53 protein-coding genes (2 of these 53 running past the window's edge) are annotated in these 57671 nt (G+C 72.0%); 43 read left to right on the top strand and 10 right to left on the bottom strand.

The window, feature by feature from the left end; genetic code table 11:
* The 40 genes from alaS to secG all read left to right on the top strand — a co-directional run.
* Positions 1–2637, top strand: partial view of an alanine--tRNA ligase gene (alaS, locus tag VYL96_RS08355; protein ID WP_061228672.1) — the 3' portion only. Its footprint begins 24 nt before the window's first position; the window shows 2637 of its 2661 coding nt (coding positions 25–2661); its start codon lies off the left edge, out of view; its stop codon occupies positions 2635–2637.
* Positions 2634–3113 carry a Holliday junction resolvase RuvX gene (gene ruvX / locus VYL96_RS08350; protein WP_061228671.1) on the top strand — a complete coding sequence of 160 codons (480 nt, stop codon included), beginning with the start codon at positions 2634–2636 and terminating at the stop codon, positions 3111–3113. Before alaS ends, ruvX begins: the two co-directional genes overlap by 4 nt.
* Before the next feature lie 95 nt (positions 3114–3208).
* Positions 3209–4381, top strand: a complete 1173-nt coding sequence (locus tag VYL96_RS08345) for an endolytic transglycosylase MltG (protein WP_131885024.1) — start codon at positions 3209–3211, stop codon at positions 4379–4381.
* Positions 4371–5219 carry a shikimate dehydrogenase gene (locus VYL96_RS08340; RefSeq protein ID WP_131885023.1) on the top strand — a complete coding sequence of 283 codons (849 nt, stop codon included), beginning with the start codon at positions 4371–4373 and terminating at the stop codon, positions 5217–5219. The genes VYL96_RS08345 and VYL96_RS08340 overlap by 11 nt, the downstream gene beginning before the upstream one ends.
* A gap of 87 nt (positions 5220–5306) precedes the next feature.
* Positions 5307–6521, top strand: coding sequence for a chorismate synthase (gene aroC / locus VYL96_RS08335; RefSeq protein WP_061228668.1), 1215 nt, complete (start codon positions 5307–5309; stop codon positions 6519–6521).
* On the top strand, positions 6518–7072 hold the full coding sequence (locus VYL96_RS08330; RefSeq protein WP_061228667.1) for a shikimate kinase: 555 nt from the start codon (positions 6518–6520) through the stop codon (positions 7070–7072). Before aroC ends, VYL96_RS08330 begins: the two co-directional genes overlap by 4 nt.
* Before the next feature lie 52 nt (positions 7073–7124).
* The gene (aroB, locus tag VYL96_RS08325; RefSeq protein WP_061228666.1) at positions 7125–8252 is read left to right on the top strand and encodes a 3-dehydroquinate synthase; all 1128 of its coding nucleotides are present in this window, start codon (positions 7125–7127) and stop codon (positions 8250–8252) included.
* Positions 8249–9349 (top strand): M24 family metallopeptidase, encoded by a 1101-nt coding sequence (locus tag VYL96_RS08320; RefSeq protein ID WP_061228665.1) that lies wholly within the window; start codon positions 8249–8251, stop codon positions 9347–9349. Before aroB ends, VYL96_RS08320 begins: the two co-directional genes overlap by 4 nt.
* A gap of 93 nt (positions 9350–9442) precedes the next feature.
* Positions 9443–10006 carry an elongation factor P gene (efp, locus tag VYL96_RS08315; protein ID WP_007631945.1) on the top strand — a complete coding sequence of 188 codons (564 nt, stop codon included), beginning with the start codon at positions 9443–9445 and terminating at the stop codon, positions 10004–10006.
* Positions 10007–10008: 2 nt separating this feature from the next.
* Entirely contained in the window at positions 10009–10578 is a 570-nt protein-coding gene (nusB, locus tag VYL96_RS08310) for a transcription antitermination factor NusB (protein ID WP_131885022.1), read from the top strand.
* Positions 10579–10647: 69 nt separating this feature from the next.
* Positions 10648–11232, top strand: coding sequence for a bifunctional pyr operon transcriptional regulator/uracil phosphoribosyltransferase PyrR (gene pyrR, locus VYL96_RS08305; RefSeq protein WP_061228663.1), 585 nt, complete (start codon positions 10648–10650; stop codon positions 11230–11232).
* A complete protein-coding gene (locus VYL96_RS08300; protein WP_061228662.1) occupies positions 11229–12170 on the top strand; it encodes an aspartate carbamoyltransferase catalytic subunit in 942 nt (313 codons plus the stop codon). The genes pyrR and VYL96_RS08300 overlap by 4 nt, the downstream gene beginning before the upstream one ends.
* Positions 12167–13513, top strand: coding sequence for a dihydroorotase (locus VYL96_RS08295; protein ID WP_043568214.1), 1347 nt, complete (start codon positions 12167–12169; stop codon positions 13511–13513). Before VYL96_RS08300 ends, VYL96_RS08295 begins: the two co-directional genes overlap by 4 nt.
* Positions 13510–14049, top strand: coding sequence for a PH-like domain-containing protein (locus VYL96_RS08290; RefSeq protein WP_061228660.1), 540 nt, complete (start codon positions 13510–13512; stop codon positions 14047–14049). Before VYL96_RS08295 ends, VYL96_RS08290 begins: the two co-directional genes overlap by 4 nt.
* Positions 14046–15254 (top strand): glutamine-hydrolyzing carbamoyl-phosphate synthase small subunit, encoded by a 1209-nt coding sequence (gene carA, locus VYL96_RS08285; RefSeq protein ID WP_061914784.1) that lies wholly within the window; start codon positions 14046–14048, stop codon positions 15252–15254. The genes VYL96_RS08290 and carA overlap by 4 nt, the downstream gene beginning before the upstream one ends.
* Positions 15254–18613, top strand: a complete 3360-nt coding sequence (carB, locus tag VYL96_RS08280; RefSeq protein ID WP_061228658.1) for a carbamoyl-phosphate synthase large subunit — start codon at positions 15254–15256, stop codon at positions 18611–18613. Before carA ends, carB begins: the two co-directional genes overlap by 1 nt.
* Entirely contained in the window at positions 18613–19464 is an 852-nt protein-coding gene (gene pyrF / locus VYL96_RS08275; protein ID WP_061228657.1) for an orotidine-5'-phosphate decarboxylase, read from the top strand. Before carB ends, pyrF begins: the two co-directional genes overlap by 1 nt.
* 424 nt (positions 19465–19888) lie before the next feature.
* Entirely contained in the window at positions 19889–20212 is a 324-nt protein-coding gene (gene mihF, locus VYL96_RS08270) for an integration host factor, actinobacterial type (RefSeq protein ID WP_007631925.1), read from the top strand.
* A gap of 7 nt (positions 20213–20219) precedes the next feature.
* The gene (gmk, locus tag VYL96_RS08265; RefSeq protein WP_061228656.1) at positions 20220–20822 is read left to right on the top strand and encodes a guanylate kinase; all 603 of its coding nucleotides are present in this window, start codon (positions 20220–20222) and stop codon (positions 20820–20822) included.
* Between the two features lie 65 nt (positions 20823–20887).
* Positions 20888–21172, top strand: a complete 285-nt coding sequence (gene rpoZ, locus VYL96_RS08260) for a DNA-directed RNA polymerase subunit omega (RefSeq protein WP_061228655.1) — start codon at positions 20888–20890, stop codon at positions 21170–21172.
* Positions 21169–22449: a bifunctional phosphopantothenoylcysteine decarboxylase/phosphopantothenate--cysteine ligase CoaBC gene (gene coaBC / locus VYL96_RS08255; RefSeq protein WP_174521538.1), complete on the top strand. Its 1281-nt coding sequence runs from the start codon at positions 21169–21171 to the stop codon at positions 22447–22449. Before rpoZ ends, coaBC begins: the two co-directional genes overlap by 4 nt.
* A 61-nt stretch (positions 22450–22510) precedes the next feature.
* Positions 22511–23722 (top strand): methionine adenosyltransferase, encoded by a 1212-nt coding sequence (gene metK / locus VYL96_RS08250; RefSeq protein WP_007631915.1) that lies wholly within the window; start codon positions 22511–22513, stop codon positions 23720–23722.
* Between the two features lie 45 nt (positions 23723–23767).
* Complete coding sequence (locus VYL96_RS08245; protein WP_007631912.1) at positions 23768–25813, top strand: primosomal protein N'; 2046 nt, start codon at positions 23768–23770, stop codon at positions 25811–25813.
* Between the two features lie 58 nt (positions 25814–25871).
* Positions 25872–26426: a peptide deformylase gene (def, locus tag VYL96_RS08240; RefSeq protein WP_007631910.1), complete on the top strand. Its 555-nt coding sequence runs from the start codon at positions 25872–25874 to the stop codon at positions 26424–26426.
* A 3-nt stretch (positions 26427–26429) separates the two neighbouring features.
* Positions 26430–27362, top strand: a complete 933-nt coding sequence (gene fmt / locus VYL96_RS08235; RefSeq protein WP_061228653.1) for a methionyl-tRNA formyltransferase — start codon at positions 26430–26432, stop codon at positions 27360–27362.
* Between the two features lie 284 nt (positions 27363–27646).
* Positions 27647–28987, top strand: coding sequence for an RsmB/NOP family class I SAM-dependent RNA methyltransferase (locus tag VYL96_RS08230; protein WP_083961584.1), 1341 nt, complete (start codon positions 27647–27649; stop codon positions 28985–28987).
* Between the two features lie 24 nt (positions 28988–29011).
* Positions 29012–29680: a ribulose-phosphate 3-epimerase gene (rpe, locus tag VYL96_RS08225; protein ID WP_061228652.1), complete on the top strand. Its 669-nt coding sequence runs from the start codon at positions 29012–29014 to the stop codon at positions 29678–29680.
* Positions 29681–29682: 2 nt separating this feature from the next.
* On the top strand, positions 29683–30813 hold the full coding sequence (ribD, locus tag VYL96_RS08220) for a bifunctional diaminohydroxyphosphoribosylaminopyrimidine deaminase/5-amino-6-(5-phosphoribosylamino)uracil reductase RibD (RefSeq protein WP_131885047.1): 1131 nt from the start codon (positions 29683–29685) through the stop codon (positions 30811–30813).
* Complete coding sequence (locus tag VYL96_RS08215) at positions 30813–31436, top strand: riboflavin synthase (protein ID WP_061228651.1); 624 nt, start codon at positions 30813–30815, stop codon at positions 31434–31436. Before ribD ends, VYL96_RS08215 begins: the two co-directional genes overlap by 1 nt.
* A gap of 74 nt (positions 31437–31510) precedes the next feature.
* Positions 31511–32788: a bifunctional 3,4-dihydroxy-2-butanone-4-phosphate synthase/GTP cyclohydrolase II gene (locus VYL96_RS08210; protein WP_131885021.1), complete on the top strand. Its 1278-nt coding sequence runs from the start codon at positions 31511–31513 to the stop codon at positions 32786–32788.
* Entirely contained in the window at positions 32785–33261 is a 477-nt protein-coding gene (ribH, locus tag VYL96_RS08205; RefSeq protein WP_061228649.1) for a 6,7-dimethyl-8-ribityllumazine synthase, read from the top strand. Before VYL96_RS08210 ends, ribH begins: the two co-directional genes overlap by 4 nt.
* Positions 33258–33731, top strand: a complete 474-nt coding sequence (locus tag VYL96_RS08200) for a PH domain-containing protein (protein WP_061228648.1) — start codon at positions 33258–33260, stop codon at positions 33729–33731. The genes ribH and VYL96_RS08200 overlap by 4 nt, the downstream gene beginning before the upstream one ends.
* Before the next feature lie 6 nt (positions 33732–33737).
* A complete protein-coding gene (gene uvrC, locus VYL96_RS08195; protein WP_131885020.1) occupies positions 33738–35825 on the top strand; it encodes an excinuclease ABC subunit UvrC in 2088 nt (695 codons plus the stop codon).
* A gap of 4 nt (positions 35826–35829) precedes the next feature.
* A complete protein-coding gene (rapZ, locus tag VYL96_RS08190; RefSeq protein WP_131885019.1) occupies positions 35830–36711 on the top strand; it encodes an RNase adapter RapZ in 882 nt (293 codons plus the stop codon).
* Between the two features lie 7 nt (positions 36712–36718).
* A complete protein-coding gene (locus VYL96_RS08185; RefSeq protein WP_061228645.1) occupies positions 36719–37702 on the top strand; it encodes a gluconeogenesis factor YvcK family protein in 984 nt (327 codons plus the stop codon).
* A 24-nt stretch (positions 37703–37726) separates the two neighbouring features.
* Complete coding sequence (whiA, locus tag VYL96_RS08180; RefSeq protein WP_061228644.1) at positions 37727–38710, top strand: DNA-binding protein WhiA; 984 nt, start codon at positions 37727–37729, stop codon at positions 38708–38710.
* A 122-nt stretch (positions 38711–38832) separates the two neighbouring features.
* Positions 38833–39849: a type I glyceraldehyde-3-phosphate dehydrogenase gene (gap, locus tag VYL96_RS08175; protein WP_061228643.1), complete on the top strand. Its 1017-nt coding sequence runs from the start codon at positions 38833–38835 to the stop codon at positions 39847–39849.
* Positions 39850–40005: 156 nt separating this feature from the next.
* Positions 40006–41223, top strand: coding sequence for a phosphoglycerate kinase (locus VYL96_RS08170; RefSeq protein WP_061228642.1), 1218 nt, complete (start codon positions 40006–40008; stop codon positions 41221–41223).
* A 31-nt stretch (positions 41224–41254) separates the two neighbouring features.
* The gene (gene tpiA / locus VYL96_RS08165) at positions 41255–42040 is read left to right on the top strand and encodes a triose-phosphate isomerase (protein ID WP_061228641.1); all 786 of its coding nucleotides are present in this window, start codon (positions 41255–41257) and stop codon (positions 42038–42040) included.
* 129 nt (positions 42041–42169) lie between these two features.
* On the top strand, positions 42170–42403 hold the full coding sequence (secG, locus tag VYL96_RS08160) for a preprotein translocase subunit SecG (RefSeq protein ID WP_007628575.1): 234 nt from the start codon (positions 42170–42172) through the stop codon (positions 42401–42403).
* A 147-nt stretch (positions 42404–42550) separates the two neighbouring features.
* Here the strand turns inward: secG and pgl are convergent, their stop codons facing one another.
* The 5 genes from pgl to tkt form a co-directional block, all read right to left on the bottom strand.
* A complete protein-coding gene (pgl, locus tag VYL96_RS08155; RefSeq protein WP_061229190.1) occupies positions 42551–43279 on the bottom strand; it encodes a 6-phosphogluconolactonase in 729 nt (242 codons plus the stop codon).
* Between the two features lie 62 nt (positions 43280–43341).
* On the bottom strand, positions 43342–44262 hold the full coding sequence (locus VYL96_RS08150; protein WP_311200786.1) for a glucose-6-phosphate dehydrogenase assembly protein OpcA: 921 nt from the start codon (positions 44260–44262) through the stop codon (positions 43342–43344).
* Positions 44259–45839: a glucose-6-phosphate dehydrogenase gene (gene zwf, locus VYL96_RS08145; RefSeq protein ID WP_375545176.1), complete on the bottom strand. Its 1581-nt coding sequence runs from the start codon at positions 45837–45839 to the stop codon at positions 44259–44261. Before zwf ends, VYL96_RS08150 begins: the two co-directional genes overlap by 4 nt.
* Positions 45836–46945: a transaldolase gene (gene tal, locus VYL96_RS08140; protein WP_131885018.1), complete on the bottom strand. Its 1110-nt coding sequence runs from the start codon at positions 46943–46945 to the stop codon at positions 45836–45838. The genes zwf and tal overlap by 4 nt, the downstream gene beginning before the upstream one ends.
* Positions 46942–49050, bottom strand: a complete 2109-nt coding sequence (tkt, locus tag VYL96_RS08135) for a transketolase (protein ID WP_131885017.1) — start codon at positions 49048–49050, stop codon at positions 46942–46944. The genes tal and tkt overlap by 4 nt, the downstream gene beginning before the upstream one ends.
* Before the next feature lie 284 nt (positions 49051–49334).
* Between tkt and VYL96_RS08130 the strand changes: the two genes are divergently transcribed.
* The gene (locus VYL96_RS08130; protein ID WP_063973574.1) at positions 49335–50243 is read left to right on the top strand and encodes a heme o synthase; all 909 of its coding nucleotides are present in this window, start codon (positions 49335–49337) and stop codon (positions 50241–50243) included.
* Positions 50244–50263: 20 nt separating this feature from the next.
* On the opposite strand, the gene VYL96_RS08125 is transcribed toward VYL96_RS08130, so the two are convergent.
* Complete coding sequence (locus VYL96_RS08125; protein WP_131885016.1) at positions 50264–51232, bottom strand: quinone oxidoreductase family protein; 969 nt, start codon at positions 51230–51232, stop codon at positions 50264–50266.
* Between the two features lie 114 nt (positions 51233–51346).
* Here VYL96_RS08125 and VYL96_RS08120 point away from each other — a divergent pair, with 114 nt between their 5' ends.
* A complete protein-coding gene (locus VYL96_RS08120; protein ID WP_279432735.1) occupies positions 51347–52906 on the top strand; it encodes a hypothetical protein in 1560 nt (519 codons plus the stop codon).
* A gap of 196 nt (positions 52907–53102) precedes the next feature.
* Here VYL96_RS08120 and VYL96_RS08115 read toward each other — a convergent pair whose 3' ends face one another.
* Genes VYL96_RS08115 through mptB form a run of 4 tightly spaced genes read right to left on the bottom strand, consistent with a single transcriptional unit; the run spans position 53103 to position 57472 of the window.
* Positions 53103–54098, bottom strand: a complete 996-nt coding sequence (locus tag VYL96_RS08115; RefSeq protein WP_407935077.1) for a COX15/CtaA family protein — start codon at positions 54096–54098, stop codon at positions 53103–53105.
* Between the two features lie 38 nt (positions 54099–54136).
* On the bottom strand, positions 54137–54928 hold the full coding sequence (locus VYL96_RS08110) for an ABC transporter permease (RefSeq protein WP_061915181.1): 792 nt from the start codon (positions 54926–54928) through the stop codon (positions 54137–54139).
* Complete coding sequence (locus VYL96_RS08105; protein WP_061915178.1) at positions 54925–55860, bottom strand: ABC transporter ATP-binding protein; 936 nt, start codon at positions 55858–55860, stop codon at positions 54925–54927. Before VYL96_RS08105 ends, VYL96_RS08110 begins: the two co-directional genes overlap by 4 nt.
* 25 nt (positions 55861–55885) lie before the next feature.
* A complete protein-coding gene (mptB, locus tag VYL96_RS08100; protein ID WP_061915175.1) occupies positions 55886–57472 on the bottom strand; it encodes a polyprenol phosphomannose-dependent alpha 1,6 mannosyltransferase MptB in 1587 nt (528 codons plus the stop codon).
* A gap of 156 nt (positions 57473–57628) precedes the next feature.
* On the opposite strand from mptB, the gene VYL96_RS08095 reads away from it, so the two are divergent.
* A protein-coding gene (locus tag VYL96_RS08095) for a helix-turn-helix transcriptional regulator (protein WP_063973580.1) crosses the window boundary here: on the top strand, positions 57629–57671 show its 5' end (the start). 695 nt of this gene lie beyond the right edge of the window; 43 of the gene's 738 nt are visible here — the first part of the coding sequence; its start codon is at positions 57629–57631; its stop codon lies beyond the right edge, outside the window.

The following is a 57671-nucleotide window of genomic DNA, read 5'->3' as shown; positions in this document are numbered from 1 at the left end:
CGCTTCCTCGACCACTTCGTCCGCGCCGGACACACCGAGGTCCCCAGCGCGTCACTGGTCCTGGACGATCCCAACCTGCTGTTCGTCAACGCCGGCATGGTCCCGTTCAAGCCCTACTTCCTCGGCCAGGAGACGCCGCCGTACGCCACCGCGACATCCATCCAGAAGTGCGTGCGCACCCTCGACATCGAGGAGGTGGGCATCACCACCCGCCACAACACCTTCTTCCAGATGGCCGGCAACTTCTCCTTCGGCGACTACTTCAAGGAAGGGGCCATCCGCCACGCGTGGTCGCTGCTGACGTCCTCACTCGACGACGGGGGCTTCGGCATCGACCCCGCGCTGCTGTGGGTGACCGTCTACCTCGACGACGACGAGGCGTACGGCATCTGGCGCGACGTGATCGGCGTGCCCGAAGAGCGCATCCAGCGGCGCGGCATGGCCGACAACTACTGGTCCATGGGCGTGCCCGGACCCTGTGGACCGTGCTCGGAGATCTTCTACGACCGCGGACCGGCCTACGGCGTCGACGGCGGGCCGGAGGCCGACGAGGACCGCTACATCGAGATCTGGAACCTCGTGTTCATGCAGAACGAGCGCGGCGATGGCTCCGGCAAGGACTCCTTCGAGATCCTCGGCCCGCTGCCCAAGCAGAACATCGACACCGGCATGGGCGTCGAGCGCGTGGCCTTCCTGCTCCAGGGCGTCGAGAACGTCTACGAGACCGACCTGCTGCGCCCGGTCATCGACACCGCCGAGCGCCTGTCCGGCGCGAAGTACGGCGCTGACAGCGCCTCGGACGTGCGGTTCCGCGTGATCGCCGATCACGCCCGGACCGCCTACATGCTCATCTCCGACGGCGTGACCCCCGGCAACGAGGGCCGCGGCTACATCCTCCGTCGCCTCCTGCGGCGCATCGTCCGCTCCGTGCGCCTCCTCGGCGCGACGGGGGAGACCATGGCCGAGTTCATGGCCACCGTCCGGGACGCGATCGGTCCCTCGTTCCCCGAGACCGTCTCCGGCTACGAGCGGATCGAACGGATCGCCGTGGCCGAGGAGGCCGCCTTCCTCAAGACCCTCGAGTCCGGCACCCAACTCTTCGAGCGCGCCGCCGAGTCCGCCCGCCGGTCCGGCGCCGCGGTGCTCTCCGGCCAGCAGGCGTTCGCCCTCCACGACACCCACGGGTTCCCGATCGATCTCACCCTCGAGATGGCCTCCGAGGCCGGGCTGCAGGTCGACGAGGAGGGCTTTCGCTCGCTCATGTCCGAGCAGCGCGCCCGCGCCAAGGCCGACTCCCAGGCGAAGAAGCACGCCCACGCCGACCTGTCCGTCTACCGCGACTTCCTCGACGCCGGCGAGACCGTCTTCACCGGCTTCACCGACCTCACCGACGAGTCGCGCCTGCTGGGCATCGTCTCCGGCGGCCGGGCCGTCGCGGTGGCCCGCGAGGGCGACGAGGTGGAGTTCGTGCTCGACCGCACCCCGTTCTACGCCGAGTCCGGCGGCCAGCTGGGCGACCGCGGCATGATCTCCACCGCCGGCTTCCAGATGCGCGTCGACGACGTCCAGAAGATCGGCAAGAAGCTCTGGATCCACAAGGGTGTCCTCACCGGGGGCGAGGTCGAGGCCGGGCAAATCGTCACGGCCGCCGTCGACCCCGAGTGGCGCAAGGGCGCCACCCAGGGCCACTCGGCCACCCACCTCGTCCACGCGGCACTGCGCCAGATCCTCGGGCCCGAGGCCGTCCAGGCCGGTTCGCTCAACAAGCCCGGCTACATGCGGTTCGACTTCAACTGGTCCGGCTCGATCCCCGCCGACGTCCTCGCCCAGATCGAGGAGGTCACCAACTCCGCCGTCGACGCCGACTACGGCGTCAACACCATCGAGACCACCCTCGACGAGGCCAAGCGCATGGGCGCCATGGCCCTGTTCGGCGAGAACTACGGGTCCACGGTCCGTGTGGTGGAGATCGGCGGCCCGTTCTCCATGGAACTGTGCGGCGGCACCCACGTCAGCAGCTCCGCGCAGATCGGCCCCGTCAGCCTGCTCGGCGAGGCGTCCGTCGGGTCCGGCATCCGGCGTGTCGAGGCCTACGTCGGCATGGACGCCTACCGCCACCAGGCCCGCGAGCGTGCCCTCGTGTCCGGCCTCGCCACCTCGCTCAAGGCACCCGCCGACGAGCTGCCCGACCGCATCGCCGCGCTGACCGCCAAGCTGCGCGAGACCGAGAAGGCCCTCGAGTCGCTGCGCGCGGCCCAGCTGGCCTCCCAGGCCGGCGACCTGCTCGCCTCGGCCGAGGACCTCGACGGTGTCCGGTTCCTCGCCCACAGCGCCCCCGGCGGTGCCGCCGGCGACCTGCGCACCCTCGCGTCCGACCTCAAGGGCCGCCTCGGCTCCGACGCGGGCGTCGTCCTCCTCACCGCACCCGGCCAGGACAAGGTGCCGTTCGTCATCGCCGTCACCCCGGCCGCCCAGGAGCGCGGCCTCCGGGCCGGCGACCTCGTCAAGGCGATCTCCCCGGCACTCGGCGCCCGCGGCGGCGGCAAGGCGGACATGGCCCAGGGCGCGGGCACCGAGCCCGGCGGCATCGACGCCGCGGTCTCAGCCCTGCGCGACGCCGTCCGGGACGCGGGATGACCGACCCCGGCGCGCCCGCGGCCACCGGCGCGGCCTGGACCCGCGGGCGCCGGCTCGGCCTGGACGTGGGCACCGCCCGCATCGGCGTGGCCTCCTGCGACCCAGACGGGATCCTGGCCACCCCGGTCGAGACCATCCGCGTGGTCGACGGCGACCCCGGGTGGGCCGCCGAGCTCCGGCGGCTCGGCGAGCTGATCGCCGAGTACGACGCCGTCGGCGTGGTCGTGGGGCTACCCACCTCCCTCAAGGGGCGCGAGACCGCCTCGACCGCCATGGCCCGGTCGTTCGCCGACGCGCTGACCACCGCTTCCCCGGAAGTGCCGGTGGAACTCGTCGACGAGAGGCTGACCACCGTCACCGCCGGCGCGGCCCTCCACGGGGCCGGTCGCAACACACGTAAGCAGCGCGACGTGATCGACCAGGCCGCCGCCGTCGTCCTCCTCCAGGCCTGGATCGACTCGCGGCACGCCCGCTGATGAACGGCGCGCCGACCGGCGGTGATGGCTAAACTGCGGCCGAGCACGATGCTGTCCGACGGGCAGCTCCCCTTCAACCCTGACCGAGGAGCACCATGTCTGCGGCACGAGGACGCTCACGCACGAGCGGCACCACCAGGTTCCTCCTCCTGGCGGCCGTGATCGGGGTGGTCCTCGCCTTCGGCTTCATGGTCTACCGCAATCTCAACACCGAGGTCGCCGCCGCTCCCGACCACGAGGGAGAGGGCAGCGGCAACGGTCTCCTGCACGTCGAGCCGGGCGACACCCTGGGCGTCGTGGGGGACCGCCTCTACGAGATCGGCACGGTCGCCAGTACCCGGGCCTTCACCGGCGCCGCGGCCGGCACGCCCGTCGAGGGCATCCAGCCCGGCTACTACCAGGTGCGTCAGGAGATGAGCGCGGCCGCCGCCGTCGAGGCGCTGTCGGACCCGCGGAACCGCGTCGGGATGGTCGACGTCAAGCCCGGCGGCCGGCTCCTGGACACGGTCGTCGTGGGCGGCGGCACCGAGAAGGGGATCTTCACCCTGATCGCCGACGCCACCTGCCTGCGCGACCTCGACGCGCCGGACGAGGCCCCGGCGTGTCGACAGCCCCAGGAGATCGTGGACGCCGCCGCCCAGGCCGACCCCGCGGTGCTGGGCGTCCCCGACTGGGCGATCAACGAGGTCCGGGCCGCCCCGGACCCGGTGCGCCGACTCGAGGGCCTCATCCGGCCGGGCGTCCACACCATCGACCCCCGCTCCGAGCCCGTCGACATCCTGCGGCACCTCATCGAGACCTCCACCGCCGCCTATGACGAGACCGGTCTGGTCCCGGCGGCCCAGCGGATCGGCCTGACCCCGTACCAGGTGGTCACCGCGGCCTCGCTGGTGGAGAAGGAAGGTCTGCCGCAGGACTTCGACAAGGTCGCCCGGGTCATCCTCAACCGCCTCGCCGAACCCATGCGGCTGCAGTTCGACTCCACCGTGAACTACGCTCTCGCCGATCAGGAGATCGCCACCACTGACGCCGACCGGGCCGCCCGGACCCCGTGGAACACCTACGCCATGGACGGCCTCCCCTATGGGCCCATCGGCTCACCCGGACTCGAGGCGCTCCGCGCCATGGAGAACCCGGCCGACGGGCAGTGGAAGTACTTCGTCACGGTGGACATGCAGGGGACCACCCGCTTCGCCGACGAGTACCCCGAACACGAGCGCAACCAGAGCGAGGCGATCGCCAACGGGGTCCTGGCAAGTGGACGCTGATCCCTTGTCCGCCGGCGCCGGGCCGCGGTCGGCGGCCGTACTCGGGCACCCGGTGGACCACTCTCTCTCCCCGGTCCTGCACGGCGCCGCCTACCGCGCCCTCGGGCTGGACGACTGGACCTACGAGCGCATCGACTGCGACGCCGACCGCCTGCCGTCCCTGGTCGTCTCCTCGCCGGCCCACCGGATCGGATACTCGGTCACGATGCCCGGGAAGTTCGCCGCCCTCGCGCACGCCAGCGAGGTCAGCGACCGCGCCCGCATCGTCGGCAGCGCCAACACCCTCGTGCGGCGCAGCGGCGGTTGGTACGCCGACTGCACGGACGTCGACGGGGTCACCGGGGCCCTGGCCGAGTTCGGCGACCTGCCCGCCGCGCCGACGGCGGTCCTCCTCGGCGTGGGCGGCACCGCCCGGCCCGTCCTGGCGGGCCTGGCCGCGGCCGGCGCGACCCGGGTCGTCCTGGCCTCCCGCCGCGACAACGCCGGCCCGGCCGCGGAATGCGGACGCGCCCTCGGACTGGACATCAGCACGGTGCTGCTGACCGACGCGTCGCTGCCCGGCGAGATCGAGGCCGCGGACGTGCTGGTCAACACCGTCCCCGAGCCCGGGATCCGGGACCTCACCGACCTCGTGTCCCGCGCCCGCCGGCTCTTCGACGTGCTCTACGACCCCTGGCCGACCGTGGCCGGGGCGGCCGCCTCCGCCGCGGGGGTACCGGTGGTGGGCGGTGACGTCATGCTGCTCAACCAGGCCTTCGGTCAGGTCGAGTTGTTCACGGGCAGGCCCGCGCCGCGGGCCGAGATGGCCGCGGCACTCGCGCGGGCCCTCGGGCGGTAGCGCCGGCGCGCGCGGCGAGGGGCACCCGGTGCTCGTCGACGCGGCGCCTCGACGGGCCTGATGTGCCCCCGCCCACCCGGTCGTGGGATGATCGGCGACGTGCTGAAGTGGACCACTGCCGGAGAATCGCACGGCCAGGCCCTCGTGACGATCGTCGAGGGCGTCATCGCGGGCGTCGAGGTGACGAGCGAGCAGATCGCCGCGCAACTCGCCCGCCGCCGCCTCGGCTACGGCCGCGGTGCGCGCATGAAGTTCGAGGCCGACGCCGTGCGCGTGCTGGGCGGCGTCCGGCACGGTCGCACCATGGGATCGCCGGTGGCGATCGAGGTCGGTAACACCGAGTGGCCCAAGTGGGAACAGATCATGTCGGCGGACCCCGTAAACCCCGAGGAGATCGACGACAAGGCCCGCGCCGCCCGCCTGACCCGCCCGCGGCCCGGTCACGCGGACTTCTCCGGGATGCTCAAGTACGACTTCGACGACGCCCGGATGGTCCTCGAGCGGGCCAGCGCGCGTGAGACCGCCGCCCGCGTCGCGGCGGGGACGGTCGCCCGCGGTGTGCTCCGCGACGTCCTCGGCGTGGAGGTGCTGTCCCACGTCATCTCCATCGGCGCCTCGGAGCCCTACGTGGGCCCCGAGCCGACGTTCGCCGATCTCCAGGCGATCGACGCCAGCCCGGTGCGCGCGTTCGACGCCGCCGCCGCGGACTCGATGATCGCCGAGATCGAGGCCGCCAAGAAGGCCGGTGACACCCTCGGGGGCGTGGTCGAGGTCGTCGTCCACGGGCTCCCGATCGGACTCGGGTCGCACGTGTCGGGCGAGGAGCGTCTCGACGCCCAGCTCGCCGGCGCCCTCATGGGGATCCAGGCCATCAAGGGCGTCGAGGTCGGTGACGGGTTCGAGACGGCCCGCCGGCGCGGCAGCGTCGCCCATGACGAGATGGTCCGGGGTGCGGACGGCGTCGAGCGCCGCAGTAACCGCGCGGGCGGACTCGAGGGCGGCATGACCAACGGCCAGCCCCTGCGGGTGCGGGCGGCGATGAAGCCCATCTCGACCGTTCCACGTGCCCTCGCGACGGTCGACATGGAGGACGGGTCGGCGGCCACGGCGATCCATCAGCGCTCGGACGTGTGCGCCGTCCCCGCGGCGGGCGTCGTCGCGGAGTCGATGGTCGCGCTCGTGCTGGCCCGTGCGGTACTGCAGAAGTTCGGTGGCGACTCGCTGGCGGAGACCCGCCGCAACGCCGAGGGGTACCTCGACGCGGTCGCCGAGCGTCTGGACTGGGCGACGGACGAGGTATGAGCGGCCCGGCACGTCCGGTCGCGGTGCTCGTGGGCCCGCCCGGCGCCGGGAAGACCACCATCGGCCGCAAACTCGCCCGACGTCTCGAGCTGCCGTTCCTGGACGCCGATCACCTGATCGAGGAGGCCGAGGGCCGGAGTATCCCCGAGATCTTCGCCTCCGACGGTGAGCCCGCCTTCCGCGAGATCGAGGAGCGGATCATCGGCGAGGCTCTCACCACCTTCGGCGGGGTGCTCTCCCTCGGCGGGGGCGCGGTGTTATCCCCGGTGACACGGGAGCGGCTGCGCGGGCACCGGGTCGTCCACCTCACGATCGGCGTCGCCGAGGGCGTGCGCCGTTCCCAGGGACCGGGTCGCCCACTGCTGTCCGGCGGTGACGTCACCGCGCGGTACCAGGCACTGCTCACCGAGCGGGCACCCCTGTACCGGGAGGTGGCCTGGACGACCGTGAGCACCGAGCGACGCAGTTCGGGCAAGGTGGTGTCGGACATCGTCGACAGGCTCGACTCCGGCGACCCGCATCCGCGGGGCGCCGGCGGCCGGACGAGATGATGGTGAGGACGCGCACACGCGTGCGGAGACGATCGATGAGCGGGAGCGACAGATGAACCAGGATCCGAACACCAGCGACCCCGTCGTCGTGGAGGTGCGCGCCGCGGACCCGTATCCCGTGGTGATCGGCCGCGGGCTGCTGCCGGAGATCCTCGAGGAGTGCTCGTCCTCGCGGACCGTCGCGATCTTCTACCAGCCGCCGTTGGCGCAGACGGCCGAGACGCTGCGCGAGAAGCTCGCCGAGGCGGGGGTGGACGCCCACCGGATCGAGATCCCCGACGCCGAGGCGGGGAAGGACCTCGCCGTGGCCGGGTTCTGCTGGGACGTCCTCGGGCAGATCGGGCTCAACCGCAAGGACACGATCGTCAGCCTGGGCGGCGGGGCCGCCACCGACCTCGCCGGCTTCGTCGCCGCCACGTGGATGCGGGGCGTGCGGGTGGTGCACATCCCCACGACGCTGCTGGCGATGGTCGACGCGGCCGTCGGCGGCAAGACCGGCATCAACACGGACGCGGGCAAGAACCTGGTGGGCAGCTTCCACGAGCCGGCGGCGGTGTTCATCGATACGGCCACCCTGGAGTCCGTTCCCCGCAACGAGTTGGTCTCGGGCATGGCCGAGGTGGTCAAGTGCGGCTTCATCGCCGACCCCGTGATCCTCGACCTCATCGAGGCCGACCCGGAGGCGGCGCTGGACCCGTCCGGGGACACGATCGTCGAGCTGATCCGCCGCAGCGTGCAGGTCAAGGCCGACGTCGTGGGGCAGGACCTCAAGGAGTCGGGCCTGAGGGAGATCCTCAACTACGGGCACACCCTCGGCCACGCGGTCGAGCGTCGCGAGCAGTACCGCTGGCGTCACGGCGCCGCGATCAGCGTGGGCATGTGCTTCGTCGCGGAGCTCGCGAGGCTCGCCGGTCGCCTCGACGACGCGACGGCCGATCGCCATTCCTCGGTCCTGGCCTCGCTCGGCCTGCCGACCGGGTACGACCCGGACGCGTTCCCGCGCCTGCTCGAGCTCATGGCCGGGGATAAGAAGAACCACTCCGGCTTCCTGCGGCTGGTGGTGCTGGACGGGCTCGCGCGCCCCTCCCGGATGGAGGCCCCGGACCCGTCGCTGATGACGGCCGCCTACGCCACCATCTCCGAGGGCCGTGCCCCCAGCGGTGGGGGGATCCTCCTGTGATCGAGCGACTCGCCCGCCGCCGGAAGGCCCTGGCCGTCGCCCTCGCGGACGTCGGCGCGCAGGGCCTGTTGGTCACCGATCCGCGCAACATCGCCTACCTGACCGGGTTCCGCGGGTCCGGTGGCGTCGCGTTGGTGGACGACGACGGCGAGGCGGTGCTCTGCACGGATTCGCGGTACGAACTCCAGGTGGTCGAGCAGGCCCCGGACGTGGGGCACGTGATCTCGCGGGAGTACGTCTCCGGCGTGCTCGGGCGTCGCCGCGGCCCCGCGGACGCCCCGCTCGCCGTGGAGGCCGAGCACATGACGCTGTCGGCGGCGTCCGCCCTCCGCCGCGCGCTCGCGGACACCGGGGGAGCGGCCACCCGCATCGTCGAGACCAGCGGCCTCGTGGAGCAGGTGCGCCGCGCCAAGGACCCCGAGGAGCTGGCGCTCATCGAGCGCGCCTGCGGCGTGGTCGACGAGGCGTGGACACACCTGGTGAACGCCGGTGCCATCGCCGTGGGCCGCACCGAGCGGGAGGTCGCGGCCGACCTCGAACACGCGATGCGGCGGGCGGGATCGGACGGAGTGGCGTTCGAGACGATCGTCGCCTCCGGCCCCAACGGAGCGCACCCGCACCACGTGCCGGGCGACCGGGCGCTCGCCGACGGCGACCTCGTGGTGGTCGACTTCGGCGCCACCGTCTCCGGCTACGCGTCGGACTGCACCCGCACGGTCGCGCTGGGCACCGCCCCGGATCGGCTGCTGGACGCCTACGACGTCGTCCTGCGTGCGCAGCTGGCCGGCGTGGGGGCGGTGCGCGAGGGGATGGGGTGCGCGGACCTCGACGCGGTGAGCCGGGGCATCATCGACGACGCCGGGTTCGGCGACCACTTCGGCCACTCGCTGGGCCACGGGGTGGGCCTGGACGTGCACGAAGCGCCCGCGGTGTCGACGAGGTCCACGAGTACACTGTCCGACGGCGATGTGATCACCATCGAGCCGGGGATCTACCTCCCGGGTCTCGGCGGGATCCGGATCGAGGACACCGTGGCCGTCACCGGAGGTGGCGGGAGGTCCCTGACCACCACGTCGAAGGCTCTCAGGGCGCTCTGACCACCAGCACGCCCCGAGTGGTCTGCCCACGACCACGTGCGCGGCGCCCCCACCGGCGTCCCGCCCGACGACTTTCCCGAAGGAGTACCGACTATGGCGTCCACCGCCGACTTCAAGAACGGCCTCGTCCTCAAAGAGGAGGGGCAGCTGTGGCAGATCGTCGAATTCCAGCACGTCAAGCCCGGTAAGGGCCCGGCGTTCGTGCGGACGAAGCTGAAGAACGTCGTCACCGGGAAGAACGTCGACAAGACGTTCAGCGCCGGCGTCAAGGTCGAGATCGCGACGGTCGACCGCCGCGACATGACGTTCCTGTACCGCGACGGTGAGGACTACGTCCTCATGGACGAGCAGGACTACGAGCAGATCAACGTCAGCCCGGCCGTCATGGGCGACGGCGCGCGTTTCCTGCTCGAGAACACCACCGTCCAGGTCTCGTTCAACGAGGGCGTCCCGCTGTTCGCCGAGATGCCGGTCGCCGTGGACCTGATCGTGCAGCACACCGATCCCGGCCTCCAGGGTGACCGCTCCACCGGCGGCACCAAGCCCGCCACCCTCGAGACCGGCGCCGAGGTGCAGGTCCCGCTGTTCATCAACACCGGCGACAAGCTGCGCATCGACACCCGTGACGGCCACTACCTCAGCCGGGTGAACGACTGATCATGGCGGACGAGGTCGACCACCGGCGCCGAGGAGCTCGGTACCGGGCGCGCAGGCGTGCCGTCTCCCTGCTCTTCGAGGCCGAACTGCGGGACGCCGACGTCGTGCAGCTCGCCGAGGAGCGCCGCCGGATGGGGGAGGAGTCCCAGGAGTTCTACGACGTCGCGCCGTACACCATGGAGATCGTCACCGGCGTCGCCGAGCGGCTCGACCGGCTGGACTCGACGATCTCCGAGCACCTGCGGGAGTGGACGCTCGAGCGGCTGCCCGCCGTCGACCGCGCGGTGCTCCGTGCGGCCGCGTGGGAGCTGCTCTTCGGCTCCGACGAGGTGGACGCGGCGGTGGTGATCGACCAGGCGGTCCTGTTGGTGTCGGACCTGTCCGCGGAGAAGTCGGTGCCGTACGTCAACGCGGTCCTCGACCGGGTGGCCGGGCTGGCCCAGCACATCCGGGCCGCCGAGCGGGCCGTGTCGAGTCTGGACGGCCCCGACGGACCGGACGTCGGCGACACCGGTGGGCCCGACGTGTCGCAGGCCACGTCCGACGATCCGGGGACGGGCGCGGCCGGCTGATAGAGTTCAGGTCCGAAAGCTATCCCTTTAACGAGCCGTCCAGCGAGGCGGACAAGGAGGTGGTGATCGGTGAGCGCTGACGGTTCGGAGACGAACTCGGTGTCACTCTTCACGTCCGACGACGTCGCCAGGACGGTGTCCCGCCTGGCACATCAGATCATCGAACGCACCGCTGCGGACGCGCCCGGCTCGGGCCCCGTGGTGCTGCTCGGCATCCCGACCCGGGGCGTGCCGCTGGCCGCTCGCCTCGCCGAGCGGATCCGCGAGTTCAGCGGGGCCGAGGTCCACGCCGGGTCACTCGACGTCACGCTCTACCGTGACGATCTCGCGGGCGGTCCGCACCGGCCCCTGGGCCCCACCAAGGTCCCGGGGCAGGGGATCGACGGGGCCACGGTCATCCTCGTCGACGACGTACTGTTCTCGGGCCGCACCATCCGGGCCGCGTTCGACGCGCTCCGTGATCTCGGGCGGCCCGCGCGCGTGCAGCTCGCGGTCCTCGTCGACCGCGGTCACCGCGAGCTGCCCATCCGCGCCGACTACGTGGGCAAGAACGTCCCGACCTCCCGGGAGGAGGGCGTGTCGGTGCGGCTCACCGAGATCGACGGCACCGACGCCGTGTTCCTGCGGCGGCCCGACCCGGAGAGGACGCGATGAAGCACCTGCTCTCGGCGGCCGACCTCGACCGGGACGCGGCGCTGTCGATTCTCGACGAGGCGGCGCGACTGAAGGAGGCACTCCTCGGTCGCGAGGTCCGCAAGTTGCCGACGCTGCGCGGCAAGACGGTGCTGACGGTGTTCTATGAGAACTCCACCCGGACCCGCGTGTCCTTCGAGACCGCCGGCAAATGGATGAGCGCTGACGTCATCAACGTCTCGGCGAGCGCGTCCTCCGTCCAGAAGGGCGAGTCGCTCCGCGACACCGCGTTGACCCTCACCGCCATCGGTGCCGATGCCCTTATCGTCCGCCACCCCGCCTCGGGTGCGGCGCAGCAGATCGCCGGCTGGGTCGCCCCCGGAGGGGCGGGCCCGTCGGTCATCAACGCCGGTGACGGCATGCACGAGCACCCCACCCAGGCACTGCTCGACGCCATGACCCTGCGCGAGCGGCTGGGGGGCGTCGAGGGACGCCGCGTGGTGATCGTCGGCGACATCCTGCACTCGCGGGTCGCCCGGTCCAACGCCCTGCTGTTGTCGACGCTGGGCGCGGAGGTCGTCCTCGTCGCCCCGCCCACGCTGTTGCCGGTGGGCGTGGAGTCCTGGCCGGTCCGCGCCTCCACCGATCTCGACGCCGAGCTGGACGGCGCGGACGCCGTCATGATGCTGCGCGTCCAGGCCGAGCGGATGAACGGCGGGTTCTTCCCGTCCGCCCGCGAGTACGCGGTGCGCTACGGACTCGGACCCGCCCGCGCGGCCCGGCTCGGGGAGGACGTCGTCGTCCTGCACCCGGGTCCGATGGTCCGCGGCATGGAGATCGGCTTCGACACCGCCGACGCGCCGTCGTCCGCGATCCTCCAGCAGGTCACCAACGGGGTGCACGTCCGCATGTCGGTCCTGCTGCACGCCCTGGTCGGAACGGAAGGAAACCCCGAGTGAGCGCCCATACTGCGCCTACCCTGCTGCTTCGTCGGGTACGCCCCTACGGGGAGGGCGACCCGGTGGACGTCCTCGTCCGGGACGGCCGGATCGCGGCGATCGGTGACGACGCCGGCGCCCACGTCGGGGCCGGTACCGCCGATGCCACGGACGGTGGGGAGGCCGTCGAGGTCCTCGACTTCGACGGTGCTGTCCTGCTGCCCGGGTTCGTCGATCTGCACACCCATCTGCGCGAGCCCGGCCGCGAGGACACCGAGACCATCGCGACCGGGTCGGCCGCCGCCGCCCGCGGCGGCTATACCGCGGTGTTCGCGATGGCCAACACCCAGCCCCCGCAGGACAACCAGACCGTCACCGACTCGGTCTTCAGGATCGGCCGCGAGGTCGGTCTGTGCGACGTGCACCCCGTCGGCGCGGTCACCGTCGGGCTCGCCGGGGAGCAGCTCACCGAGATGGGGCAGATGGCCTCGGGGGCGGCCCGCGTACGGGTCTTCTCCGACGACGGCATGTGCGTGTACGACCCGCTGGTGATGCGCCGTGCCCTCGAGTACTCGGCCGGTCTCGGCGTGCTCATCGCGCAGCACGCGGAGGAGCCGCGACTGACCCGTGGGGCCGTGGCCCACGAGGGACCCACCGCGGCGCGCCTCGGGCTCACCGGCTGGCCGCGCTCGGCCGAGGAGTCGATCGTCGCCCGCGACGCGATCCTCGCCCGCGACGCCGGTGCCCGCGTGCACATCTGCCACGCCTCCACCACCGGCACCGTCGAGCTGCTGCGGTGGGCCAAGGCGCAGGGCATCTCGATCACCGCCGAGGTCACGCCGCACCACCTGCTGTTGGACGACTCGCGACTCGAGTCGTACGACGGCGTGTACCGCGTCAACCCGCCGCTGCGCGAGGCGCACGACGCAGCGGCACTGCGCGAGGCCCTGATCTCCGGGGTGATCGACTGCGTCGCCACCGACCACGCCCCGCACGCGGCCCAGGAGAAGTGCTGCGAGTTCGCCGCCGCCCGTCCCGGCATGCTCGGCCTCGAGACCGCCCTGCCCATCGTCGCCGCACTGCTGGTCGAGACCGGGGACATGACCTGGCGGGACCTCGCCCGCGTCATGAGCACCCGGCCCGCCGAGATCGCCGGCCTGTCGGACCAGGGGCGGCCGATCGCGGTGGGGGAGCCGGCCAACCTCGCCGTCGTCGACCCCGACTCCCCGTGGACCGTCGTCGGCGAGGAGCTCGCAAGTCTGTCCGCCAACACCCCCTACGAGGGAATGACGTTCGCGGCGAGGGTCGTCGGCACCGTGTACCGGGGCCGACTGACCACCCGCGACGGAGAGGTACTCGCATGACCCAGGACACCTGGACCGTCATCGTCGTCATCGCCGTGCTGCTCGGACTGATCGGCCTGATGACGGTCGGCTGGCGGAACCGGAGCCGATCCCAGGCGGGTCTGTTCGACGACCTGCCGGCACCGCCCGCCGACCCGGGCGAGATCGTGTTGGGTCCGCTGTCCGGCGTGTACATCGGCAGCACCATCGCGGGCGACTGGCAGGCCAGGATCGCCCGCCCGCCGCTCGGGCACCGCTCGGCCGGCACCCTCACCGCCCACGCCGACGGCCTGCGACTCGACCTCGCCGACGCCACCATCTGGATCCCGCGCCACGACCTCGTCGACGTGCGCCGCGCCTCGGCACTGGCCAACAAGACCGTGCCCGGCGGCGGCATCCTCGTCGCCCGCTGGCAGGTCACCGGCGCGGACGGCCGCACCCTCGTCGACTCGGGCTTCCGGGCCGACGACAAGGACGGCTACCCCCGCTGGGAGGCACTGCGCGGTGACGCCGCCCCCACCCCCGATACCGACTCCACCACCGAGGAGAAGCAGTGACATCGCACAGCACCACGCCCGCGCGACAGGGGGTCGGCGAGCCCGCCGCACTCGTCCTCGAGGACGGGCGTATCCACCGGGGGCAGGCCTTCGGCGCCACCGGCACCACGCTCGGTGAGGCGGTGTTCACCACCGGTATGTCCGGGTACCAGGAGACCCTCACCGATCCGTCCTACTGTCGACAGATCGTCGTGACCACCGCGCCCCAGATCGGCAACACCGGCTGGAACGACGAGGACGGCGAGTCGCTGCTCGACGGCGAGGTCGGCGGCGGCCGCATCTGGGTCGCGGGCCTGGTCATCCGCGACCTGTCGCGCCGCGCCTCCAACCATCGCTCCACGCGCACGCTCGAAGAGGAGATGGTCGCCCAGGGCGTCGTCGGCATCGCGGGGATCGACACCCGCGCGGTCGTCCGCCACATCCGCGAGCGAGGTGCGATGAAGGCCGGCATCTTCTCCGGCGCGGATCTCTCCGACGACGAGACCATGCTCGCCGCGGTCCGCGCCCAGGAGTCCATGGCCGGCGCGTCGCTGTCCGAGGAGGTCACCACCTCCGCGCCGTACGTGGTCGAGCCGGAGGGCGAGGCCCGATTCTCGGTCGCCGCCCTCGACCTGGGCATCAAGTCCAACACGCCGCGGATGCTCGCGGCGCGGGGCGTCCGGGTCCACGTGATCCCCGCCGGCTCGACCCTCCAGGACGTCCTCGACCTCGACGTCGACGGCGTCTTCCTGTCCAACGGGCCCGGCGACCCGGCGACCGCCGACTCCGCCGTGCACCTCACCAAGGAGGTCCTCGGCCAGGGCATCCCGTTCTTCGGCATCTGCTTCGGCAACCAGATCCTCGGGCGCGCCCTGGGTCTGGACACGTACAAGATGCGGTTCGGTCACCGCGGCACCAACATCCCGGTGATCGAGAAGGCCACCGGCTCCGTGGCCATCACCTCGCAGAACCACGGGTTCGCCCTCCGCGCCCCCGAGAACGACACCTGGGAGACCCCGTGGGGGACCGCGACGGTCACCCACGTGTGCGCCAACGACGGCACCGTCGAGGGCGTCGCCCTCACCGACGGCAGCGCGTTCTCCGTCCAGTACCACCCCGAGGCGGCCGCGGGCCCCCGCGACGCGGCGGACCTGTTCGACCGCTTCGTCAGCCTGCTCGCCTCCTCCGACACCGGCTCCGCAGACTCCAGAAAGGGCTCGAACTGATGCCCCGGCGCACAGACATCAACCACGTCCTCGTCATCGGCTCCGGCCCGATCGTCATCGGCCAGGCCAGTGAGTTCGACTACTCCGGGACCCAGGCGTGCCGTGTGCTCAAGTCGGAGGGGCTGCGCGTCACGCTGGTCAACTCCAATCCGGCCACGATCATGACCGACCCCGAGTTCGCCGACGCGACCTACGTCGAACCGATCACTCCCGAGTACATCGACAAGATCTTCGTCCGCGAGGCCGAGCAGGGCCATCCCGTCGACGCGGTCCTCGCGACGCTGGGCGGGCAGACCGCGCTCAACGCCGCCATGCAGCTCGACGCCCAGGGGATCCTCACCAAGCACGGTGTGGAGCTCATCGGCGCCGACATCCCCGCGATCAACCGCGGCGAGGACCGGCAGACCTTCAAGGACATCGTCGCCAGTGTGGGCGGCGAGTCCGCGCGCAGCGCCGTGTGCCACACGATGGAGGAGGTCCACGCGACGGTCGCCGAGCTCGGCCTGCCCGTCGTCGTCCGCCCGTCGTTCACCATGGGCGGCCTCGGTTCCGGCCTCGCCTTCACCACCGAGGACCTCGAGCGGATCGCCGGTGGCGGACTGTCGGCCTCGCCCACCGCGAACGTCCTCATCGAGGAGTCCATCCTCGGGTGGAAGGAGTTCGAGCTCGAGCTCATGCGCGACAACAAGGACAACGTCGTCGTCGTGTGCTCGATCGAGAACGTGGACGCCCTCGGCGTGCACACCGGCGACTCCGTGACGGTCGCGCCGTCGATGACGCTGACCGACCGCGAGTTCCAGAACATGCGCGACCTCGGCATCGCCATCATCCGCGAGGTCGGCGTCGACACCGGCGGCTGCAACATCCAGTTCGCCGTCAACCCGGTCGACGGCCGCATCGTCGTGATCGAGATGAACCCCCGCGTGTCACGCTCGTCGGCGCTGGCCTCCAAGGCCACCGGCTTCCCGATCGCCAAGATCGCGGCCCGCCTCGCGATCGGCTACTCGCTCGACGAGATCACCAACGACATCACGGGGGAGACCCCGGCGTGCTTCGAGCCGACCCTCGACTACGTCGTCGTCAAGGCCCCGCGTTTCGCGTTCGAGAAGTTCCCGGGTGCCGACGACACCCTCACCACCACGATGAAGTCGGTGGGCGAGGCCATGAGCCTCGGCCGCAACTACCGCGAGGCGCTCGGCAAGGTCATGCGCTCGCTCGAGACCAAGGCCGCCGGCTTCTGGACCCTGCCCGACGAGGTCATCGCCCCGGGGCGTTCGACCGACGTCACGGCGGTCCTCGACGATCTGCGTCGCCCGACCGAGGGACGCATGTACGACGTCGAGCTCGCGCTGCGCCTGGGCGCCACGGTCGAGCAGGTGCACGAGGCCTCGGGCATCGACCCGTGGTTCGTCGACGAGGTCGCCGCGCTGGTCGAGCTGCGTCAGGAGATCATCGACGCCCCGGTCGTCGACGAGCCCCTGCTGCGTCGCGCCAAGCACAACGGGTTGTCCGACGCCCAGATCGCGGCGCTGCGCCCCGAGTTCGCCGGGGCCGAGGGCGTGCAGCGCCTTCGGCACCGCCTGGGGGTGCGCCCCGTCTACAAGACCGTCGACACCTGCGCGGCCGAGTTCGAGGCCAAGACCCCGTACCACTACTCCACCTACGAGCTCGACCCCGCCGCCGAGTCGGAGGTCACGCCGCAGACGGAGCGGGAGAAGGTCATCATCCTGGGCTCCGGTCCCAACCGGATCGGCCAGGGCATCGAGTTCGACTACTCGTGCGTGCACGCCGCCCTGACCCTGTCCGAGGCCGGCTACGAGACCGTCATGGTCAACTGCAACCCGGAGACCGTCTCGACCGACTACGACACGGCGGACCGCCTCTACTTCGAGCCGCTCACGTTCGAGGACGTCATGGAGGTCTACCACGCCGAGTCCGAGTCGGGAACGGTCGCGGGCGTCCTCGTCCAGCTCGGCGGGCAGACCCCGCTCGGCCTGGCCGCCCAGCTCGAGGAGGCCGGGGTGCCGATCGTCGGCACCAGCCCGTCCGCCATCGACCTGGCCGAGGACCGCCGCGAGTTCGGCGAGGTGCTGGTCCGCGCCGGCCTGCCCGCCCCCGCGTTCGGCACCGCGATCAACGCGGAGGAGGCCACGACCATCGCCGCGGACATCGGCTACCCCGTTCTCGTGCGCCCGTCCTACGTGCTGGGCGGCCGGGGTATGGAGATCGTCTACGACGAGGCCTCACTTCGCTCCTACATCGACCGGGCGACCGAGATCAGCCCGGACCGTCCGGTCCTGGTGGACCGCTTCCTCGACGACGCCGTCGAGATCGACGTCGACATCCTGTGTGACGGCACCGAGGTCTACCTCGGTGGCGTGATGGAGCACATCGAGGAGGCCGGCATCCACTCCGGCGACTCCGCCTGCGCACTCCCGCCGATCACCCTCGGCCAGGACGACATCGACCGTGTCCGCCGTTCGAGCGAGGCACTCGCCTTCGGCATCGGCGTCAAGGGCCTGATGAACGTCCAGTACGCCATCAAGGACGACGTCCTCTACGTCCTCGAGGCCAACCCGCGCGCCAGCCGCACCGTGCCGTTCGTGTCCAAGGCGACCGGCGTCCACCTGGCCAAGGCCTGCGCCCGGATCATGATGGGCGAGTCCATCGCAGCGCTGCGCGAGGAGGGACTCCTGCCCTCGGACCGGGACGGCGGCTCCCTGCCCGCGGACGCGCCCGTCGCGGTCAAGGAGGCGGTCCTCCCGTTCAACCGCTTCCGCACCCCGGAAGGCGACACCGTCGACTCCCTGCTGAGCCCGGAGATGAAGTCGACCGGCGAGGTCATGGGCATCGGCCCCGACTTCGCCGTCGCCTTCGCCAAGGGTCAGCTCGCCGCCGAGGGGGTGCTCCCCACGTCGGGCACCGTGTTCGTCTCGGTCGCGAACCGGGACAAGCGCTCGATGGTGTTCCCCGCGCAGCGCCTCGCCGCGCTCGGGTTCACCGTTCTGGCCACCGAGGGGACCGCTCTGATGCTGCGGCGGTACGGGATCGCGTGCGAGACCGTGGCGAAGCTCTCCGAGTCGGGCTCGGGTCCCGTGGACGCCGAGGGCAACGCGGTCCGGACGATCGTCGACCGCATCAACGCCGACGAGGTGGATCTCATCCTCAACATCGCCTCCTCGACGGGCGGGACCCGGGCGGACGGACACGAGATCCGCTCCGCCGCCATCTCGCGTCGCGTCCCGTGCGTCACGACCGTCCAGGGCGCCACGGCCGCCGTCCACGGCATCGAGGCGACACGCCGCGGCGACGTCACCGTCAGCCCGCTGCAGGACCTGCACTCGGGGTTCGCCTCCTGATGACCGTCTCCGCCCCCCGGGCCCCCTTCGGCGAGCGGTTACGCTCGGCGGTCTCCGCCCGCGGCAACCTGTGCGTGGGGATCGATCCACACCCCGCACTGCTCGAGGCGTGGGGACTCGGGGCGGACGCCGACGGGCTCGCCGAGTTCGCACGCCGGTCGCTCGAGGCGTTCGCGGACCTCGTCCCGGCGGTCAAACCCCAGGTCGCGTTCTTCGAGGAACACGGCTCGGCCGGCATCGGCGTCCTCGAGCAGGTCCTCGACCGGATCGGCGAGGCCGGCGCGCTGTCCGTCGCGGATGCCAAGCGCGGCGACATCGGCTCGACCATGGCCGGGTACGCCCGGGCGTGGCTGCGCGATTCCTCTCCGCTCGCGTGTGATGCGCTCACCGTCTCGCCGTACCTCGGCGTCGGATCACTGGACGCCGCGTTCGAGGCGGCCTCGGACACCGGGCGAGGGCTGTTCGTCCTCGCCCGCACCTCCAACCCCGAAGCGGGTCCGTTGCAGCGCTCGCTCGGGTCCGCGGGATCGGTCGCGCAGGCGGTGGTCGACGAGGTGGGCCGCCGCAACGGCACGGCCACCCCGGGGGCACCCGGCCCCTTCGGTGTGGTCGTGGGGGCCACGGTCGCCGATCCGCCGCGGCTGGACGCGCTGCACGGGCCCGTCCTCATGCCGGGCGTGGGGGAGCAGGGCGGCACGCTCGAGGACGTCAGGAGGATCGCCGGGCCCGCGCTGCCGCACACCCTGGTCAACGTCTCGCGGCACGTCCTCCGGGCGGGCCCGGACGTCGACGCGATGCGGACCGTCGTGCGCGATCTGGCGGCACAGTACAGGTTCGGTGGCGACTCCTGAGTCACCGCCGTCCCCTCCGGTTCACCGACGTCACATGGGGACACGTCACCGGTGTGCCCGGCGGGAACCGGATCGGCGGCATTCGGGTGGTTCGACTCGCGGTGGCCGAGGCGCGCCGCTAGTCTTCTGTACAACCTCACCACGCCAATGCGCAGTTCAGACGGGGTACCGCTACGGGGCCCCGCGCTGGTACGGGGTCCCTCGGCCGCGTACTGTTGCTGAGGTCATCAGGCCCGGAACAGTCGACATCCCCTCGGGGAAGTCGGAACCGCCCGGGTACGGTGAGCACGAGGGAGCGCCCGCTCCCGGAGGCGTTCCGCAGCCCGCGGACGCGCCGGGGACGGTCACCGCACACCAGGCGGGGGTGTCCTACGGTGGACACCCGCGTGAGTCATGAGACACACACGAACGAGACGGAGGAATTGTGGCCCTTCCCCAGTTGACCGATGAGCAGCGCGCTGCTGCTCTGGAGAAGGCGGCTGCCGCCCGTCGCGCCCGGGCTGAGCTCAAGGAGCGCCTGAAGCGCGGCGGCACCGACCTCAAGCAGGTGCTCAAGGACGCCGAGAGCGACGAGATCCTCGGCAAGATGAAGGTCTCGGCGCTGCTCGAGGCCCTGCCGAAGGTGGGCAAGGTCAAGGCTCAGGAGATCATGACCGAGCTGGAGATCGCGCCGACGCGCCGTCTGCGTGGTCTCGGTGACCGCCAGCGTCGCGCACTGCTCGAGCGGTTCGACTTCACGGTCGACTGATCGGCGAATGAACACACCGTCGTCCGGGGCCGCCCCGGAGGCGACGGCGAAGAGGGGCCGGCTGATCGTCTTGGCCGGCCCCTCCGCTGTCGGCAAGTCAACCGTCGTCGCCCGCCTGCGCGAGCGCCTGTCCGATCTCTACTTCAGCGTCTCCATGACCACCCGCGATCCCCGCCCCGGCGAGGTCGACGGTCGCGACTATCACTTCGTCACCACGGAGGAGTTCCGCGACGCGGTCGCGGGGGGCCGCATGCTGGAGTGGGCCGAGATCCACCGGGGCCTCCAGCTCTCCGGTACCCCCGCCGAGCCGGTCCGCCGCGCCCTGGACGAGGGTCGGCCGGTCCTCATCGAGGTCGATCTGGCCGGGGTCCGTCAGATCCGCGAGTCCCTACCCGAGGGCACGACCGTCTTCCTGGCACCTCCGTCATGGGAAGAACTCGAGGTCCGCCTGCGTGGTAGGGGTACCGAACCCCACGACGTGGTCGCCCGTCGACTCGAGACCGCGAAGGTCGAGATGGAGGCCCGCGACGAGTTCGACGTGGTCATCGTCAACGACGAACTCGAGGCCGCCGTCGACGAGTTGGTATCATTGCTGGTCGGCCGCGACTAGCGCCGGTCCCAGCGTCACCCGGGTGTCACGAGACACCGCCCGCAGTACCCAGAGGAGATCCCATAGTGGCCACCACCGAAGCCGCAGCGGCCACCCCGCTGTACGACACCCCGATCGGTATCACCAACCCCCCGATCGACGAGCTGCTCGAGCGGGCGTCCTCCAAGTACGCGCTCGTAATCTTCGCCGCCAAGCGCGCGCGGCAGATCAACTCGTACTACAACCAGATCGAGGAGGGCATCCTCGAGTACGTCGGTCCGCTGGTCGACCCGGGGCTGCACGAGAAGCCGCTGACCATCGCGCTGCGCGAGCTGCACTCCGATCTGCTCGACTGCGCCGAGGGAGAGTGAGCCCCACCGGGGACGACATGCGCGGCAAGCGTGTCGTCGTCGGCGTGGGCGGCGGGATCGCCGCGTACAAGGCCTGCGGCCTGATCCGGCTCCTCACCGAGTCCGGATGCCACGTCGACGTCGTCCCCACCGAGGCGGCCCTGCGCTTCGTCGGGTCCGCCACCTTCGAGGCTTTGTCCGGAAATCCGGTGTCGACCGGGGTGTTCTCGGACGTGCCGTCCGTCCGCCACGTCGCCCTCGGGCAGCGGGCGGACCTCGTCGTCGTCGCCCCCGCCACCGCCGACCTGCTCGCCCGCGCGGCGAGCGGCCGGGCGGACGACCTCCTCACCTCCACGCTGCTCACCGCACGCTGCCCGGTCCTGCTCGCCCCGGCCATGCACACCGAGATGTGGGAGCACCCCGCCACCCGGCGGAACGTCGACACCCTCCGCGGGGACGGGGTGCACGTCATGCCACCGGCCTCCGGACGCCTCACCGGCGCCGACACCGGCGCCGGGCGCCTACCCGAGCCGTCGGACATCGCCCGGCTGGCCTGGCTTTTCCTCGACGGCGGGACCCTGCCGTGGGATCTGGCGGGTCGGCGCGTCGTGGTGACCTCCGGCGGTACCCGCGAGGAGATCGACCCGGTCCGGTTCCTCGGCAACCGGAGCTCCGGCAAGCAGGGACACGCGATCGCCGCGGTGGCCGCGGCCCGTGGCGCCCGGGTCACGTTGGTGACGTCCTCGGACCTCCCGGTGCCCGCGGCCGTCGAGGCCGTGCACATCGAGTCCGCACTGCAGTTGCGGGAGGAGACCCTGCGCGCCGCCGCCCACGCCGATGTCGTCGTCAAGGCCGCGGCCGTCGCCGACTTCCGGCCGGCGGACGTCTCCGAGTCCAAACTCAAGAAGGGCAGCGATTCCGAGCCGGCCGAGATCAGGCTGCAGCGCAACCCGGACATCCTGGCCGACCTCGTCGCGGCCCGCTCCGCCGGCGACGTCCCCGCCAGCTGCGTCCTGGTCGGTTTCGCGGCCGAGACCGGCGACTCCTCCGGATCGGTCCTCGAGCACGGCCGGGCGAAGCTCGCGAGGAAGGGATGCGACCTCCTCGTCGTCAACGAGGTCGGGCGGGACACCACCTTCGGCCGGGACGACAACGGGGGCTGGATCCTCGACGTCGACGGCGCCGAGACCACGCTGGACCGGGCGAGCAAGGACCTCCTGGCCGACCGGCTGCTCGACGCGGTCGCAGCGGTCAGCCTCCGCCGGACCCGCCGGAGTGACACAGACCGCACCGACTAGTGTCGTTCTCACGCGATCGGCACCGATCACACGCGATCCCACCATGGAAGAGAGAAGCACTGTGACGCAGGCACGTCGGCTGTTCACCAGCGAGTCCGTGACCGAGGGGCATCCGGACAAGATCTGTGACGCCATCTCAGATTCGATCCTGGACGCGATGCTGGAACAGGACCCGGCGGCCCGCGTGGCCGTGGAGACAATGGTCACCACCGGCCAGGTCCACGTGGCCGGCGAGGTCAAGACCACTGGTTACGTGGAGATCCCGCAGCTCATCCGCGACAAGATCGTCGAGATCGGCTACGACTCCTCCGACAAGGGCTTCGACGGGGTCTCCTGCGGCGTGTCCATCTCTATCGGCCAGCAGTCCCCGGAGATCGCCCAGGGAGTCGACACCTCCCACGAGGCACGCACCTCCACCGAGTCGGTCGAGGACGCCATCGCCCGCCAGGGCGCCGGCGACCAGGGCCTGATGTTCGGCTACGCCTGCTCGGACACCCCCGAGCTCATGCCGCTGCCGATCGCGCTGGCGCACCGCCTGTCCCGGCGGCTGACCGAGGTGCGCAAAGACGGCACCCTGGACTACCTGCGCCCGGACGGCAAGACCCAGGTCACCATCGAGTACGACGGCGACCGCGCGGTGCGTCTGGACACCATCGTCATCTCCACCCAGCACGCCGACGGCATCGACCTCGAGACCACGCTGCGTGACGACCTCACCGCCCACGTGATCGACCCGGTCCTGGCCGATGCGGCCGGTGACATCGACACCTCCGACTTCCGCCTGTTGGTCAACCCCACGGGCCGGTTCGTGCTCGGTGGCCCGATGGGCGACGCCGGTCTGACCGGACGCAAGATCATCGTCGACACCTATGGCGGCATGGCCCGTCACGGCGGCGGCGCCTTCTCGGGCAAGGACCCGTCCAAGGTCGACCGCTCCGCCGCGTACGCAATGCGCTGGGTCGCCAAGAACATCGTCGCCGCCGGGCTGGCCGAGCGCGTCGAGGTCCAGGTCGCCTACGCCATCGGCAAGGCCGCCCCCGTCGGCCTGTTCGTCGAGGCCTTCGGCACCGAGAAGGTCGAGATCGACCGTCTGCAGCAGGCCGTGACCGAGGTGTTCGACCTGCGCCCGGGCGCCATCATCCGCGACCTGGACCTCAAGCGGCCCATCTACGCCCCCACCGCGGCCTACGGCCACTTCGGACGCACCGACGTCGACCTGCCCTGGGAGCGCACCGACCGCGTCGAGGACCTCAGGACGGCCGCCGGACTGTAGAGCCGTCGCACCTGGGTGTCGTAGCGGGGTGCGAGGATTTCCGACGTGACGACAACGCGCCCGGCGACCCGGGTCGCGGCGGCCGAGCGCCCCGTGGCCCGGGTTCTGCCGTTGCTCGGGGTACCCCACCTCGACCGCGAGTTCGACTACCGGGTGCCCGAGTCGATGTCGGCCGAGGCTCGCCCCGGCGTACGCGTGCGGGTGCGTTTCGCCGGCCGACTTGTCGACGGTTTCCTCGTCGAACGCGCGGCCCACACCGACCACCAGGGCGAGCTCGCCTGGCTCGAACGCGTGGTCTCCCCGGAACCCGTCCTCACCCCGGCGCTGTTGCGCCTGGTGGACCTCGTCGCGCGCCGGTGGGTGGGCACGCGGTCCGACGTGCTCCGACTGGCCATCCCGCCCCGGCACGCGGCGGCGGAGAAGTCCGTGCCCGAGCCCGGCGCGCCCGAGGGGGTGTCGATCGGCCCGGTCGAACTACCGGCGGGCTGGGAGGACCACCCGATGGTCGCCAGGTTCCTCGAGGCGGTCACCGGCGGTGTGCCGGCCCGGGGGGTGTGGACGGTGCCGCCCGGCCGGGACTGGGCGCGGTCGTTGGCCGCACTCGCCGACTCCGTCCGACGACGGGGTCTGCAGGTGCTGCTCATCGTCCCGGACCAACGTGACGTCGACCGCCTCGCCGGGGCGTGCCGCGAGGTGGTCGGGGGCGGAGCGGCCGGCCGGGACCTCGTCGCCGACCTGTCCGCGGGAGTGGGCCCCTCCGCCAGGTACCGACGCTGGCTGCGCGCGGTCCGCGGGCATGCACGGATCGTCGTGGGCACACGCAGCTCCGTCTTCGCCCCGCTCCCCGAACCGGGCCTCATCGTGCTGCACGACGACGGTGACGACTCCTTCGTCGAACCCCGCGCTCCGTATCCGCACACGCGTGATGTCGCCGCCCAGCGTTCCGCGCTGGAGGGCACCCCGCTCCTGCTGACGTCGGTGGACCGGACGCCGGAAGTCGCGGAGTACGTGAGGACCGGCTGGGCACACGAGATCCGGCCCCGCGCCGGCCTGGTCCGCGAGCTGGCCCCGCGCGTGGTGGCCGTGACGGACGCCGACCCGCTCCAGGCACGCGACGTCGCGGGCGGCCGCACGCGCCTGCCGGCCGTCGCGTTGACGATGGCCCGCGAGTCGATCGACGTCGACGCGCCGGTCCTGGTCCAGGTTCCCCGGAAGGGGTACATCCCCACTCTGCTGTGCGGTTCCTGCCGGACGCCCGCCCGGTGTCGTCGCTGCAACGGCCCCCTGCGCGCCGGCCGCATGGACGAGGTCTACGGGCCGGTCGAGCTGGCGTGCGGGTGGTGCGGGGCGCCCGAGCCGGGGTTCCGGTGCGTGGCCTGCGGATCGCGTGCGTTGCGCGCCGGGGTCGTGGGCGCGGGGCGCACCGCCGAGGAGTTGGGCCGGATGTTCCCCGGGGTGCGGATCCGCACGAGCGGGGGAGGGGAGATCCTCGACTCCGTGCCCGCGAGTCCCGCGATCATCGTGTCCACCCCCGGCGCGGAGCCCGTCGCCGACGGCGGTTACGGCGCCGCGCTGCTGTTGGACTCGTGGGCGCTGCTCGGCCGGCCCGACCTGAGGGCTGTGCAGAACGCGCTCCGGCTGTGGATCGGCGCCGCCGGGCTCGTCCGCCCGGCCGACGAGGGTGGCAGGGTGTTCCTGTCGGCGGACTCCGGGTCCGCGGTCGCCCAGGCGTTGGTCCGGTGGGACCCACAGGGCTGGGCGGAGCGCGAGCTCGCCGACCGCGCCGAGGTCGGGTTCCCCCCGGCGGTCCACATGATGGCGGTCGACGGCCCCGCGGCGGCGCTGGCGGAGTTCCTCGAGGACTTCCGGTTCGCCGACAGCGTCGAGGTGCTCGGCCCGGTGGACCTCCCCCCTGGCGAGGAGCTGCCCGGCCATGACGAGGTGGAGGATCCCGAGCGGGTCCTCCTGCGGGTCCCCCCGGCGATGCTGAACGACGTCGCCGCGGAGCTGCGCGCCCTCATCGTCCGGCGGGCGGGCAGACGATCCACCCATCCGCTGCGCGTCCGCCTGGATCCCGTGAACATCGGATGACTGACGCAGCGCCTAGAATGGCTGTTCATCACCGTCGCCCCGAGGAGACCCGATACGCATGCCCGTCCACCCCGTCCGGCTCTTCGGCGATCCCGTCCTGAGGACCGCCGCTGATCCCGTCACCTCCTTCGACGACCGGCTGGCGCGGACGGTGACGGACCTCATGGACACGGTCGCGCACGAGGAGGGCGCCGGTCTCGCGGCCCCGCAGATCGGCCTGTCCACCCGCGTGTTCGTCTACACCTGTGGAGGACGTCGGGGCCACCTGGTCAACCCGGAATGGGAAGCCATCGGGAACGAGACCACCGAGGTCAACGAGGGCTGTCTGTCCATCCCGGGGGTGTCGATGCCCACGGAGCGGTTCGCCCGGGTCCGCGCACGCGGGTTCGACATGAAGGGTGACCCGGTCAGCTTCGAGGCGGAGGGCATCCTCGCCCGCGCTGTCCAGCATGAGATCGACCACCTCGACGGGGTGCTGTTCCTCCAGCGGCTCACCCCGGAACGTCGCCGCGCCGCGATGGCCGAGATCCGCTCGTCAGCGTGGTTCGGCAGCGCCGCCGTCAGCGCCGGGGTCGTCTACGACCAGCTCTCCGACGCCATGGCGGTGAGGTGACCGATGCGCCTCGTCTTCGCCGGCACCCCCGACGTCGCCGTCCCGTCCCTGCGGGCTCTCCTCGACAGCGACCGCCACGAGGTGGTGGCCGTGGTCTCCCGACCCGACGCGCGCACCGGACGTGGCCGCGGGCTGTCCCGCAGTCCCGTCGCGGCCGCCGCCGACGCGGCGGGAATCGAGGTCCTCACCCCGCCCAACGCCCGCGATTCCGGGTTCGCCGAGCGGCTGCGTGAACTGGCGCCCGACGCCGTCCCCGTGGTCGCCTACGGACACCTCGTCCCACGGCCCGTTCTGGACATCCCGGCGCACGGTTGGATCAACCTGCACTTCTCCCTCCTGCCCGCGTGGCGGGGGGCCGCCCCCGTCAACGCCGCCATCGCGGCCGGTGACGAGGTCACCGGCGCCACGACGTTCCGGCTCGACGAGGGGATGGACACCGGCCCCGTGCTGGGAACGATGACCGAGACGATCCGGCCACGCGACACCGCCGGCGACCTGCTCGGGCGACTGTCCGAGTCCGGGGCCGGTCTGCTGGTCGCGACGCTCGACGGCCTCGAGGCGGGGGAGTTGCGCCCGGTACCGCAACCGACCGATGGCGTCTCCCACGCGGGGAAGCTCACCGTCGACGACGCGCGGGTGCGGTGGTCCGACCCCGCCCTGGCGGTCGATCGACACATCCGGTCGGTCACCCCGGCGCCCGGTGCGTGGACGACACTCGGCGGCGAGCGGGTGAAGATCGGCTCGGCCCGCCCGGCCGAGGAGACCGCCCCCGACCTCGAGCCCGGCCGTATCGCGTGGGACAAGAAGGCCGTGCACGTGGGCACGGCCTCCGCTCCCATGGTGCTCGAGACCATCCAACCCCCGGGCAAGAGGATGATGGACGCACTCAACTGGGTCCGCGGTGCGCGCCTCGACGCCGAGGCGGCCTTCGAGTGAGCGCCGACGGCGGACGGGGTCGCGGCGCCGGAAACGGCGGCAGCGAACGGGGCCGTGGCGCCGGAAGCGGCGGCAGCGGGCGCCGCGGTGACGCTCCGAAGCGCGGAGACGGCGGAGGTAGCCCCCGGGACACGGGCGCAGGTCGCCCACGGTCGGGCGGCCAGCAACGGTCAGGGGGACCGCGTTCGGGAGCCCGGCAGCGGTCTGGTGACCGGCAGCAGCAAGGTGGCCGGCAGCGGTCGGGCGACCAGCAGCGAGCGCAGCGACGGCCCGACGCGAGGTCCGTGGCCCTGACGGTCATGGCGGCGGTCCGCGAGCGCGCGGCCTACGCCAACCTCACGCTGCCGGCCGAGCTGCGCCGGGCGAAGCTCGACACCCGCGACGCCGCCCTGGCGACCGAGCTGACCTACGGCACGCTCCGCGCGCAGGGGCTCCTCGACCGCATCATCACCCTCGCCTCGTCGCGCCCCGTCGAGGAGATCGACCCGCCGGTGCTCGATCTGATCCGCCTGGGCGCCTACCAGCTGCTGTTCACGCGCATCGGCGCGCACGCGGCCGTCGACACCAGCGTGGAGGCGGCCCGCACCGCGGGGCTCGGCCGCGCAGGTGCGTTCGTCAACGCGGTCCTGCGCAAGATCTCGGCGCGCGACGCGGACGCGTGGGTGGAGGCGCTACGCGACGGCGTGACCGACCCGGTGGCGAGAATGGCCATCGGCACCGCCCACCCGGAGTGGATCGCCCGGGCGTTCGCCGACTCGCTCGGTGCGGCCGCCGGGGAGCTGCCCGAGCTGCTCGCCGCGGACGACGCGCGGCCCAGGGTCCACCTGGCCGCCCGGCCGGGCGCGATCTCCGCCGAGGAACTCGCGTTGGTCACGGGGGGCCGCGAGGGCGAGCTGTCGCCGTACGCGGTGCACCTCGACTCGGGCGACCCGGGCACGCTCGACGCCGTGCGGGAGGGGCTGGCCGCGGTCCAGGACGAGGGCAGCCAGCTGGTCGCGCTCGCCGCCGCACGCGCGCCACTCGACGGGCCGGACGGCGGACGCTGGCTCGATCTCGCCGCCGGCCCCGGCGGCAAGGCGGTCATGCTGGGCGCGCTCGCGGAGATCGAGGGCGGGACCCTCACCGGCGTCGAGGTGTCGCCGCATCGCGCCGACCTGGTCCGTGAGGCCACCCGGGACCTTCCGGTGACGGTGCACACGGCCGACGGCCGCGATCCCGGCCTCGAGCCCGGCTTCGACCGCGTCCTCCTCGACGCGCCGTGCTCGGGCCTGGGCGCGCTGCGCCGGCGCCCCGAGGCGCGGTGGCGCAAGACGGCCGCGGACATCCCCGCGCTGGTCTCTCTGCAGCGCGAGCTGCTGGACTCGGCGATGCGACTGGTCCGACCGGGGGGTGTGGTGCTGTACGCGACGTGCTCGCCGCATTTGTCGGAGACCGTGTCGGTGGTCCGCGAGGCCGCGCGCCGGGACGACGTGGAGACGCTCGACGTGCGCGAGATCCTCGCGGACATCGGCGGCGCGGTCGGCGGCCCGCCCGACGGGTCGGGGGAGGGGCCGTGGGTGCAGCTGTGGCCGCACCGGCACGGCACCGACGCGATGTTCATGGCGGCGCTGCGGCGGACCCGCTGACGCGGCCCGCCTAGACTGGGCGGCATGTCGTACCAGCCGCTCATCGCGCCGTCGATCCTGTCCGCCGACTTCGCCCGACTCGACCGCGAGATCGAGCGCATCCCGTCCGCCGACTGGATCCACGTGGACGTCATGGACGGCCACTTCGTGCCCAACCTGTCGTTCGGCGCGCCGGTCGCCGCTGCGGTCGGCCGGGTGACCGACAAGCCCATGGACTGCCACCTCATGATCGAGAACCCGCTGCGCTGGGTCGGGGACTACGTCGACGCGGGCGCCGCGAACGTGACCTTCCACCTCGAGGCGGCCGACGACCCGGTGGCGGTGGCGGACCTGCTGCACGTCAAGGGCAGCCGTGCCGGGATCTCGATCAAGCCGGGCACGCCCGCCGAGATGTGCTTCGAGGTGCTCGACCACGTGGACCTGGTCCTCGTGATGAGCGTCGAGCCGGGCTTCGGCGGTCAGAAGTTCATGCCCGAGTCGCTCGACAAGGTCCGCGCCCTGCGTGCCGAGATCGACCGCCGCGGTCTCGACGTCCGCATCCAGATCGACGGCGGGATCGACGCCGACACGATCGGGGAGTGCGCGGCCGCCGGCTGTGACGTGTTCGTGGCCGGCTCGGCCGTCTACGGCGCGCCGGACCCCGACGCGATGATCGGGACCCTGCGCGACCGGGCGCTCGCCGCGCGGGCGTGACCGTGCCCGACGAGACCGTCCCCCCCGGGTCGACCCCGGAGGCGTCGGCGTCGCGCCGCCGGGAGCGGGCCGCCCTCGCCGAGGCGATCGCCCTCTCGCGGGCCGCTCTCGGGGTGAGCACGCCCAACCCCCCGGTCGGCGCGGTGGTGCTCGACGCCGCCGGTGCGGTCGTCGGTCGCGGCGCCACCGAGGCGCCGGGCGGCCGGCACGCCGAGGTGGTCGCCCTGGACGAGGCCGGCGACCGGGCGCGGAGTGGCACGCTCGTCGTGACGTTGGAGCCGTGCGATCACCACGGCCGCACGGGCCCCTGCACCGCGCGGGCCCTGGCCGCGGGCGTCGCGCGCGTGGTGTACGCCGTGTCCGACCCGAACCCCGTGGCGGCCGGCGGTGCCGACACCTTGCGGCGGGCGGGGGTCGACGTGTCCAGGGGCGACGACGACGAGGTCCGCGCCGCCGGGGACGGCCCGCTCCGGGCGTGGCTCCACCGGCAGGCCCACGGCCGACCGTTCGTCACCTGGAAGTACGCGGCCAGCCTGGACGGCAGGGTGGCCGCGGCAGACGGGTCGAGCAGGTGGATCACCGGGCCCGTCTCGCGACACCACGCACACGCGAGGCGGCAGGAGATCGACGCCCTCGTCGTCGGCACCGGGACCCTCACCGCCGACGACCCCGCTCTGACCGCCCGCCTAGACGACGGACGCCCCGCCCCACGCCAGCCCCTCCGGGCGGTGATGGGCCTGTCCGCCGTGCCCGCCGACGCGGCCGTCCGCGGGGACGACGGCCGGTTCCGGCACCTCGCCACCCGGGACCCCGCCGAGGCGCTCGCGATGCTCGGGGACGTGTGTCACGTCCTCGTCGAGGGCGGCCCGCGCCTGGCCGGGGCGTTCCTGGCCGCCGGGCTCGTCGACCAGGTCGACGCCTACATCGCCCCGCTCGTCCTCGGCGGCGGACGGTCGGCCGTCGAGGGGGCCGGCGTCGCCACGCTCGCCGACGCGCACGGCTTCACCGTCCGCGAGATCACCGTCCTCGGCGCCGACGTCCACCTGCGCATGACGGCGCCGACCACCCGACCCACGCCCGCGGCGCCCGACACGCAGGCGCCCGCCACCCCACCGACGAGAGGACCCCGCTGATGTTCACCGGAATCGTTGAGGAGCTCGGCACCCTCGAATCGATCGACCGGCGGGGAGACTCCGCGAGGCTGCGGATCCGCGGCCCGCTGGCCACCTCCGACGCGGGCCACGGCGACTCGATCGCCGTCAACGGGGTCTGCCTCACCGTCACCGAGTGGGAGCCCGGCGCCCACTTCGACGTGGACGTCATGGCCGAGACGCTCGACCGCACCGCGCTCGCCGCCCTCGCGCCCGGTGACCCCGTCAACCTGGAGCGCGCCATGCGCGCCGACGCCCGCTTCGGCGGCCATATCGTCCAGGGGCACGTCGACGGCACCGGCCGCGTCGTCAGCCGCGTCGAGCACGAGCACTGGCACGTCCTACGGATCTCCCTGCCCGGCGACCTCGCCCGCTACGTCGTGGAGAAGGGCTCCATCACCGTCTCCGGCACCTCGCTCACCGTCTCGGCGGTGAGCGCGCCCGGCGAGGCCGACGCCTGGTTCGAGGTGTCGCTCATCCCCACCACCCTCGAGGCCACGATCCTCGGTGGCCTGGCCCACGGGGACGCGGTCAACCTCGAGGTGGACGTGCTGGCGAAGTACGTCGAGCGGCTGCTGGACGGACGCGGTGGCGGGTCCCGCTGACCGGATGCGCCATACTTGAGCCCGGACCCGCGGCCGCCGCCCGGGCTCGTCAGACACGAGGAGACCCCGCACCAGTGACCACCTTCGACGGCATCGAGCGAGCCATCGCCGACATCGCGGCGGGACGGGCCGTGGTGGTGGTGGACAGCGAGGACCGCGAGAACGAGGGCGACCTGATCTTCGCCGCCGAGCTCGCCACCCCCGAACTCATGGGCTTCCTCGTCCGGTATTCCTCCGGGTACGTGTGCGTCGCACTCGAGCCCGAGGACTGCCTCCGCCTGGACCTGCCGCCGATGCGGGCCATCAACGAGGACCGCCACGACACCGCCTACACCGTGACCGTGGACGCCCGCACCGGCGTGTCCACCGGTATCTCCGCCGCCGACCGCGCCCGCACCGCGCGGCTGCTCGCCGCCGACGACACCGTGCCCGGGGACTTCACCCGCCCCGGCCACGTGGTGCCCCTGCGCGCCCGGCCCGGCGGCGTCCTCACGCGGCCCGGTCACACCGAGGCCGCGGTCGACCTCGCCCGACTGGCCGGCGTGCGTCCCGCCGGCGTGATCTGCGAGATCGTTTCCGAGGACGATCCCACGACCATGGCCCGCACCCCCGAGCTGCGGCGGTTCGCCGACGAGCACGGCCTGGCGATGGTGACCATCGAGGCACTGCAGGCCTGGCGGCGTGCACACGAGGTGCAGGTGGTCCACGAGGCCGCGGCCCGCGTGCCCACCCCCGCCGGCACCCTCACCGCCCACGGCTACCGCGACACCCTCCAGGGCGTCGAGCACGTGGCCATGGTCGCCGGCGACGTCTCCGGCGACGAGCCGGTCTCGGTCCGGATCCACTCCGAGTGCCTCACCGGTGACGTCTTCCACTCCCTGCGGTGCGACTGCGGCCCGCAGCTCGACGCCGCGGTCGCCGCCGTATGCGAGGAGGGACGCGGGATCGTCCTCTACATGCGGGGCCACGAGGGCCGGGGGATCGGCCTCGTCCAGAAGCTCCGCGCCTACCAGCTCCAGGACTCGGGCCGCGACACCGTCGACGCCAACCTCGACCTGGGCCTGCCCGCCGACGCCCGTGACTTCAGTCTCGCCGCGCAGATGCTGCGCGACCTCGGGGTCACCCGGGTCCGGCTCATGACCAACAACCCCGCCAAGGCCGACGCCCTGCGCGCCGGTGGAGTGGAGGTGGTGGCCAGGGTGCCCATGCCCACCGCGGTGACCCCCGAGAACCTGAGGTACCTGCGCACGAAACGGGACCGTATGGGCCACCTGCTCGAGGGGCTCGACGAAGGGCCGGCCGGGCCGGCCGGCCCGGCGGGCGCCGACGTGAACGGAGAGGATCAGCGATGAGCGGCAGCGGAAGGCCTGAACCGGTCGTCCCCGACGCCCGCGGGCTGCGGCTCGGCGTGGTGGCCTCGACATGGCACCAGGAGATCTGCACCCAGCTCGTGGACCGGGCACTGGCCGTCGCCGAGGCCTCCAGAGCGGCCGTCACCCTCGCCCGCGTCACCGGGGCCGTGGAACTGCCCGTCGTGGCGCAGGAGCTCGCGCGCACCCACGACGCCGTGGTCGCGCTCGGCGTCGTCATCCGGGGCGCCACGCCCCACTTCGACTACGTCTGCCGCTCGGTGACCGACGGCCTCACCCGGATCGCCCTCGACGAGGCCACGCCCGTCGCCCACGGCGTCCTCACCACCGAGGACGAGGACCAGGCCCGCGACCGCGACGGCCACGAGGGCGCAGCGGAGGACAAGGGCGGGGAGGCGGTGGCCGCCGCGCTCGGCGCCGCCATCGCCCTGCGCGAACTGAGGACCATCCGATGAACGGCACCTGGGAGTTCGAGCACACCCCGCGCCGGATGCGCACCACCGTGATCGCGCTGGCGGTGCTCATCGTCATCATCCACGTCGTGTGGGCCGTCATCCTCGTCCGCGGGGACACCGGCGTGACGATCGGCGTCGCCGACCAGCTGGCCTTCGTCGTCACCGGCCTCATCTTCGCCGGCGTCCTGCTCACCCTCCTGCGCATCCGCGTCCGCGCCGGCGAGCAGGGCGTCGAACTGCGCGGCCCCCTCCGGACCCGGGGGTGGAGCTGGGAGGACATCGTGGGCGTGACCTTCCCCCGCTCGAGCTACTGGCCCCGGCTGGAACTGCCGGCCTATGAACACGCGGGGATCTGGGCGATCCAGTCCTTCGACGGCCGGGACGGCGTCGAGGCCATGTCGCGACTGCGCGACGTCATCCGCGCCCACAAGCCCTCGGCCGCCGACCCCGAGACCGTCGCCGACCGCTGACGCGCCGTGGCCGACCCGCGTTCCTACCGCCCGGCCCCCGGCTCGATACCCACCGAGCCGGGGGTGTACCGCTTCCGTGACGAGCACGGACGCGTCATCTACGTGGGCAAGGCCAAGAACCTCCGCAGTCGGCTCAGCTCGTACTTCGCCGATCTGTCACTGCTGCACCCGCGCACCCGGCAGATGGTCACCTCCGCCGCCGGCGTGCAGTGGACCGTCGTCTCGACCGAGGTCGAGGCGCTGCAGCTCGAGTACACGTGGATCAAGAAGTACGACCCGCGGTTCAACGTCCGCTACCGCGACGACAAGACCTACCCGATGCTCGCCGTCACCGTCGGCGAGGAGGTGCCGCGCGCGTTCGTCTACCGCGGCCCCCGCCGGCCCGGCACCCGCTACTTCGGCCCCTACTCCCACGCGTGGGCAATCCGCGACACCCTCGACACCCTGCAGCGGGTGTTCCCCGTGCGCTCGTGCTCGGCCGGCGTGTACAAACGTCAGGCCCAGCTCGGGCGGCCCTGCCTGCTCGGCTACATCGACAAGTGCGCGGCCCCGTGCATCGGCCGGGTCACCCCGGACGAGCACCGGCTGATCGTCAATGAACTCATCGACTTCCTCGCCGGGCGGACCGACGCCATCATGCGGCGCATCGAGAAGCAGATGATGGAGGCCTCCGCCGATCTGGACTTCGAGCGCGCCGCGCGGCTGCGTGACGACCTCGGGGCGATGCGCCGGGCCATGGAGAAGCAGGCCGTGGTCCTGGGCGACGGAACCGACGCCGACATCGTGGGCGTCGAGGTCGACGAGCTCCAGGTGTCGGTCCAGGTCTTCCACGTCCGCGGCGGACGTATCCGCGGCCAGCGCGGCTGGGTGGTCGAGCACGCGCACGGGATCGACGAGGACGGCGAGTTCGACGCGGCCCGCGCGATCCCCGGCGTGGTGTCCGACTACCTCGCCCAGTTCTACGGCGGGGAGGCCGACCTGGCCGAGGCCGCCGAGTCCGGCGATATCGCCTCCGCCGTGCCCCGCGAGGTGCTGGTGCCGGCCCTGCCCGAGGACTCGGAGGAGCTCGCCGACTGGCTCTCGGGCCTGCGCGGCTCCCGGGTCTCCCTGCGGGTGCCGCAGCGCGGGGACAAGCGGGCCCTGGCCGAGACGGTCCACCGCAACGCCGTCGAGGCCCTGACCCAGCACAAGCTGCGTCGCAGCGGCGACCTCACCGCGCGCTCCGCCGCCCTGCAGGAGATCCAGGAGACCCTCGAGCTGGACTCCGCGCCCCTGCGCATCGAGTGCGTGGACATCTCGCACACCCAGGGCACGGACGTCATGGCCTCGCTCGTGGTGTTCGAGGACGGCATCCCCCGGAAGAGCGACTACCGCCTGTACCGCATCCGCGACGCCGCGGGGGACGGTCACTCGGACGACGTGGCGAGCATCGCCGAGGTCACCCGCCGACGCTTCCGTCGTCATCACGAGGACCCGGCGCTCACCCCGGACGAGACGGACGGACCGGTCGACGACGAGGCGGGCGACCCGGAGGCGGCCCCGCCCGCCCGCCGGTTCGCCTATCCGCCGCAGCTGTTCGTCGTCGACGGCGGGCGCCCGCAGGTCGAGGCGGCCGCCGAGGTGCTGTCCGAGCTCGGCGTCACCGACGTCCCGGTCATCGGCATCGCCAAGCGACTCGAGGAGATCTGGCTGCCGGGCGAGGAGTACCCGGCGATCTTCCCGCGTCACGGCGAGGGCCTGTTCCTGCTCCAGCGCCTGCGCGACGAGGCCCACCGGTTCGCCATCCGCGCGCATCGGGGCGCGCGCTCCAAGCGGATGACCGCCTCCGTACTCGACGACGTCCCCGGTCTCGGCCCCGCCCGCCGCGCGGCGCTGGTCGAGAAGTTCCCCACCGTCTCCGCGCTGCGCGCCGCCACCGTGGAGGACCTGTGCACGGTCCCCGGCATCGGTCCCGGCGTCGCGGCGTCGATCCTCGCGACGCTCGGAAGCGGTGGGTCGGCCGATGCCGACTCCGAGCCCGGGGACACGGACGGCACCGACGTGGAAGACTCGGCGGGGCGGCCGGAGTCGGCCGCGACGAACGACGCGAGGTGACACGATGGACGACGACGGCGACAAGGACCGGGGGCGTGAGCTCCTCCTAATCAGCGGTATGTCGGGAGCCGGAAAGGGGACCGCCTCGAAAGTCCTCGAGGAGTTCGGGTGGTACGTCGTGGACAACCTTCCGCTGTCCTTCGTGGGGGAGTTCCTCGGCCGCTTCGACGACTCGGCCGACGAACCCCGCCGTCTCGCGATCGTCGCCGACACGCGCAGCCTGGGCTTCGACGAGCACCTGGGTGAGCTGCTCGAGCTGTTCGCCGGCCGACAGAGGTCCCGCATCCTGTTCCTGGACGCCTCGGACGAGGCGCTGGTGAACCGGTTCAACAATGTGCGCCGCTCGCACCCCCTGCAGTCCGGCGGCGGGCTCATCGACGGCATCACCCGGGAACGCAGGACCCTCGAGGGTCTGCGCGGACGCGCAGACGTCGTCGTGGACACGACCGCGCTCAGCGTTCACGACCTGCGCCACCGTCTGGAGACGCCGTTCGGCGACCTGGGGTTCGACTTCCACCTCACCGTCGAGTCGTTCGGCTTCAAGTACGGGGTCCCGGTGGACGTCGACATGCTCCTCGACATGCGCTTCCTGCCCAACCCGCACTGGATCCACGAACTCCAACCGCACACGGGGCGCGACAAGCCGGTGCAGGACTACGTCCTGGCGGACGAGTCGATCGAGGAGTACCTGCGCGCCGCCGTGACGATGATCCGGCTCGCGATGACCGGCTACCGACGCGAGGGCAAGCGGTACATGACCATCGCCGTGGGGTGCACCGGCGGCAAGCACCGCAGCGTGGCCATCTCCGAGTCCCTCGCGGGCCGGTTGACCGGCCTGGACGCGGTCGACGTTCACGTCCGCCACCGCGACCTCGGACGGGAGTGACCCGGCGATGACGGAACCCACGAAGCGGATCCCCTCGCTCGTCGCGCTCGGCGGCGGCCACGGCCTCTCGGCGACCCTGAAGGCCGGTCGGCTCGTCGCCGACCACGTCACCGCGGTGGTCACCGTCGCCGACGACGGGGGCTCCTCGGGCCGCCTGCGCCGCGAGCTCGGCATCCTCCCGCCCGGCGACCTGCGCATGGCGCTGTGCGCCCTCGCCGGTGAGGACGACGAACACGCCCGCCTCACGAGGCTCTTCCAGCACCGCTACGGCGGTACCGGGGCCCTGGCGGGGCACGCCGTCGGCAACCTCGTCTTCGCCGGACTGTGGGAACTCCTCGGCGACCCGATCGAGGCCCTCGACGCGGTCGGCTCGATCCTCGGCGTCACGGGACGGGTCCTGCCCATGTCCCCGGTGGCCCTCGACATCGCGGCCGAGGTCGTCGGTCTCGAGGCCGACCCCAGGGTCGTGCGCACCATCATCGGGCAGGTGGCCGTGGCGACCACGCCGGGCAGCGTCCGACGCGTGCGGCTGATCCCCGACGCCCCGCCCGCCGCGGACGGGGTGGTCGAGGCGATCGAGCAGGCCGACCTCGTCGTGCTCGGCCCCGGCTCGTGGTTCACCAGCGTCATCCCCAACGTCCTCGTACCGGAGATCGCGGCGGCCCTCACGCGGACCGCCGCCACCAAGGCCCTCGTTCTCAACCTCGCCCCGCAGCCGGGGGAGACGGCGGGCTTCTCCGCGGAGCAGCATCTGCACGTCCTGCGCCAGCACGCGCCTCGGGTAGACGTCGACGTCCTGCTCGTGGACCCGCGGATGCCGCTCAGCGCCACCGAACGCGAGCACCTCGAGCGCGCGGCGGCAGGACTGGGCGCCCGCGTGGTGACCGCGGAGATAGCCGAGACCGGCTCGGATGGGACCATGAGGGCTGTCCACGACCCCGCCTCGCTGGCGACGGCACTCGCCGCCTCGCTGCCAGGGGGCGCGGGGTGACGACCGAGAACGAAGGAGCAGGGCGTGTCGCTGACCGCACAGGTCAAGTCCGAACTGGTGAGGGTCCCCGTCGGGAACACCGAGACCAGGAGGGCCGAGGTCGCCGCGCTGTTGAGGTTCGCCGGAACGCTCCAGGTCCTCTCCGGCCGACTCGTCATCGAGGCGGAGGTCGACTCCGGCGAGATCGCCGATCGGCTCGCCGCCGAACTCGACGCCCTCTTCTCCGTGACCTGCGAGATCCACCCGATCGGGGGTTCGGGCGGCCGGCCGGCCCGCAAGTTCGTCCTCCGCGTCATCGACCGGGGCGCCGACCTCGCCCGCCAGCTGGGGCTCATCGACAACGCCGGTCGGGCCGTCCGCGGGCTCCCCGCGGCCGTGGTCGGGGGGTCCGTCGCGGCGGCCGAGGCCGCGTGGCGGGGGGCGTTCCTCGCGCACGGGTCGCTCACCAAGCCCGGTCGCTCGTCCGCCCTCGAGGTGACCGCCCCCGGAGCGGAGGCGGCGATGGCGCTCGTGGGTACCGCGCGCCGACTCGGCGTCACCGCCAAGGCCCGCGAAGTGCGGGGAGGGGACCGGGTGGTCATTCGCGACGCGGAGGCGATCGGGGTCCTACTGGCCCGCCTCGGGGCCACGTCGACCAGGGACGTCTGGGAGGAGCGTCGTTCGCGTGGCGAGGTCCGCGCCACCGCCAACCGGTTGGCTAACTTCGACGACGCCAACCTCCGCCGGTCCGCCCGCGCGGCCGTCGCGGCCGCGGCCCGCGTCCAGCGGGCGCTGGAAATCCTCGCCGAGGACGTCCCTGACCACCTTCTAGCGGCCGGCGAGCTCCGCGTCCAACACCGCCAGTCCTCGTTGGAGGAACTCGGACAGCTCGCCGACCCGCCCATGACCAAGGACGCGGTCGCCGGACGCATCCGGCGACTGCTGTCGATGGCGGACCGCAAGGCCGCCGAGCTCGGGATCCCGGACACCGAGTCCGTGGTCACCGAGGACATGCTCGACGACGCCTGATCGGCCCCCAGAACACCCTGCACGTGGCCGGGCACCGGCGGGTAGTCTGGGTCACGTCCCCGGGCCCCACCCGGCTCTGGTGACGTCCAGCGTTCTCGCACCACCAATAAGGAGACATCGAAGTGACCGTGCGCGTAGGCATCAACGGATTCGGACGTATCGGCCGCAACTTCTACCGCGCGGTGGAGGCTCTCAAGGCCGAGGGCAAGACGGACATCGAGATCGTGGCCGTCAACGACCTGACCACGAACGACATGCTCGCTCACCTGCTCAAGTACGACTCGATCCTCGGTCGCCTCGGCAAGGACGTCACCTACGACGACACCTCGATCACGGTCGGCGGGACCAAGATCGGCGCGCTCGCCATCAAGGAGGGCCCCGCCTCCGTTCCGTGGGGTGACTACGGCGTCGACGTCGTCGTCGAGTCCACCGGTATCTTCACCTCGGCCGAGAAGGCCCGCGGCCACCTCGAGGGCGGCGCCAAGAAGGTCATCATCTCGGCCCCCGCGTCGGACGAGGACATCACCATCGTGATGGGTGTCAACGACGACAAGTACGACGGCTCGCAGACGATCATCTCGAACGCCTCCTGCACCACCAACTGCCTCGCGCCCGTGGCCAAGGTCCTGTCCGACGAGTTCGGCATCGTCAAGGGCCTCATGACCACGATCCACGCGTACACCCAGGACCAGAACCTGCAGGACGCGCCCCACAAGGACCCGCGTCGCGCCCGCGCCGCCGCGCTGAACATGGTCCCGACCTCCACCGGTGCCGCCAAGGCCGTCTCCCTCGTGCTGCCCGAGCTCAAGGGCAAGTTCGACGGCTACGCCGTTCGCGTCCCGCTGCCCACCGGCTCCCTGACCGACCTCACCGTCGAGCTCGAGAAGAAGGCCTCGGTCGACGAGGTCAACGCCGCGGTCAAGGCCGCCGCCGAGGGGCCGATGAAGGGCATCCTCAAGTACACCGAGGACCCGATCGTCTCCTCTGACATCGTCACCGATCCGCACTCGTCGATTTTCGACGCGCCGCTGACCAAGGCGATCGACGGCCAGATCAAGATCGCCTCCTGGTACGACAACGAGTGGGGCTACTCCAACCGCCTGGCCGACCTCATCGGCCTGGTCGGCAAGTCGCTCTGAGAGCCTTCGGGCCTGACGACCCCGTACCACCACCGGGCCCGGTCCGGGGACGCCGCGAGCGTCCCGGCCGGGCCCGGCGCACATCGACCGGCGCCGCACGGTCAGCCCACCCACCCGGTGACCCACCCACAGTTCTTCCGACAGGAGTTCCACCACATGGCCGTGAGCACGCTCTCCGACCTGCTCGACGCCGGCGTAGAGGGCCGCAAGATCCTCGTCCGCTGCGACCTCAACGTCCCGCTCGACGGGAAGACCATCACCGACGCCGGTCGCATCACCGCCTCGCTGCCCACACTCAACGCGCTGCTCGACGCGGGCGCGGCACTCGTGATCACCGCCCATCTCGGCCGACCCAAGGGCGAGGCCGACCCCGAGTTGTCCCTCGCACCCGTGGCGGAGAAGCTGGGAGATGAGCTGGGGCGGTACGTCCAGCTCGCCGGTGACGTGGTGGGGCCGGACGCGCGTGAGCGGGCCAACGGCCTGACCGACGGCGACGTCCTGCTGGTCGAGAACGTCCGCTTCGATCCCCGCGAGACGAGCAAGGACGAGTCCGAGCGGGCCGCGTTCGCCGCGGAACTCGCGAGCCTGGTGGGCGAGGACGGCGCGTTCGTCTCCAACGGCTTCGGCGTTGTCCACCGCGCCCAGGCCTCCGTCTACGACGTCGCCAAGCTCCTGCCTGCCTACGCCGGCGACCTCGTGCAGAGCGAGGTCGACGTGCTCGCCGCCCTCACCGGGGACCCGAAGCGTCCTTACGCGGTTGTGCTCGGTGGATCCAAGGTCTCGGACAAGCTCGCCGTGATCGAGGCGCTGGCTCCGAAGGTCGACACCCTCGTCATCGGCGGCGGCATGTGCTTCACCTTCCTCGCCGCACAGGGCCACGGTGTGGGCTCCTCGCTGCTGCAGGAGGAGATGATCGACACCTGCAAGGACCTGCTGGCCAGGTACGGCGACGTCATCACGCTCCCCGTGGACGTCGTCGCCGCCGACGGGTTCGCCGCCGACGCCCCCCACACCACGGTTCCCGCCGACGCGATCCCCGAGGGCACGATGGGCCTGGACATCGGCCCCGAGTCGGTCGCCGCCTTCGCCGAGAAGCTCACCTCGGCCAAGACCGTGTTCTGGAACGGGCCGATGGGCGTGTTCGAGTTCGAGGCCTTCTCCGCGGGCACCCGCGGCGTCGCCGAGGCGATCATCACCGCGACCTCCGCCGGAGCGTTTTCCGTCGTCGGTGGCGGCGACTCGGCGGCCGCCGTGCGCACCCTGGGGCTCGGCGAGGAGAACTTCTCCCACATCTCCACCGGCGGTGGCGCCTCGCTGGAGTACCTGGAGGGTAAGGAACTGCCCGGCGTCACCGTCCTTGAGCGCGGCAACTGACCCGGACACCCAGGAACTACAAGGAGAGAACATGTCACGCACTCCGCTCATCGCCGGCAACTGGAAGATGAACCTCAACCACCTCGAGGCGATCGCACTCGTGCAAAAGGTCGCCTTCTCCCTCCCGGAGAAGTACCTCGAGAAGGTCGACGTCGCGTTCCTCCCGCCGTTCACGAATATCCGAGGCGTCCAGATCGTCATCGAAGGTGACAAGCTGGGCTTCGCCTACGGAGCCCAGGACGTCTCGGTGCACGAATCCGGCGCCTACACCGGCGAGATCTCGGCCTCCATGCTCGCGAAGCTCGGCTGCACCTATGTCGTCGTGGGCCACTCCGAGCGCCGCGACTACCACGCCGAGACCGACGAACTCGTGGCGGCCAAGGCCGCGGCCGGACACCGTCACGGCCTGACCCCGATCGTCTGCGTGGGGGAGAAGCTCGAGGTCCGCGAGGCCGGTGACCACGTGGACTTCGTCGTGAACCAGCTCAAGGGTTCGCTGGAGGGTCTGACGACCGCACAGCTGGCCTCCACGGTCATCGCGTACGAGCCGGTATGGGCGATCGGGACCGGCAAGACCGCCTCCGCCGCCGACGCGCAGGAGGTGTGCGCGGCCATCCGCTCCGCGCTGGCCGAGCTCGCCGACGCCGAGACGGCCGAGTCGATGCGCGTGCTGTACGGCGGCAGCGTCAACGCCTCGAACGTCGGCGAGCTGCTCGAACAGTCCGACGTCGACGGCGGTCTGGTGGGCGGGGCGTCGCTCAAGCCCGACGAGTTCGCCCAGCTGTGCGCGATCGCCGCCGGCGGCCCGCTGCCCTGATCCGTTCCCGCCCCCGGCGGGTCGGGCCCTCGCCGGCCCGGCACGCCGGGATCAACCGCGGACGCCCGACCGGGTAGTCTGTAGCGGTCGCACCCGACCGCCCGACCTGACGTGAGGCACGATCCCTACATGAAGCTCGCCCTGGATATCTTCCTCATCATCACCAGCCTGCTGCTGATGCTGTTCATCCTGCTGCACCGCGGCAAGGGCGGCGGCCTGTCCTCGCTGTTCGGTGGCGGTGTCCAGTCGAGCCTGTCGGGCTCGAGCGTCGTCGAGCGCAACCTCGACCGGGTCACCGTGGTCGTCGCGGTCCTCTGGGTGATCGCGATCATCGCCGTCGGCCTGCTCGTCCGCTTCGGCTGATCCCCGCTCGGGGCCCACACGCGAGAAGCGGGGTGCGCGCTCTCCCATGAGGGAGGGCGCGCACCCCGCTTCGTCGTACCGGGTGATCCGACGTGGCGCCGGGCCGGCTCTGTGGCGCCGGGCCGGCTCTGCGGCGCAGGGCCGGCGTCAGCTCACCAGCGAGGCGGCTGGCCCGTCGAGGTGGAAGGTCGTGGACTCGGTGCCGACAGCCCCGGCGACCGGCCAGTCCGCCGGATCAGCACCACCCAGACCCTTCGCGACCGCCTCGGCCTTCCCCTCTCCGGTGGCCACGACGATGACGTGCCGCGACCGGCGCACCGCCGGCAGCGTGAAGGTGAGTCGCTCCGGCGGCGGCTTGGGACAGTCGCGGACGCCCACCGCCAGCCGGTCGGTCTCGGCGATCGCCGGAGTGTGCGGGAACAGGGAGTCGATGTGCCCCTCCGGCCCCATCCCGAGTAGCGTCACGTCGAACAACGGCTCGTCGCCACCGGCACCGGGCAGGTCCACCTCCGTGAGGAACGCCTCCGCGGCGGCGTCGACGTCGTCGAACTCATCTCCCCGCGCCGGCCAGCGGTGGATGGTGGCCCGGTCGCCGACGGCATCGAACAGCACCTCGGCGAGCTGCCCGTCGTTGCGGTCGGGATGACCGGCCGGGACGAAGCGCTCATCCCCGAGGAAGATCGTGACCCGGCTCCAGTCGACCTCGGTTCCGGCGAGGGCGGCGGCCGTCTTCACGCCCACCGAACCACCGGTCAGGGAGAGCGTCGCCCGGCCGGCCGCGGCAACGCGCTCGTTGAGGTGACCGGCCGCGGCGAGGGCGGCGGCCTCCGCGAGGGACTGCGCATCCTCATGGACGAGATGACGGGTGACTGACATCGACGCTCCTGTCGTGGTGGTGGGGTGGGAACGGACGCGGGTGCCGGCCTTCCGGCCCCGGCTCAACGAACCGACGCCGAGGTGTAGATGACGCGATCGTGGTTGGCCAACGCGTCCGCGTACACACCATCAGTGTCCATGCGGCGCAACTCCTCCGCCAGACAGTCGGCCACACTCCGACCCACGAGAGCGACCCGCGTGGGGGACTGCCCGGTGATGCGCAGCTCCGCGGAGGTCGCGCTGACCTGCTCGACGACGATGGACCCGGAGGCCCGCTCCAACACGACCATTCTGGGCCCGACCGCCCGCAGGACGTCGATCCCGAGGCGGGACGCTAGCCACCCGCCGGCGAGATCGACCGACGCCGCACGCTCCGGCCCGCACACGGTGGCGCCCGTGATCGGCTCGAAAGGGGGTCGATCGAGGGTTGCGGCCAGCAACGAACGCCAATGGGTGATGCGCGCCCACGCCAGATCGGTGTCACCGGGGGAGTACCCGGCCGCTCGCTTGGCCAGGGCGTCCGTCGGATGCCCCTCGGCGTCCGAATCGACGATGCGGCGCCGGGCGAGCCGACCCACGCGGTCCTCGGACAGCAGCGTCGGGGAGTGGCGGGGCCACCACACCGCGAGCGGGGTGTCGGGCAGCAGCAGCGGCGTCACGAGCGACGCCGACTGCGACGCCATCGCGCCGGACGTGCGCAACACGACGACCTCCGCCGCGCCGGCGTCGCCGCCGACGCGGATCTGGCCGTCCAGCCGATCGGCGTCGGCGCGCCGCCCCCGGATCACCACGATGACGCGGCACGGGTGCTCCCGGCTGGCCTCGTTCGCCGCGTCGATCGCCGACTCGCTGCCACGGACGTGGTCGGTGATGACGATCAGCGTGAGGACGCGGCCGATCGTGCTCAGGCCCGCCTCCTCGCGGATCTGCACCAGCTTCTTGGCGATCGCGCGGGTCGAGGTGTCGGGTAGGTCGATGATCACGGTCGCCTCCATGCGCGGCCGCTGCGGGCCAGGATCTCGTCGGCGCCCCTGGGCCCCCAGGTGCCCGCCTGGTACTGCTCCGGTTGGCCCTCGGACTTCCACTCGCGCAGGACCGGGTCGAGCAGTTGCCAGCTCAACTCCACCTCACGCGAGACCGGGAAGAGAGACGGCTCGCCCAGCAGCACGTCGAGGATGAGGCGCTCGTACGCCTCGGGGGAGGATTCGGTGAACGCCTCGCCGTAGGCGAAGTCCATGTTGACGTCGCGGACCTCCATCGCGGTCCCCGGTACCTTCGACCCGAACCGCAGGGTGACCCCCTCGTCCGGCTGGACGCGGATCACCAGGGCGTTCTGTCCCAGCTCCTGCGTCATCGTTGCGTCGAAGGGCAGGTGCGGCGCGCGCCGGAAGACGACCGCGATCTCGGTGACACGACGCCCCAGGCGCTTACCGGTCCGCAGGTAGAACGGGACGCCCGCCCACCGTCGGTTGTGGACCTCCAGGGTGATGGCCGCGTAGGTCTCGGTCGCCGAGGACGGGTCGTAGCCCTCTTCGTCCTTCAGCCCGACGACCTGCTCGGAACCCTGCCAGCCACCGGCGTACTGACCGCGCGCGGCGGTCTCGGAGATCGGCAACGCCAGCGAGGTGGACTCGAGGACCTTGGTCTTCTCCGCACGCAGCGCGGCGGCGGAGAAATCGGTCGGCTCCTCCATCGCCACCAGCGCCATCAGCTGGATCAGGTGGTTCTGGATGACGTCGCGCGCGGCACCGATACCGTCGTAGTACCCGGCGCGCCCGCCGAGACCGATGTCCTCGGCCATCGTGATCTGGACGTGGTCCACGTGGTTGGCGTTCCACACCGGCTCGAAGAGCTGGTTGGCAAAGCGCAACGCCAGGATGTTCTGGACCGTCTCCTTGCCGAGGTAGTGGTCGATACGGAACACCGAGTCCTCGGGGAACACCGCCCCCACGACCGCGTTGAGCTCGCACGCACTGGCGAGGTCATGACCGAAGGGTTTCTCGATGACCACCCGGCGCCAGGACCCCTCGGGGCCCCGCGTGCACCCGGTGCGATCGAGGTGCCGGCACACGGTCGGGAAGTCATCCGGGGGGATCGACAGGTAGAACGCGTAGTTGCCAGCCGTGCCCCGCTCCGCCTCGAGCGCGACCAGCTGGTCCGCGAGGCGGTCGAATCCCTCGTCGTCGTCGAAGGTGCCGGTCACGAACCTCAGTCCCGCGGCGAGTTGCTCCCATACATCCTCACGGAACGGTGTCCGGCAGCGCTCGCGGGCCTGTTCGCGGGCGAACGCCGCGAACTCCTCGTGCGCCCACTGACGCCGACCGAACCCGATGAGCGAGAACCCGGGCGGGAGCAGACCCCGGTTGGCGAGATCGTAGATCGCCGGGATGAGCTTCTTCTTGGACAGGTCACCGGTGACGCCGAAGATCACGAGGCCGGAGGGCCCAGCGATCCGCGGCAGACGCCGGTCGCGGGGGTCCCGGAGCGGGTTGACCCATCCCTCGGTGGCCCCTGTAGAACTTTCGGCGTCGGACGTGTCCAGACGGTCGGGGCCGGTCACGAATCCGACGGGATCTCGTCGATCCGCGCCCTCACCGTGTCCATCAGGTCGTCCCAGGCGGTGACGAACTTCTCCACGCCCTGGCGCTCGAGCAGCGCGAAGACCTCGTCCAGGTCGATGCCCTCGGCACGCAGCGCGTCGAGGGTGGCGCGGGAAGCCTCAGCGGTGCCCCGCACCGTGTCACCCTCGACCACCCCGTGGTCTGCGAACGCCTGCATCGTCGCGAAGGGCATCGTGTTGACGGTCCCGTGCGTCACCAGGCCCGTCACATACAGCGTGTCGGGGTACGCCGGATCCTTGACTCCCGTGGAGGCCCAGAGCAGTCGCTGCGGCCGGGCTCCGCGATCCGCCAACTCGCCGAAGCGGCCGGCGGGGTCGAAGACCTCGTCGTAGACCTCCTGGCACAGGCGGGCGTTCGCGAGCCCGGCCTGACCGCGCAGTTCCGACGACTCCGGCAGGCGCGAGTCGATCTCGGTGTCCAGACGGGAGACGAACACCGACGCCACGGAGTGGATCGACGACAGATCGTGCCCGGCGGCCACGGCCTGCTCGAGGCCGGTGAGGTACGCCTCCGCGACCTTTCGGTATTGATCCACCGAGAAGATCAGCGTGACGTTGACGTCGATGCCCTTGCCGATGACGTCGGTGATCGCCGGCAGTCCCGCCGCGGTGGCGGGAATCTTGATCATCACGTTGGGCCGGTCGACCGCGGCGGACAGCTCGACCGCCTGCTGGACGGTCTCCGCCGTGTCGTGTGCGAGGCCCGGGTCCACCTCGAGCGAGACGCGACCGTCCACGCCGTCGGTCGCCCGATAGGTCGGCGCCAGCAGGTCACAGGCGTCCCGGACGTCCGCGGTGGTGAGCGCCCGGATCACGGAGGCGAGTTCGCGGTCCGCACGTACCGTCTCGGTGAGCGCGCCCTCGTAGGCCGACGAATCCGCCAGCGCCGACTGGAAGATCGCCGGGTTGGTGGTCACGCCCACGATCGAGTATTCCGCCATCCGCTTCTCGAGCTCACCGGAGGCGAGGAGCTGACGGGACAGGTCGTCGAGCCACACGGAGACCCCGGCGGCACTGAGAGCGGCGAGATTGGCGTTGGTCATCATGCCTCCCCGGCAACGGCCGCGAGCGACTCGCGGGCGGCGGAGACCACCGCGTCGGCGGTAATCCCGAATTCGGTGAACAAGGTCTCGTAGGGCGCGGAGGCGCCGAAGTGCTCGAGCGAGACTGCCCGGCCGGCGTCTCCGAGGAACCGGTGCCACGGCATCGCGATGCCGGCCTCGACCGAGACCCGTGCGCGCACGGCACGCGGGAGGACCGACTCGCGGTACTCGGCGTCCTGCTGGTCGAAGAACTCGACACAGGGCATGGAGACCACTCGCGTGGGCACGCCCTCGGCCTCGAGGGTCTCCCGCGCGGCCACGGCCAGCTGGACCTCGGACCCGGTACCGATGAGGATCACCTCGGGGGTACCCGTCGACGCCTCGGCGAGGACGTAGCCGCCCCGCTCGACACCTTCACGGGCGAGCTGCGCGGTGCCCTCGAGCACGGGCACGTTCTGCCGGGTCAGGCACAGCCCCTTGGGCCCGTCGAGCGCCTCGAGCATCGCCCGCCAGGCGGCGGCGGTCTCGTTGGCGTCCGCAGGACGGAGGACCGCCAGTCCCGGGATGGCCCGCAGCGCGGCGAGCTGCTCGACCGGCTGGTGGGTCGGGCCGTCCTCGCCCAGACCGATCGAGTCGTGGGTCCACACGTAGTACGCGTTGCTGCCCTGGAGCGCGGCCAGCCGGACGGCCGGTCGCATGTACTCACTGAAGATGAGGAACGTCCCGCCATACGGGCGGGTCGGTCCGTGCAGTGCGATGCCGTTGAGGATCGCGCCCATCGCGTGCTCACGGACACCGAAGTGCAGGTTCCGCCCATAGGGGGAGGCGGTCCACGTGTCGGTGGTGATCGACGCGGGGCCGAACGAGTCCGCGCCCTTGATGGGGGTGTTGTTGGAGCCCGCGAGGTCGGCGGAGCCGCCCCACAGCTCCGGAAGCGTGGCCGCGAGGGCCTGGATGGCCTCGGCGGAGGCCTTGCGGGTGGCGACGCCCTTGGGATCGGCCTCCCAGGTGGGCAGGTCCGCGTCCCAGCCTTCGGGGAGCTCGCCCGAGTACAGCCTGTCGAACAGTGCCTTGCGCTCCGGGTTCGCCTCCGCCCACGCGTGGAACATGTCGCTCCACTGAGCGTGGACGCGGGCGCCGCGGTCGCGGGCCGCGCGGGTGTGGGCGATCACCTCGTCCTCGACGGTGAACGGCTCCGTGCCGGCCATGCCGAGCGCCTCCTTGACGGCGTCGACCTCGTCCTGGTCGAGCGCGGCACCGTGCGCGGCGCCCGTGTTCATCGCGTTGGGCGCCGGGTAGGCGATGATCGTGCGCAGGACGATGATCGAGGGCTTGTCCGTGACGGCGCGCGCGTCGGCGATCGCCTCCTCGATGGCGGCCACGTCCTCACCGCCGTTCACCGTCTGCACGTGCCAGCCATACGCCTCGTAGCGGGCCGCGACATCCTCATTGAACGCGATCTTGGTGTCGTCCTCGATCGAGATCTCGTTGTCGTCATAGATGGCGATGAGGTTGCCGAGCTGCTGCGTACCCGCGAGCGAGGCGGCCTCGGCCGTCACGCCCTCCTGGATGTCGCCGTCGGACGCGATCACGTAGATGAAGTGGTCGAACGGGCTCTTGCCCGCGGGGGTGTCCGGGTCGAACAGCCCGCGCTCGTAGCGCGCCGCCATCGCCATACCCACCGCGGACGCCAGGCCCTGGCCGAGGGGACCGGTGGTGATCTCCACCCCGTCCGTGTGCCGCCACTCGGGGTGGCCTGGGGTCTTGGAGCCCCAGGTACGCAGAGCCTTGAGGTCCTCGAGTTCGAGGCCGAACCCGGCGAGGTACAGCTGGATGTACTGGGTGAGCGAAGTGTGCCCGCAGGACAGGATGAACCGGTCCCGTCCCACCCACGTCGGATCGGACGGGTCGTGCCGCATGATGCGCTGGTAGAGGGTGTACGCCAGCGGCGCGAGGCTCATCGCGGTTCCCGGGTGACCACTGCCGCACTTCTGCACGGCCTCGGCGGCGAGGACGCGCGCGGTGTCCACTGCGCGGGTGTCCAGTTCGGTCCAGTCGGATGGGTGGCGGGCGGTGGTGAGCTCGGTGATCTCCGACGCGCTGGTCACTTGTGGTTCTCCCGGGTCTGAGGGTGCGGCGCGGATCCGCGCGTATGTCGTGAACCACCTTAGTGGTCGCGCCCACGGTGGGGCGTACCGTCCCCGCCCCCGCTCTTTCGCGGACCGCGCAGGGGGGACGTAGTATCGGCTCGGTAGTGCGTTGACGTCTGCTGCGAGGAGTTCCGGTGCACGATTCCACCCCGACCCGGAGTGGGGGGCCAGCCGTCTCCCCTCCAGAGTCCACGGGGCGGCCGGCTCCGGCGAGCGGGCGAGCCCGTGTTGTCGACGTGGTGATGGCGTACATCGCCCTCACCAAGCCGCGCGTCATCGAGTTGCTCCTCGTCGCCGCGATCCCCGCCCTGCTGCAAGCGGATCGCGGGAACATCCACCTCTCGCTGGTCCTGCTCACCCTCGTCGGTGGCTGGATGGGCGCGGCGAGCGCGAACTCGCTCAACATGGTCGTCGACTACGACATCGACCAGGTGATGAAGCGCACCGAGCGCCGCCCGCTCGCGCGCCACGCGATCACGCCGCGAGCCGCGCTGATCTTCGGCCTGGCACTCGGAGTGGCCAGCATCCTCTGGCTGGGACTCCTGGCCAACAGCTGGCTCGCCGCCTTCTTCATCCTCATCACGATCCTGTTCTACGTGATCGTGTACTCGATGATCCTCAAGCGCCGCACCGCTCAGAACGTCGTCTGGGGTGGCGCCGCGGGTTGCATGCCGGTCTTCGTCTCGTGGGCGGTCATCACCGACAACCTGCCGGACGGCCAGCCCCACAACTGGTGGCAGGCGGTCGTGCTGTTCCTCATCATCTTCTTCTGGACGCCGCCACACACGTGGGCCCTCGCCATGCGCTACAAGGAGGACTACAAGGCCGCCGGCGTGCCGATGCTGCCCGTGGTCATGGGCCCCGAGGGCGTGACCCGCCGCATCACCATCTACACGTGGGTCACCGTCCTCTGTACGTTCGCGCTCATCCCCGCGGCGGGCTGGGTCTATGCGGCGGGCGCGATCGGCTTCGGCGTGTGGTTCATCGTCATGGCGCACCGCCTCGAGGCGGGCGTGCGCCGCGGCGTCGAGGTCAAGCCGCTCAAGCTGTTCATCCTGTCGAACAACTACCTCGCCGGGGTCTTCGTGGCCCTGTCCATCGACGCGGTGCTCGGACTGCAGACCGTGGCGGAACTCCTGCCGCTGGCCTGACCGCGTCCGGCGAGTAGCGGTCAGCGCTCGGGGTCGAGTGTCACCGAGCCGGTCGTCCGCCGCTCCTGCAGCGCGCGATGCGCCTCCGCGGCCTCCGACAGGCCGAACGTCGCCCCCACTGACAGCCGCAGCGCGCCGTCCACGACCCCCTCGAGGATCTCGCCGGCCCGGCCGCGGAACTCCTCCGTCGTCGCGATGTAATCCGCCAGGGTCGGGCGGGTGAGGAACACCGAACCGGCCGCGTTGAGCCGCTGCGGATCTACCGGCGGAACCGGGCCGCTGGCCGCCCCGAACAGCACGAGCGTGCCGCGCCGCGCGAGCACCGCCAGACTGTCGTCGAAGGTGTCCCTACCCACGCCGTCGAAGACCGCGGCGACGCCCCCGTCCGCCAGCTCGCGCACCCTCTCCGGCGTCGCCTCCGGGTAGAGCAGCACGTGGTGCGCCCCGAGGTCGCGGCAGAGGTCGGCCTTCTCCTCGGTCGAGGTCGTCGTGATCACCCGGAAGCCGTGGGCCACCGCCAGCTGGATGAGGAGCTGTCCGACGCCGCCCGCCCCCGCGGTGATCAGTACGTGATCGCCGGCTGAGGCCCGGTGGGTGTCGGTGATCAGATAGTGCGCGGTGAGCCCCTGCAGCAGCATCGAGGCCGCCACGTCGTCGTCGACCCCCTCCGGCACGGTGACCACCGATTCTGCGGGGGCGACGACGTACTGGGCGTAGGAACCGGGCACCTGGCACCAGGCCGCCCGGTCGCCGGCGACCAGGTCGGGCGTGCCCTCGCCGACCGCCTCGATCACCCCCGCGCCCTCGCTACCCGGGATGAACGGGAGGTCCCGCTCGTAGACGCCCTCGCGGAAGTAGGTGTCGATGTAGTTGACCCCGATGGCACGGGTACGGACGAGCACCTCGCCCGGGCCGGGCGACGGCACGTCGACCTCCACGGGAGTGAGTACCTCGGGTCCGCCGTGTCGGGAGATCTGGATCGCACGCATGGCGCCCAGTATCCGGTAGGGCGCGGCCCGCCGCAGCCGGAGTGCCGTCAGCGGTTCGGGGCAACGCGGGAGTGCCGACCGATCCGCGGCGGGGGAGGCGATAGGCTACGCCCCATGAGCCTGCAGATCCTTTCCCAGTACGCCGGGGGGCCGCGAGTCCGGGCCACCGGCAGGTCCGAGATCACCACGACGGGATCCGATACGGCGTCCGAACCCGTCGAGTCGTCGACGGACGCGCAGGAGACGGCGGCGGCCCCCGCGGCCGCGCAGGCCGAGCCGTCCCGGGCCGGCGCGGACGAGCAGGCCTCCACCGCCAAGGACGCGCCGGAGGCAAAGGAGCCGGCCGCGAAGGCCGGTACCCAGGAAAAGCCGAGCCCGGCTCCCGCCGCAGCCGGCGGGGGCGGTGCGGGCGGTATCTCTCTCGGCCGTCGAGCCCCGCGCGCCCCGGGCGGCGGTACGTCGACCCTGCACGGCTCGCGCATCACGGAGCTCGGTGGCGGTTCTGCCCCGGCGCCCTCCGCGTCCGAGCCCACTTCCACCGAGTCTGCGCCGGCGGCGTCGTCCACCTCGGCCACCCAGGCGGACGCTGATCCGGCAGCGCCCGCGGCGAAGACCGACACCGCTCCTGATACGAAGGCCGACGCCGCGCCCGAGGCGCAGGACGCGGCGCCCGACTCGCCGAAGCCGGCGACCGGCGCTCCCGCGTCCGGTGGCGGCCTCAAGCTCGGTGGCGGGTCCAAGGCCAAGGCCCCCGGCGGCGGTTCGGCCGCCAAGCTCGTGCTCGGGGGCGGCGCCGCCGCCGCCGCGGCGGGAGCCGCCGGCACCCCGGAGAAGTCCACCGCGGCGGGGGAGTCCGCCCCGGCTCCGGCGTCCGGGCAGGCCGAAGCGAAGAACGAGCCGAAGAGCGAGGCCGCCGACACCGCTGCGCCCGTCGCAGAGGAGAAGGCCCCCGACACCGCTGCGCCGGCCGAGAAGAAGTCCGGCGGTCTCACCCTGGGTGGCGGTTCCGGTGCGAAGGCACCGGGCGGCGGCGCGTCCGGCGGCCTGACGCTCGGCGGCGGGTCCAAGGCGAAGGCCCCCGGCGGAGGCAAGTCCGGTGGCCTCACGCTCGGTGGCGGCGCGGCCGCCGCGAAGCAGACCGCGGAGCCCACAACCGACGCGAAGAAGTCCGACGCGCCGTCGGCCGCCGATCGCCCGGCGGACGCCCCCGCCGCGTCGCAGCCCGCCGCGGTGCCCCCGGCGGAGGAGCCGGCCGAGAAGCAGGACGCGCCCGCCGCGGCATCGGACAAGCCCGCCGGTAAGACCCCGGCAGACAAGACCCCGGCGCCGAAGGCCGCCAAGGCCCCGGCCGAGAAGATCGAGGCCGCGCCGGTTCCCGCGGGTCCGACGCCCCCGGCCAAGACCGCCAAGTTCGTGGAGAAGTTCCTGGCGCGCCACGGCGGGTCGGCGGACGTCGTCCTCCAGCCGGTCGGTCGCCGCGGCGTCCGTATCACCCTAGTGGGCGCCGACGGCGTCCTCGGGGACACGATGGTGGACTCGCTGTCCGAGGCCGAGGCCGTCCGCGACGGCATCTCCGGCCTCACCGGTTCGGACTGGACCCGCGAGCTCGTGTCGCGCACCGATGTCCCGGCGGGGCACTGGAAGCGCATGGCGGGATCGGGCGCCCTGGTCTGACCGTCCTGGTGCCGGACCCGCCCCCGGGCCCGGCGCCGGAACGCGAGAATCCGCTACTCCACCCGCGGATCCGCTACCCGCACAGGGGTAGCGGATCCGGGATCGGGGTAGCGGATTCCGGCGTTTCAGCGGGTTCGGGGCGCTGGCGCGGGCGTCGACCGGCGCCCGCCCGCTCCGACGCCCACTCCGAAACCCGTCAGCGTGCGGCGGACGCGGGGACCCGGTCGCGGATGACCCCGGCGGCCCACAGGGCGCCGGTCACGGCGGTGATCGCGCCGGCCAGTGTCACGTGCGCCACGACGAGGACCTCCGGGACGCCGAGCTGGTACTGGGTGATGCCGATGACCGCCTGCGCGGCGATGAGCCCGATGAGAATCGCACAGCGCCGGATCGCGGGCCCCTCGGTCCGCAACGCGATGAGTCCGGCGAGCAGGCCGATGAGCAGGCAGACGTAGCCGATCATCAGCTCGGCGTGGAAGTGGACGAGCCACTGGATGGGCAGCTGCAGGCGGTCGGCGGCCTCGATCCGGGCATCCCCGGCGTGGGGGCCGGCGCCGGTGACCATGGTCCCGGTCGCGAGGACGCCGGCGAGCAGGACCGCCGACAGTGCCGTGAGCCAGGCGAGCGGCCGGGGCACCACGCGCCTGGGCGGGGCGGTGTCGTCTTCTCCGATCCGGACGTACAGTACCGCCGCCACCCAGGCCAGGAGCATGGACGGCAGGAGGTGCAGCGCGACGGTCCACCACACGAGCCCGGCGAGCACGGTGATGCCGCCGATGACCGCCTGCGCGACGATGCCCAGCGGCATGGCGAGGGCGAGCACCTTCAGTTCGGTGCGTCGCCCCGCCCGGAAGACCGCGAGGATCAGGGCCGCGGCGACCGCCACCAGGACAAAGGTGAGGAGTCGGTTGCCGAACTCGATGGCCTGGTGGATGGCGGGCCCGGCGCCGGGCACGGGGACGAAGCTGTCCTGGTTACAGCGGGGCCAGGTCTCGCACCCGAGTCCGGAGGCGGTCACGCGGACGGTGACGCCGGTGGTCATGATGCCGATCTGGGCGATCACGTTGGCCAGGGCGATGCCCTTCTGGACCCGCAGGGACGGCATCGGCAGCCGGGAGAGCGGACCGCCGGATCCCTTCGACGCGGGCGCGGCCGGGGCTCCGGAGGTCGGGGCGTGCGATGTCGAGGTCACGGCCCCGATTCTAGGCCGCGCGGCGCCGGCCTCTGCTATCAGGTGAACGAGAAGTGACGCACGGCAAAGCCGCCGCAGACGGCCGTCCACAGGGCCAGGGACAGCGCGGCCAGTGCGGGGACGCCGCCGCCGGTCGCGGTGACCAGTGCGGTGGTCAACGCGTAGGAGGGGACGACGACGAGGAGGTCGTGGACCGCGGTGGGGAGATCGACCACCCCGATCGCGAGTCCGGCCCCACCGATGAGGACGAACCAGATGAGGTTGGCCAACGCGAGGACGATCTCCGCGCGCAGGGTGCCCCCGAGGAGCAGCCCCATCGAGGAGAACGCGACCGAGCCGAGAGCGACCGCCACGGCACCGAGCGCGAGCCCGGCGGTGTCGGGACGCCATCCGAGTACGGCCGCGATGACTCCGAGGATGACGGCCTGCCCGGCCACCAGCACCAGGGTCGCGAGCATCTTGCCCGCGATGATGACGGCCGGTGGGAGCGGGGTGCCGCCCAGACGTTTGAGGGCGCCGTAGCGTCGGTCGAAGCCGACGGCGATCGCCTGCCCGGTGAACGCGGTCCCCATGACGGAGATGGTGAGCACCGCGGTGATCGCGTGGTCGATCCGCGGCTCGGGCACGGCTCCGAACTCGACGGCGGTGAGGGCGAACAGGATCGCGACCGGGATGACGAGCGCGACCAGCAGTTGCTCGCCGTTGCGCAGGAACAGCGCCAGTTCCATGCGGGTCTGTGCCGCGGCCATCCGGGCGACGGACGCCGGGGCGGACGGCCGGGCGAACGTGCCGGGGGCGAAGCGGTTTCCGTCTTCGGGGGCGTGGGTCATCGCAGTTCCCGTCCGGTCAGGTCGAGGAAGACCTCTTCGAGGCTCCTGGTGCGGGTGGCCAGGGAGGTGAGCTGCACATCGGCCCGCTCGAGCGCGGCGCACATCGCTGTCATGAGGCCGGGGGAGACGGGGCCGTGGACCTCCAGAACGCCGGCCGCGGTCCCCTCGGCGACCGTGTGCTCGTCGCCGAGGACGTCCGCGAGCAGGGACGGGGACACCTCGCCGTCGACGACGAGGGTGACCCCTTCGGCGGTCCCGGCGCGTTCGAGTTCCGCCGGACTGCCCGAGGCGACGCGCCGTCCGTGGTCGACGATCACCACCTGGTCGGCGAGTGACGCGGCCTCGTCCATGAGGTGGGTGGTGAGCAGGACGGCCGCGCCGTCGCGACGCAGCGCGTGGACGAGGTCCCACACGGCCCGCCGTGACTGGGCGTCGAGCCCGGCGGTGGGTTCGTCGAGGAACACTAGTTCCGGCCGTCCGACCACCGCGATCGCCAGGGACAGTCGCTGCTGTTGCCCGCCGGACAGCCGGCGGTAGGGGGTCCTGACGTGGTCGCTGAGGCCGAGCTCGCCCAGGAGCCAGTCCGGGTCGAGGGGGTCGGCGTAGTAGGAGGCCACCAGGTGGAGCATCTCGCCGACCCGCGCGGCCGGGTAGGCGCCGCCGCCCTGCAGCATCATGCCGATGCGGCTGCGTACCCGCTGGCGGTCGGTCAGCGGGTCGAGGCCGAGGACGCGGACCGTTCCGGCGTCGGGGCGCACGAAACCCTCGCAGATCTCGACCGTGGTGGTCTTGCCGGCGCCGTTCGGTCCGAGCAACGCCATGACCTGACCGCGGTCGAGACGCAGGTCCAGTCCCGCGACCGCGGTGGTGGCGCCGAACCTCTTGACGAGTCCCTCGACGTGCAGTGCGGGGGAGTCCGTCGATGAGGTCACGGGTGCCGATTGTAGGCCCGCCCGGCTACCGGTACCGCAACAGCCCCGGCCACCGGAAGAGGGCGATCAGCAGCGCGGCGACGATCACCACCGTCGCCGCCCACGCCTGGACGGTGACGAACGGCGGCAGCCCCGCGCCGGGCGGCAGGGTGAAGCAGGCGAGGACGGCGCTGACCGCGACCACGGGGACGCGGAACTCCCACCGTGACGCCCACGCCGCGAGGGGGACGAGTGCCCACAGGATGTACCAGGGATGGACCACGGGGAAGCACAGCACGATCGCCGCCATCGAGACGCCCAGCCCACCCACCGGATCGATGCGTCCGGCCTGGACCGCGAAGAGCATGCGGACGGTGAAGGCGCCGGCGATCACGAGGGCCGCGGTCTGGACCATCACGAGGATCTGCGCGGTGTGGTCGCCCAGCCCGAGGTACTGACCGATCCCGCCGACCAGCACACCGAGGGCGGTCGGCGGGGAGAGCCAGCTCCGCAACGAGGTGGCGGCGCCGAGCTTGGTGACCCAGCCGAGGCCCGACGAGGTGGCGACCATGGCCACACCGGTCGTGACGCCCGAGATCAGGACCATCACGGCCGTCGCCCGGATCGTGGCCCGCCAGTCGCCGCCCCATCGGCGGGCGAGTGCCATGCCGACGAAGCCCAGGGCGACGATGGTCGGCAGCTTGACCAGGGCCGAACCGGTGATCAGGACGGTTCCCAGGACGAAGAGCGGGATCGCGCCGCGCCCGCGGCCCGCGTGGTCGACGGCGCGGAGGGCCAGTACCAGGCCGACGGCCAGGAGGCCCATCATCAGGGACTCGGAGTGGATTCCGGAGACCAGGTGGAACAGCACGAGCGGGTTGGCGACCGCCAGCCACAGCGCCGCCACGTCCGACACGCCGCAGTACTCGGCCAGTCGCGGCACCGCCCAGCCCAGCATGAGGATGCCGAGCACGGCCACGACGCGGTGCAGGACGGTCCCCGCCACCACGTCGTCGCCCGTGAGCCCGTGGATGGCCTTCTGCACGCCCAGGAAGAGCGGGCCGTACTGGTTGGGCGTGTCGCGCCAGATGTCGGGGACGTTGATCGTGAGCGCGTGGCCGGTCCCGAGCGCCGAGACCGGTCCGCGCTCGTAGGGGTCGTCCAGCGCGTTGCCGATGGCGCCCTGGGCGAGGTAGCTGTAGACGTCCTTGCTGAACATCGGGGGCGCGAGGGCCAGCGGGAGCGCCCACGAGGCGATCACCCTGTCGAGCGTCGCCCGGTCGATGCGCCCACTCATCCGGCCCCGGCGATCGCGCCCGAGCACGTACGGGGCGAGGAGCAGCCAGCAGAGCGTCACCACGACCATCCCGGCCATGACCACCGTCATCGACGACTGCTGGAGGCGGAGCCAGAGCCCGAACAGGCGCTCACCGGCGATCGGGTTCTGCAGCACCGGCAGCGCGCCCGCGCCGAGGGCTCCCACCGCCATCGCGACGGATGCCGTGGTGCCGATACGCCGGATGCGCCACAGTCGCGCCATCTCCGCGGACGGCGGGGAGCCGGTGAACCGCTCCTGCGCGTGGAGCCGCGAGGTGACCGAGCCCGCGCCACGTGTCGGGACGTCGCGTGCCATCGTCTCGTCCCTCCTCCACCTGGAACTGTCGGGCATGTCGGCGCCCCGAGGGACGCGCCCGGGGGTGGGGGAATAATTCCGAAACGAAAGTGTTGCGTAATATCAGGAGGTGCGCCCCGCCCGGGCGCACAGAGCATATCCGGAAGGGAGTGGCGTATGAGCGTGCAGCACGCGATGGACAGCGGCACGCGCCCCGACA

The sequence above is a fragment of the Dietzia maris genome (assembly GCF_036287335.1).
Lineage (GTDB): Bacteria > Actinomycetota > Actinomycetes > Mycobacteriales > Mycobacteriaceae > Dietzia > Dietzia cinnamea.
Note: the sequence above shows the minus strand (reverse complement) of the source record. Positions and strands in the feature narration are given on the sequence as shown.

What these genes read in the sequence shown, in the direction of transcription:
- ruvX (WP_061228671.1), top strand. Translation starts at nt 2,634, where the DNA reads ATGACCGACCCCGGCGCGCCCGCGGCCACCGGCGCGGCCTGGACCCGC.
- VYL96_RS08345 (WP_131885024.1), top strand. Translation starts at nt 3,209, where the DNA reads ATGTCTGCGGCACGAGGACGCTCACGCACGAGCGGCACCACCAGGTTC.
- aroC (WP_061228668.1), top strand. Translation starts at nt 5,307, where the DNA reads ATGATCGGCGACGTGCTGAAGTGGACCACTGCCGGAGAATCGCACGGC.
- VYL96_RS08330 (WP_061228667.1), top strand. Translation starts at nt 6,518, where the DNA reads ATGAGCGGCCCGGCACGTCCGGTCGCGGTGCTCGTGGGCCCGCCCGGC.
- aroB (WP_061228666.1), top strand. Translation starts at nt 7,125, where the DNA reads ATGAACCAGGATCCGAACACCAGCGACCCCGTCGTCGTGGAGGTGCGC.
- efp (WP_007631945.1), top strand. Translation starts at nt 9,443, where the DNA reads ATGGCGTCCACCGCCGACTTCAAGAACGGCCTCGTCCTCAAAGAGGAG.
- nusB (WP_131885022.1), top strand. Translation starts at nt 10,009, where the DNA reads ATGGCGGACGAGGTCGACCACCGGCGCCGAGGAGCTCGGTACCGGGCG.
- VYL96_RS08300 (WP_061228662.1), top strand. Translation starts at nt 11,229, where the DNA reads ATGAAGCACCTGCTCTCGGCGGCCGACCTCGACCGGGACGCGGCGCTG.
- VYL96_RS08290 (WP_061228660.1), top strand. Translation starts at nt 13,510, where the DNA reads ATGACCCAGGACACCTGGACCGTCATCGTCGTCATCGCCGTGCTGCTC.
- carB (WP_061228658.1), top strand. Translation starts at nt 15,254, where the DNA reads ATGCCCCGGCGCACAGACATCAACCACGTCCTCGTCATCGGCTCCGGC.
- pyrF (WP_061228657.1), top strand. Translation starts at nt 18,613, where the DNA reads ATGACCGTCTCCGCCCCCCGGGCCCCCTTCGGCGAGCGGTTACGCTCG.
- gmk (WP_061228656.1), top strand. Translation starts at nt 20,220, where the DNA reads ATGAACACACCGTCGTCCGGGGCCGCCCCGGAGGCGACGGCGAAGAGG.
- def (WP_007631910.1), top strand. Translation starts at nt 25,872, where the DNA reads ATGCCCGTCCACCCCGTCCGGCTCTTCGGCGATCCCGTCCTGAGGACC.
- fmt (WP_061228653.1), top strand. Translation starts at nt 26,430, where the DNA reads ATGCGCCTCGTCTTCGCCGGCACCCCCGACGTCGCCGTCCCGTCCCTG.
- rpe (WP_061228652.1), top strand. Translation starts at nt 29,012, where the DNA reads ATGTCGTACCAGCCGCTCATCGCGCCGTCGATCCTGTCCGCCGACTTC.
- VYL96_RS08215 (WP_061228651.1), top strand. Translation starts at nt 30,813, where the DNA reads ATGTTCACCGGAATCGTTGAGGAGCTCGGCACCCTCGAATCGATCGAC.
- ribH (WP_061228649.1), top strand. Translation starts at nt 32,785, where the DNA reads ATGAGCGGCAGCGGAAGGCCTGAACCGGTCGTCCCCGACGCCCGCGGG.
- VYL96_RS08200 (WP_061228648.1), top strand. Translation starts at nt 33,258, where the DNA reads ATGAACGGCACCTGGGAGTTCGAGCACACCCCGCGCCGGATGCGCACC.
- rapZ (WP_131885019.1), top strand. Translation starts at nt 35,830, where the DNA reads ATGGACGACGACGGCGACAAGGACCGGGGGCGTGAGCTCCTCCTAATC.
- VYL96_RS08185 (WP_061228645.1), top strand. Translation starts at nt 36,719, where the DNA reads ATGACGGAACCCACGAAGCGGATCCCCTCGCTCGTCGCGCTCGGCGGC.
- VYL96_RS08170 (WP_061228642.1), top strand. Translation starts at nt 40,006, where the DNA reads ATGGCCGTGAGCACGCTCTCCGACCTGCTCGACGCCGGCGTAGAGGGC.
- tpiA (WP_061228641.1), top strand. Translation starts at nt 41,255, where the DNA reads ATGTCACGCACTCCGCTCATCGCCGGCAACTGGAAGATGAACCTCAAC.
- secG (WP_007628575.1), top strand. Translation starts at nt 42,170, where the DNA reads ATGAAGCTCGCCCTGGATATCTTCCTCATCATCACCAGCCTGCTGCTG.
- pgl (WP_061229190.1), bottom strand. Translation starts at nt 43,279, where the DNA reads ATGTCAGTCACCCGTCATCTCGTCCATGAGGATGCGCAGTCCCTCGCG.
- tal (WP_131885018.1), bottom strand. Translation starts at nt 46,945, where the DNA reads ATGATGACCAACGCCAATCTCGCCGCTCTCAGTGCCGCCGGGGTCTCC.
- VYL96_RS08130 (WP_063973574.1), top strand. Translation starts at nt 49,335, where the DNA reads ATGGCGTACATCGCCCTCACCAAGCCGCGCGTCATCGAGTTGCTCCTC.
- VYL96_RS08125 (WP_131885016.1), bottom strand. Translation starts at nt 51,232, where the DNA reads ATGCGTGCGATCCAGATCTCCCGACACGGCGGACCCGAGGTACTCACT.
- VYL96_RS08120 (WP_279432735.1), top strand. Translation starts at nt 51,347, where the DNA reads ATGAGCCTGCAGATCCTTTCCCAGTACGCCGGGGGGCCGCGAGTCCGG.
- VYL96_RS08110 (WP_061915181.1), bottom strand. Translation starts at nt 54,928, where the DNA reads ATGACCCACGCCCCCGAAGACGGAAACCGCTTCGCCCCCGGCACGTTC.
- mptB (WP_061915175.1), bottom strand. Translation starts at nt 57,472, where the DNA reads ATGGCACGCGACGTCCCGACACGTGGCGCGGGCTCGGTCACCTCGCGG.